53 protein-coding genes and 1 tRNA gene (1 of these 54 running past the window's edge) are annotated in these 57,671 nt (G+C 37.9%); 19 read left to right on the top strand and 35 right to left on the bottom strand.

What is annotated here, in order from left to right; genetic code table 11:
• The 8 genes from RZ78_RS00275 to yycF all read right to left on the bottom strand — a co-directional run.
• Positions 1 to 535: the 5' portion of a sulfite exporter TauE/SafE family protein gene (locus tag RZ78_RS00275; RefSeq protein ID WP_053791280.1), read on the bottom strand. 257 nt of this gene lie to the left of the window's left edge; 535 of the gene's 792 nt are visible here — the first part of the coding sequence; it begins with the start codon at positions 533 to 535; its stop codon lies off the left edge, out of view.
• A 160-nt stretch (positions 536 to 695) separates the two neighbouring features.
• On the bottom strand, positions 696 to 1,508 hold the full coding sequence (locus RZ78_RS00270; protein WP_053791279.1) for a sulfite exporter TauE/SafE family protein: 813 nt from the start codon (positions 1,506 to 1,508) through the stop codon (positions 696 to 698).
• A 186-nt stretch (positions 1,509 to 1,694) separates the two neighbouring features.
• The gene (locus RZ78_RS00265) at positions 1,695 to 2,909 is read right to left on the bottom strand and encodes a S1C family serine protease (RefSeq protein WP_054607721.1); all 1,215 of its coding nucleotides are present in this window, start codon (positions 2,907 to 2,909) and stop codon (positions 1,695 to 1,697) included.
• A gap of 58 nt (positions 2,910 to 2,967) precedes the next feature.
• Positions 2,968 to 3,780, bottom strand: coding sequence for an MBL fold metallo-hydrolase (locus RZ78_RS00260; RefSeq protein ID WP_041152640.1), 813 nt, complete (start codon positions 3,778 to 3,780; stop codon positions 2,968 to 2,970).
• 21 nt (positions 3,781 to 3,801) lie between these two features.
• Positions 3,802 to 4,629, bottom strand: a complete 828-nt coding sequence (locus RZ78_RS00255; protein WP_054607720.1) for a two-component system regulatory protein YycI — start codon at positions 4,627 to 4,629, stop codon at positions 3,802 to 3,804.
• Positions 4,630 to 4,646: 17 nt separating this feature from the next.
• On the bottom strand, positions 4,647 to 5,945 hold the full coding sequence (locus RZ78_RS00250) for a YycH family regulatory protein (protein ID WP_054607719.1): 1,299 nt from the start codon (positions 5,943 to 5,945) through the stop codon (positions 4,647 to 4,649).
• On the bottom strand, positions 5,935 to 7,791 hold the full coding sequence (walK, locus tag RZ78_RS00245; protein ID WP_054607718.1) for a cell wall metabolism sensor histidine kinase WalK: 1,857 nt from the start codon (positions 7,789 to 7,791) through the stop codon (positions 5,935 to 5,937). The genes RZ78_RS00250 and walK overlap by 11 nt, the downstream gene beginning before the upstream one ends.
• Positions 7,792 to 7,817: 26 nt before the next feature.
• A complete protein-coding gene (gene yycF / locus RZ78_RS00240) occupies positions 7,818 to 8,528 on the bottom strand; it encodes a response regulator YycF (RefSeq protein ID WP_162200339.1) in 711 nt (236 codons plus the stop codon).
• A 360-nt stretch (positions 8,529 to 8,888) separates the two neighbouring features.
• Here yycF and RZ78_RS00235 point away from each other — a divergent pair.
• Positions 8,889 to 8,961, top strand: a tRNA-Lys gene (locus RZ78_RS00235).
• A gap of 91 nt (positions 8,962 to 9,052) precedes the next feature.
• Here the strand turns inward: RZ78_RS00235 and RZ78_RS00230 are convergent.
• Positions 9,053 to 9,697, bottom strand: coding sequence for a CPBP family intramembrane glutamic endopeptidase (locus RZ78_RS00230; RefSeq protein ID WP_054607717.1), 645 nt, complete (start codon positions 9,695 to 9,697; stop codon positions 9,053 to 9,055).
• Between the two features lie 279 nt (positions 9,698 to 9,976).
• Between RZ78_RS00230 and RZ78_RS00225 the strand changes: the two genes are divergently transcribed.
• On the top strand, positions 9,977 to 11,116 hold the full coding sequence (locus tag RZ78_RS00225) for a cation:proton antiporter (protein WP_054607716.1): 1,140 nt from the start codon (positions 9,977 to 9,979) through the stop codon (positions 11,114 to 11,116).
• Positions 11,117 to 11,146: 30 nt separating this feature from the next.
• Here the strand turns inward: RZ78_RS00225 and thiW are convergent, their stop codons facing one another.
• The gene (gene thiW / locus RZ78_RS00220; protein WP_054607715.1) at positions 11,147 to 11,656 is read right to left on the bottom strand and encodes an energy coupling factor transporter S component ThiW; all 510 of its coding nucleotides are present in this window, start codon (positions 11,654 to 11,656) and stop codon (positions 11,147 to 11,149) included.
• Positions 11,657 to 12,154: 498 nt separating this feature from the next.
• Here thiW and RZ78_RS00215 point away from each other — a divergent pair, with 498 nt between their 5' ends.
• The 3 genes from RZ78_RS00215 (at position 12,155) to RZ78_RS00205 (ending at position 13,815) form a co-directional block, all read left to right on the top strand.
• Positions 12,155 to 12,433 (top strand): hypothetical protein, encoded by a 279-nt coding sequence (locus RZ78_RS00215; RefSeq protein ID WP_054607714.1) that lies wholly within the window; start codon positions 12,155 to 12,157, stop codon positions 12,431 to 12,433.
• Between the two features lie 22 nt (positions 12,434 to 12,455).
• Positions 12,456 to 12,881 carry a GNAT family N-acetyltransferase gene (locus RZ78_RS00210; protein WP_054607713.1) on the top strand — a complete coding sequence of 142 codons (426 nt, stop codon included), beginning with the start codon at positions 12,456 to 12,458 and terminating at the stop codon, positions 12,879 to 12,881.
• Positions 12,882 to 13,041: 160 nt separating this feature from the next.
• Positions 13,042 to 13,815: an acetoin reductase gene (locus tag RZ78_RS00205; RefSeq protein ID WP_054607712.1), complete on the top strand. Its 774-nt coding sequence runs from the start codon at positions 13,042 to 13,044 to the stop codon at positions 13,813 to 13,815.
• A gap of 47 nt (positions 13,816 to 13,862) precedes the next feature.
• Here RZ78_RS00205 and RZ78_RS07535 read toward each other — a convergent pair whose 3' ends face one another.
• Both RZ78_RS07535 and RZ78_RS00195 read right to left on the bottom strand, forming a co-directional pair.
• Positions 13,863 to 14,627, bottom strand: a complete 765-nt coding sequence (locus RZ78_RS07535; protein ID WP_054607711.1) for a hypothetical protein — start codon at positions 14,625 to 14,627, stop codon at positions 13,863 to 13,865.
• 743 nt (positions 14,628 to 15,370) lie between these two features.
• Positions 15,371 to 16,498, bottom strand: a complete 1,128-nt coding sequence (locus RZ78_RS00195; RefSeq protein ID WP_272946483.1) for a cation:proton antiporter — start codon at positions 16,496 to 16,498, stop codon at positions 15,371 to 15,373.
• A 137-nt stretch (positions 16,499 to 16,635) separates the two neighbouring features.
• On the opposite strand from RZ78_RS00195, the gene RZ78_RS00190 reads away from it, so the two are divergent.
• Both RZ78_RS00190 and RZ78_RS00185 read left to right on the top strand, forming a co-directional pair.
• Entirely contained in the window at positions 16,636 to 17,331 is a 696-nt protein-coding gene (locus RZ78_RS00190; RefSeq protein ID WP_081006849.1) for a DUF1275 family protein, read from the top strand.
• A 98-nt stretch (positions 17,332 to 17,429) separates the two neighbouring features.
• A complete protein-coding gene (locus RZ78_RS00185; RefSeq protein WP_054607708.1) occupies positions 17,430 to 18,575 on the top strand; it encodes a YdcF family protein in 1,146 nt (381 codons plus the stop codon).
• A 24-nt stretch (positions 18,576 to 18,599) separates the two neighbouring features.
• Here RZ78_RS00185 and RZ78_RS00180 read toward each other — a convergent pair whose 3' ends face one another.
• The gene (locus tag RZ78_RS00180; protein WP_054607707.1) at positions 18,600 to 19,172 is read right to left on the bottom strand and encodes a TetR/AcrR family transcriptional regulator; all 573 of its coding nucleotides are present in this window, start codon (positions 19,170 to 19,172) and stop codon (positions 18,600 to 18,602) included.
• A gap of 106 nt (positions 19,173 to 19,278) precedes the next feature.
• On the opposite strand from RZ78_RS00180, the gene budA reads away from it, so the two are divergent.
• The 10 genes from budA (at position 19,279) to RZ78_RS00130 (ending at position 29,889) form a co-directional block, all read left to right on the top strand.
• Positions 19,279 to 19,992: an acetolactate decarboxylase gene (gene budA / locus RZ78_RS00175; protein ID WP_054607706.1), complete on the top strand. Its 714-nt coding sequence runs from the start codon at positions 19,279 to 19,281 to the stop codon at positions 19,990 to 19,992.
• 319 nt (positions 19,993 to 20,311) lie between these two features.
• Positions 20,312 to 22,486 carry an anaerobic ribonucleoside-triphosphate reductase gene (gene nrdD, locus RZ78_RS00170; RefSeq protein ID WP_054607705.1) on the top strand — a complete coding sequence of 725 codons (2,175 nt, stop codon included), beginning with the start codon at positions 20,312 to 20,314 and terminating at the stop codon, positions 22,484 to 22,486.
• Positions 22,455 to 23,027: an anaerobic ribonucleoside-triphosphate reductase activating protein gene (gene nrdG, locus RZ78_RS00165; protein ID WP_041152657.1), complete on the top strand. Its 573-nt coding sequence runs from the start codon at positions 22,455 to 22,457 to the stop codon at positions 23,025 to 23,027. The genes nrdD and nrdG overlap by 32 nt, the downstream gene beginning before the upstream one ends.
• 4 nt (positions 23,028 to 23,031) lie before the next feature.
• Complete coding sequence (gene sufC, locus RZ78_RS00160) at positions 23,032 to 23,805, top strand: Fe-S cluster assembly ATPase SufC (protein WP_054607704.1); 774 nt, start codon at positions 23,032 to 23,034, stop codon at positions 23,803 to 23,805.
• Entirely contained in the window at positions 23,805 to 24,962 is a 1,158-nt protein-coding gene (locus RZ78_RS00155; RefSeq protein ID WP_054607703.1) for a SufD family Fe-S cluster assembly protein, read from the top strand. The genes sufC and RZ78_RS00155 overlap by 1 nt, the downstream gene beginning before the upstream one ends.
• Positions 24,955 to 26,169, top strand: a complete 1,215-nt coding sequence (locus RZ78_RS00150) for an aminotransferase class V-fold PLP-dependent enzyme (protein ID WP_054607702.1) — start codon at positions 24,955 to 24,957, stop codon at positions 26,167 to 26,169. Before RZ78_RS00155 ends, RZ78_RS00150 begins: the two co-directional genes overlap by 8 nt.
• Positions 26,156 to 26,578, top strand: coding sequence for a Fe-S cluster assembly sulfur transfer protein SufU (gene sufU / locus RZ78_RS00145; RefSeq protein WP_054607701.1), 423 nt, complete (start codon positions 26,156 to 26,158; stop codon positions 26,576 to 26,578). Before RZ78_RS00150 ends, sufU begins: the two co-directional genes overlap by 14 nt.
• Positions 26,562 to 27,971, top strand: a complete 1,410-nt coding sequence (gene sufB, locus RZ78_RS00140) for a Fe-S cluster assembly protein SufB (protein WP_054607700.1) — start codon at positions 26,562 to 26,564, stop codon at positions 27,969 to 27,971. The genes sufU and sufB overlap by 17 nt, the downstream gene beginning before the upstream one ends.
• 140 nt (positions 27,972 to 28,111) lie before the next feature.
• Entirely contained in the window at positions 28,112 to 29,479 is a 1,368-nt protein-coding gene (locus RZ78_RS00135) for an aspartate ammonia-lyase (protein ID WP_054607699.1), read from the top strand.
• A gap of 89 nt (positions 29,480 to 29,568) precedes the next feature.
• Positions 29,569 to 29,889 (top strand): hypothetical protein, encoded by a 321-nt coding sequence (locus RZ78_RS00130; protein WP_054607698.1) that lies wholly within the window; start codon positions 29,569 to 29,571, stop codon positions 29,887 to 29,889.
• 25 nt (positions 29,890 to 29,914) lie between these two features.
• Here the strand turns inward: RZ78_RS00130 and RZ78_RS00125 are convergent, their stop codons facing one another.
• The 6 genes from RZ78_RS00125 to RZ78_RS00100 form a co-directional block, all read right to left on the bottom strand.
• Positions 29,915 to 30,427 carry a GNAT family N-acetyltransferase gene (locus tag RZ78_RS00125; RefSeq protein WP_202812706.1) on the bottom strand — a complete coding sequence of 171 codons (513 nt, stop codon included), beginning with the start codon at positions 30,425 to 30,427 and terminating at the stop codon, positions 29,915 to 29,917.
• A gap of 11 nt (positions 30,428 to 30,438) precedes the next feature.
• Complete coding sequence (locus RZ78_RS00120; RefSeq protein ID WP_054607696.1) at positions 30,439 to 30,888, bottom strand: MarR family winged helix-turn-helix transcriptional regulator; 450 nt, start codon at positions 30,886 to 30,888, stop codon at positions 30,439 to 30,441.
• Positions 30,889 to 30,986: 98 nt separating this feature from the next.
• On the bottom strand, positions 30,987 to 31,976 hold the full coding sequence (locus RZ78_RS00115) for a D-2-hydroxyacid dehydrogenase (RefSeq protein ID WP_054607695.1): 990 nt from the start codon (positions 31,974 to 31,976) through the stop codon (positions 30,987 to 30,989).
• Positions 31,977 to 33,143, bottom strand: a complete 1,167-nt coding sequence (locus RZ78_RS00110; RefSeq protein ID WP_054607694.1) for an aminotransferase class I/II-fold pyridoxal phosphate-dependent enzyme — start codon at positions 33,141 to 33,143, stop codon at positions 31,977 to 31,979.
• A gap of 178 nt (positions 33,144 to 33,321) precedes the next feature.
• Complete coding sequence (locus RZ78_RS00105) at positions 33,322 to 34,965, bottom strand: peptide ABC transporter substrate-binding protein (RefSeq protein ID WP_054607693.1); 1,644 nt, start codon at positions 34,963 to 34,965, stop codon at positions 33,322 to 33,324.
• A gap of 17 nt (positions 34,966 to 34,982) precedes the next feature.
• Complete coding sequence (locus RZ78_RS00100; protein WP_054607692.1) at positions 34,983 to 36,173, bottom strand: metal-dependent hydrolase family protein; 1,191 nt, start codon at positions 36,171 to 36,173, stop codon at positions 34,983 to 34,985.
• A gap of 608 nt (positions 36,174 to 36,781) precedes the next feature.
• Here RZ78_RS00100 and RZ78_RS00095 point away from each other — a divergent pair.
• Positions 36,782 to 37,105 carry a PadR family transcriptional regulator gene (locus RZ78_RS00095; RefSeq protein ID WP_054607732.1) on the top strand — a complete coding sequence of 108 codons (324 nt, stop codon included), beginning with the start codon at positions 36,782 to 36,784 and terminating at the stop codon, positions 37,103 to 37,105.
• A complete protein-coding gene (locus tag RZ78_RS00090; RefSeq protein ID WP_155451826.1) occupies positions 37,092 to 37,916 on the top strand; it encodes a hypothetical protein in 825 nt (274 codons plus the stop codon). Before RZ78_RS00095 ends, RZ78_RS00090 begins: the two co-directional genes overlap by 14 nt.
• A 27-nt stretch (positions 37,917 to 37,943) precedes the next feature.
• Here RZ78_RS00090 and RZ78_RS00085 read toward each other — a convergent pair whose 3' ends face one another.
• From RZ78_RS00085 to dnaA, 16 genes are all read right to left on the bottom strand, one after another.
• A complete protein-coding gene (locus RZ78_RS00085; protein ID WP_054607690.1) occupies positions 37,944 to 39,125 on the bottom strand; it encodes an MDR family MFS transporter in 1,182 nt (393 codons plus the stop codon).
• A gap of 61 nt (positions 39,126 to 39,186) precedes the next feature.
• On the bottom strand, positions 39,187 to 40,575 hold the full coding sequence (gene dnaB / locus RZ78_RS00080; RefSeq protein ID WP_034530644.1) for a replicative DNA helicase: 1,389 nt from the start codon (positions 40,573 to 40,575) through the stop codon (positions 39,187 to 39,189).
• 25 nt (positions 40,576 to 40,600) lie between these two features.
• Positions 40,601 to 41,053, bottom strand: coding sequence for a 50S ribosomal protein L9 (gene rplI / locus RZ78_RS00075; protein WP_034530642.1), 453 nt, complete (start codon positions 41,051 to 41,053; stop codon positions 40,601 to 40,603).
• A gap of 67 nt (positions 41,054 to 41,120) precedes the next feature.
• Entirely contained in the window at positions 41,121 to 43,157 is a 2,037-nt protein-coding gene (locus tag RZ78_RS00070) for a DHH family phosphoesterase (protein ID WP_081006845.1), read from the bottom strand.
• A 164-nt stretch (positions 43,158 to 43,321) separates the two neighbouring features.
• Positions 43,322 to 43,558, bottom strand: coding sequence for a 30S ribosomal protein S18 (rpsR, locus tag RZ78_RS00065; protein WP_034530639.1), 237 nt, complete (start codon positions 43,556 to 43,558; stop codon positions 43,322 to 43,324).
• 28 nt (positions 43,559 to 43,586) lie between these two features.
• Positions 43,587 to 44,084 (bottom strand): single-stranded DNA-binding protein, encoded by a 498-nt coding sequence (gene ssb / locus RZ78_RS00060; protein WP_034533769.1) that lies wholly within the window; start codon positions 44,082 to 44,084, stop codon positions 43,587 to 43,589.
• Positions 44,085 to 44,128: 44 nt separating this feature from the next.
• Entirely contained in the window at positions 44,129 to 44,419 is a 291-nt protein-coding gene (gene rpsF, locus RZ78_RS00055) for a 30S ribosomal protein S6 (protein ID WP_053791249.1), read from the bottom strand.
• Between the two features lie 184 nt (positions 44,420 to 44,603).
• Positions 44,604 to 45,692 carry a hypothetical protein gene (locus tag RZ78_RS00050; RefSeq protein WP_054607689.1) on the bottom strand — a complete coding sequence of 363 codons (1,089 nt, stop codon included), beginning with the start codon at positions 45,690 to 45,692 and terminating at the stop codon, positions 44,604 to 44,606.
• A gap of 577 nt (positions 45,693 to 46,269) precedes the next feature.
• Positions 46,270 to 47,559: an MFS transporter gene (locus tag RZ78_RS00040; RefSeq protein WP_054607687.1), complete on the bottom strand. Its 1,290-nt coding sequence runs from the start codon at positions 47,557 to 47,559 to the stop codon at positions 46,270 to 46,272.
• Between the two features lie 127 nt (positions 47,560 to 47,686).
• Positions 47,687 to 50,164: a DNA gyrase subunit A gene (gene gyrA, locus RZ78_RS00035; protein ID WP_237756964.1), complete on the bottom strand. Its 2,478-nt coding sequence runs from the start codon at positions 50,162 to 50,164 to the stop codon at positions 47,687 to 47,689.
• Positions 50,165 to 50,282: 118 nt separating this feature from the next.
• Positions 50,283 to 52,229 (bottom strand): DNA topoisomerase (ATP-hydrolyzing) subunit B, encoded by a 1,947-nt coding sequence (gene gyrB / locus RZ78_RS00030; protein WP_034533762.1) that lies wholly within the window; start codon positions 52,227 to 52,229, stop codon positions 50,283 to 50,285.
• Between the two features lie 23 nt (positions 52,230 to 52,252).
• On the bottom strand, positions 52,253 to 53,368 hold the full coding sequence (recF, locus tag RZ78_RS00025) for a DNA replication/repair protein RecF (protein WP_034533759.1): 1,116 nt from the start codon (positions 53,366 to 53,368) through the stop codon (positions 52,253 to 52,255).
• A 9-nt stretch (positions 53,369 to 53,377) separates the two neighbouring features.
• The gene (gene yaaA / locus RZ78_RS00020) at positions 53,378 to 53,596 is read right to left on the bottom strand and encodes a S4 domain-containing protein YaaA (RefSeq protein WP_171819640.1); all 219 of its coding nucleotides are present in this window, start codon (positions 53,594 to 53,596) and stop codon (positions 53,378 to 53,380) included.
• A 202-nt stretch (positions 53,597 to 53,798) separates the two neighbouring features.
• Entirely contained in the window at positions 53,799 to 54,893 is a 1,095-nt protein-coding gene (locus tag RZ78_RS00015; RefSeq protein WP_053791242.1) for a M24 family metallopeptidase, read from the bottom strand.
• 131 nt (positions 54,894 to 55,024) lie between these two features.
• Positions 55,025 to 56,161, bottom strand: a complete 1,137-nt coding sequence (gene dnaN, locus RZ78_RS00010) for a DNA polymerase III subunit beta (RefSeq protein ID WP_034530629.1) — start codon at positions 56,159 to 56,161, stop codon at positions 55,025 to 55,027.
• Positions 56,162 to 56,327: 166 nt separating this feature from the next.
• Positions 56,328 to 57,671: a chromosomal replication initiator protein DnaA gene (dnaA, locus tag RZ78_RS00005; protein ID WP_054607685.1), complete on the bottom strand. Its 1,344-nt coding sequence runs from the start codon at positions 57,669 to 57,671 to the stop codon at positions 56,328 to 56,330.

Here is a 57,671-nt window from a genome sequence, read left to right as displayed (position 1 = left end):
ATTCATTATATGTAGTTCTAGTTAGTAGGACTAATAATAAAATTCCTGATGCTGCGCCAAAATATCCGCTGTATGCACCAATTAAATATGTAAGGACAATGATGGCGATATTCTTTAGCCAAGTCCATGGCGTATCTTTTTTAGCTGCAGGATTAAAGTTCAATGCACCCTCTGTATTTTCGTTAACTTCTTTCTTGTCTGGAAGCAAAATCATTAAACCACCAAAGGCAATAAAGAATGGCACGATATGGGTAAAACTAGATGATGGTAGTGCAGTTAGCAAGATGGCCCCTGTAATTCCACCAAAGAAGATGATAACCATAATCTTGAATAGTTCCTTCCAGTGACCTCTAAGTTCACGGGTGGAAGAAATACATGATCCAACGGCATTAAACATTAGTGACGCCTTGTTAACCACGTTTGCGGAAACAGCTGGTAGTCCAGCAAAGTATAGCAATGCGGGATATGATACTAGTGATGATAGACCAGTAACTGTTCCCAAGATTCCTGCCACAATCCCAACAGGAATAAACAATAAAATAATCCAAATACTTACACCTAAAATAGTAATGACTTCTCATCTCTTTTTCTACTAAAATAAAATCATAATTTCATATTAACATTTTTCGAATAAAAGAAAAGGATAAAAAAAGCACCTACCGTTATAAATAACAATAGGTGCCAAAATTTCATCTTTAGAAGAAGTAGAATAAGTGAATACCGTATGCTGACACGAATTGAGTGTAAGCTAGGTATAGCGCTAAAATACCAGTAACGATCTTGATTAACTTAACTGGTAATACACGAACCATCTTAGGTCCAACGTAACCACCAATTAGGAAACCAATACCTAGAGGAATAGCTAGTGCCCAGTAAATGTGGGTGCTACCGTGTTGACCATACTTGAATGAGTATAAGATAGTACCAATAACGTTAGCTGAACCCATGGCAACGTTTCTGATAGCGTTGTAAACAGGGAATGGATCTTTACTTGTTCTTGATAGAACAGCTAATAGGATAACACCAGCAGCAGCACCGAAGTAACTACCGTAGATACCAATAGCGAAGAATAAAACAATCATTCCGAAGTCAACAAGCATTTTCTTTGAGCCAACAGTGTCTTCTTCAACTACCTTAGCAGTAGGTGCCTTAGTAGTGTCCTTGCTTGGTAATAAGATACCAATACCAGCAGCTGCAATAAATACAGGTACTGCGTATTCAAAGTCCTTTGATGGTAAGAATGTTAGTAAAATAACACCAACGATACCACCGAAGAAGATGATAGTCATAACTTTGAATAGTTCCTTCCAGTGTCCATCTAATTCGCGCTTGGATGAAATACCAGAACTTACTACGTTAAATAGTAAAGCGGAAGTGTTAGTAATGTTTGCTGAAATTGGGTTTAAAGCACCCCAATATAATAGCGCTGGGTATGAGGCAAGTGAAGCTAGTCCAGTTACTGTACTTAAGATACCGGCAACGATACCAACTGGAATGAATAATAGCAATGTCCATACACTAAAACCAAAAATAGTGATAATGAAAAACTCCTTTTATTTATCAATTTAAAATCCAATATATAAATTTATACATCTTATTTAGATTAAATACAACCCCTTAAAAACGCCAAAACGCTGACAATGTCCAGCATGTCAGCGTTTTCATAACTTAAAATTTTTTCAAATTATTGCGTGTTATTGATTGATTTTCAATTGAGAAGTACTTTCCGTCAACTTAATGGTTCCAGTCTTTAGCTTTCCATCACGGTAATACTTGATACTTACTGTTGATCCAAGTTTTTGACTGTATAGAATGTTCTTAACTTCATCTTGGCTAGAAATCTTCTTACCAGCAAGTTCAACAATCACGTCGTATTTCTTCAATCCGGCGTTTTCAGCAGGACTATTCTTAGTAACTGTGTAAACCACTACCCCGTTTTCAACGGATGATGGTAGTTTTAGGATTGATTTTTGTTGGCTAACGGCAATGTTAGTTAAGTCAACATATTGAATTCCAAGGGCTGGACGTTCAATCTTTCCGTTCTTAACTAGTTGGTTGATAATCTTAACCACTTCATTACTTGGAATAGCGAAACCAATTCCTTCAACACTGGTACCTTCACTATCAGAAGCTAATTTCATTGAGTTAATTCCGATAACTTGACCAGCCAAGTTAATCAATGGACCACCTGAGTTACCGGGGTTGATTGCAGTATCAGTTTGGATAACTGTGGCGGTGTTACCTGTTGCTTGACCATTTGAACCAGTCAATGGCACTTCACGTTTCTTAGCAGAAATGATTCCTTGAGTTAGTGAAGAAGCGTAGGCAGAACCTAGTGGTGAACCAATTGCTAGAGAGGTTTCACCAACCTTAATGTTGTCAGAGTTACCAAATGAAGCGACTGATTTGATCATGCTTCCGTTAATCTTCAATACGGCTAAGTCGGTCACACTATCAGTACCAACAACCTTGGCTTCTAGTTGTTTACCATTGCTTAATAGCACTTGAATTGCTGAAGCTCCGGAAACAACGTGGTTGTTAGTTACGATGTATGCGGCGTTACCGCTCTTCTTGTAAATCACACCAGAACCTTCACTGTTAGCTTCTAGTTTGCTAGAACTCTTCCCTAGCATTGAATCAAATGAGCTTGAACTAGTTGATTTTAGGTTGATTACAGAAACAACTGAATTCTTAACAGCTTGGTATGCTTTTTCTGATTGTGATTGCACGTTAACTTTTAAATTTGATGTTGAGGCTGTGCCCCCGGCGTTAGAACCTGCAGGTACGGCAACGTCGACACCTGTGCTTTGCAACAAGCTCGCACCACCGTATGCGATTCCTCCACCCAATAGTCCAGCCACTAAGGCAATTAATCCTGTTTTTAAGACAAATCGGTCACTTTTTTTCATAAGGTTTTCCCCCTATCAATTTTATTAATCTTATTATATTAAATAATCTTAAATCAAACTAAAGTGTAAATAATTTAGATGCCTTTTCAACATCGGTATCCAATAAATCAAAATCGGTGCCTACACCAAAATCGTTTTCTTCTAACATGGATGCGACAGTTAGATGGGCTAATTCCTTCACGTTGTTGTGATGGCTTCTGTGCCCGATAAATATGCGTTTTGTGTCATATCCGATACATTCCATTAGTGAGTTAGCACCATCTTCGTTAGATAAATGGCCCTCATCACTCATGATACGTTGCTTCAATGACCATGGGTATTCCCCACTTCTAAGCATTTCAACGTCGTGGTTACATTCCAAAACATAGGCATTGGCGTTATTGATAACACCAAAGATGTGATCTGAAATGTATCCGGTATCGGTTAGGACAACGAAGCTCTTATTGTGATGATGAAAATCGTAGAATTGTGCTTGCGCAGCATCATGAGAAACGGCAAAACTTTCGATATCGATGTCACCAAAGTTCATTACCATGTTTGGTGGGAAGATATTCTTTTGTTCGTTTGGAATTTCTCCGATGGTTTCATGCATTGCATCCCATGTTGGTTGGTTTGCGTAGACGTTGATTTGTGGGTAACGTCTGGCCAATACACCGACCGCCTTACTATGGTCGGTATGTTCATGGGAAACCAACAACATGTCGACATCCTTCATTGAACGGTTAATTGACTTCATCAATCTTTCGATTCTGACACCGCTCAAACCAGCGTCTAGCAGTATTTTATGTTGATTAGTTTCAATGTAGGTTACATTGCCCCCACTTCCACTGGATAAAACACTAATTTTCATATCGTCTGCTTCGTTGTTCATTTTGATCCTCTTTCTAAAATTCTAATTCGATTGGGTAGCCGATTGAGTCGAGCTACTGCCGTCCAAGATGGCACCGTTAAAGGCATTGATTCTCTTAGCTACTACTGAAGAGGAATCTGAAGTGGTGTATCCAATTACCCAAGTTGGAATTAAAACAATATTGTTCTTAATTGATAGTAATTGGGTGTAGTACAAGCGAACCCATTTAATCTTTGAGTTATCAGGGATTTCGTTGTATTGGTATAACCATACTAAAGCCTTAGCTGGTGAAATGATGTCGGTTTTTTCACGCAAAATGCTGACATCATTCATGTAACTTTGCGTATATCCTTCTAGTAGATGGTCACTACTAATGTCGAAGGTAATCTGACCGTGTTTTGTACCATAAAGCAATCCGTCAGATGTCTTTTGTGAGTACACAATACTGTTCTTGGTAGATAAATCAGAATTGTATTCATATTCCGTCCCGTGTGAAACGAAGGTGGATTTCTTCATCAACTTGTCTAAGATATCACGGTAATCGCCGGAATATAGACCGATTGGTCGTTTGAAAGTACTTCTTAAGATGTGATTGGCGTAAGTCACCTTTTGGTTAGATAACTTATTGACGTCGTTGTTTAAAGTGTCATCGTTGACTGCGGATAAATAGTATCCGGTTTGACCACTTGTAGATAGTTTAGGTGCTACAGTGATTTGATCATTTTGCATTTGCTTAATGATTTCGGTATCACTACCTTGATTACTGTTTTCGGTTTGAAGATGTGAGTTTTCTCTGAATAAAGAGAATAAGAAGACATCAATCATCACGAAGATAATCAAGAAAATGATTTGTATCTTTTTAAAGTCCATGTAGCTTTCCTCCTATCTTATTGTGGTCCCCTTGATAACATTTGGGTGTAATTCATGTACTTACCGTTATATTTAACAAACCATGTTGGTTGTAGTGTAATCAAGATGTCAGAAGACTTGGTATTACTCCATTGGTAAGCCAACTCGATGTCTGTAATCTTGTCGGAATTGTATCCGTGATTACGTAGGCTGTTCAATAGTTCGTCGGTAGTAATTAGTTTAGTATCCTTACGTCCAGTTGGTACCGGGATTTGAAGGGTATTTAGTGAGAAGTTGTACTTCAAGGAAGTATTATCAACCAGTCTCATTTCGATTGCCCCGTAAGGAGTTTGATCGAAGATTGGGAAACCTTCAACGTAGTTTCTGTAGACAACACTTGAATTCTTAGCATCGTAATCGAAGAAACGAATGTTGGCTAAGGTATCGCTGACTAGTAGTTGGGAAATATTTTGATATGAATCCTTCAAGAATTGGGTCATATTGGTAGAAATATTACCAGGATGACTATCGTAGTAGTTAACCTCGCCATCGTTTGAAAACGACAACTGGCGGGAATTTTCGTCATTGTATACAGTTGAGCTACGGTGACGTTTGACACTGATATCTTGTGAGTCTGATAGCAGTCTTGTCACGTAGTAATTTTGTGAAGTTCGATTAATCAAGTATCCATATTGAGGCATGGTAAATGATTTATAGAAATCAATAAATGGAGTGTGGCTAATCATCTTCATCTTAACGGGAATTGCTCTGACGTTATCCTCGATAACCTTTTGAATTCCCTTCACGTTAGTATCTGAGACGTGAACCTTGTAGACCTTGTAGTTGTGGTCCGAAAATAGGTAAATATCATTACTGTCGTCAAACGGAATCACAATTCGATTGATTGAAACGTTAGGTAATGATTTAAAACTCTTACTAATGTATTGGCTAACAATCTTTAGGTTCAAAGCATCCGGATAGTTTAGCATGACAGAATCATCTTTATTTAGATACTTAAGGTAACTTTCTTCATTACTCTTTACCTCTGTAAACTTAGGATCCTTATAGTTGTTCATTTGTTGGCCAATTTCGGTGGTTAAGTTAACTGATTGGTTGGTTAGAACGTATTGCTTACCAGAGTCCTTGGTTCTAATCACCTGAGTTGGTGAGTAGATTGTCGACATTGGTTTAGCATCAATCTGACTACTTTGCGTAGAAACCTTTTGACTTGAACGGTCGTAGTGAGCCGGGTTAATCAAAATGGAGGCAGAAAGGGCAAAACTAACTACAACTGCAATCGTTAATAATGCTGGTAGTATAAAATATTTAATCTTCATCCCATAAGTCCTCCTCGATTGGTTCGTATGGTAGTGAGATGTAGAAAGTAGAACCTCTATTTTCGGTACTTTCTACCCAAATCTTACCGCCAAGTGCTTCGACCACTTCTTTGGAAATTGCTAATCCAAGACCAGTTCCACCTTGAGCTCTAGAACGCGCCTTATCAACACGGTAGAAACGATCAAAAATGTGTGGAATGGAACTTCTAGGAATTCCCAAACCTTGGTCTCTAACGCTTAAGATAACGCTGTGCTTGGTCTTGTATAGTGAACAAGTAATCACTCCCCCATCAGGAGAATACTTGATGGCGTTGTTCATTAGGTTATCGATTACTTGAGTAAATCTATCAGTATCGACTTCTACCCATAGGTCTTGTTTAGTGAAATGACGTTCAATGCGGTAGTGCTTATTAGGCTTTTCGCTATTGTTGTCATCTGACTTAATAATCATGTCGAATCGGTTCAAGATATAGTTGAATAATTCAGTGATATTAACTAGTTCCTTATCAATCTTTTGGGTTCCAGAATCCATTCTAGACAAGGTTAATAGGTCGTTAATCATTCGAATCATACGGTCGGTTTCTTCTTGGGTAACCTTCAAAAAGTTAGGTGCGATTTCTGGATCCTTCCAGGCACCATCTTGTAAGGCTTCAATGTATGAGTGAACACTAGTTAATGGTGTTCTTAATTCGTGAGAAACGTTTGAAACGAATTCCTTACGGTCATTATCAATCTTTTGTTGTTCGGTAACATCGTGTAGCACACAGACTAGCCCTGATACGAAACCAGAGTCTCTTTGAATTAGTGAGAAGTGAGCGTGCAAGATTAAGTCATGATCCTTATCTGAACGGTCGATGATGGTTTCATCGGGGTTTTCGATTAAGTCACGTAGACTGTATTCTTTTCTGATATCCAAAATGTCTAAAATGGAGTTCCCGAGTGCATCTTTTTCAGTGGTTTCTAGGAAACTAGCCGCTTCATCATTCATGATGATGACGTATCCACGACGGTCAGTCGCAATAACCCCATCGGTCATGTTGGTTAGGACGGAATCCAGTCTTTGACGTTCTGATTCAGTTGATTCTTGGGATTCTTCAACCTTAACAGAAAGGTTGTTAACCGCATTGGCAAGTTGACCCAATTCATCACGTCCGTACACGTGAACTTGACCGGAGTAGTCCCCACGGGCAATTTGTAATGTTTGTTTCTTCATTTCATCAATGGGTTTAGTAATCGCCTTTGAAATAACAATGGAAATTAACAAACCAGATAGGATGGCAACCATTGCAGCAACAACGTAAATAACCGTGATTTGGTTAATTTCGTTATAAACGGTATTTAAATTAGCGTGCACATAAACAACACCGACTAATTCGTTATTACTACTCTTGATTAGCGGTGTGATAATAGTATAATAACGCGAACTATCGCCCGGGTTACTAGTAATTGAACTAGATGAACGACGGTTAATAATCGCGTTTTTAATATCTGTTCTAAAGTTTTTTTGGCCGACTGAGCTTTGATCACCAACTTCATTAGTACCACGAATAGTGTTCTTAGCATCAACAACCTTAATTTCGGTGTAGTTGTTACTATCAATATTAGATAATAATGACTTAATTTTTACATTGGCATTGGCAATATTAGAGCTAGAAAGCTCATTCGTTAAGGTTGTGTTTACGTAAGTAGGAACCTGAACTTGTTTTTTAAATGAAGCCATATTCTTGTTTTCCAATTGGTTAACAAAAACGGCCCCAACAATTTCTAGGGTCACCAATAAGATTAGCGCAAGCACAAGCGCAATTTTAAAATGAATTGATTGAAAATACTTAATCTTACTATTCACCGCAAACTACTCCTTAGTTCTGTCGATTATTCTTGTTCTGAGTTGCGTAGGTAGTATCCTACCCCACGTCTTGTGATTAGCCAGATTGGGTGACTTGGGTTGTCTTCAACCTTTTCTCTTAGACGACGAACAGTAACATCAACTGTACGAACATCACCAAAGTAGTCGTAACCCCAAACCGTTTGTAGCAAATGTTCTCTAGTCATTACTTGACCAATATGTTGAGCTAAGTAATGTAGCAATTCGAATTCACGGTGAGTTAATTCGATATTTTCACCACGTTTTGTAACGGTGTAAGCTTCTGGATGAATTACTAAGTCACCAATCTTGATGTCCTTGTTTTCATTATCTGAAACTTGTCCATTGTCGTTGCTTGATTGACGACGCAAATTAGCCTTAACACGAGCAACTAATTCTCGGTTTGAGAATGGTTTAGTAACATAGTCATCAGCACCCAATTCAAGTCCTAGGACCTTATCCAGTTCAGAATCTTTAGCTGTTACCATGATAATTGGCATATCGCGAGTCTTTCTGACTTCTCTAGCCACTTCTAGTCCATCAACCTTAGGCAACATTAAATCTAGGATAATCAAATCAGGGGATTCTTCTTCAACTTTTTGAAGTGCTTCTTCCCCATCATATGCGACTACAACGTCGTATCCTTCTTTTTCTAAATTAAATTTTTCAATATCTGTGATCGGTTTTTCATCATCTACAACTAAAATTTTTGCCATAATATTCTATCTCCTTAACAGGAATTGATTTGTTTTTTGTTCATGTAAATGTTAACGAAATACTATCACTTCAAGGATAGTTATACTTTTATCTATTTTTAAACCGTTAACTTACTACATTATAACACGCTTGGACTTTTGTTTTCTAAACGTAATGTTCTTGCAATGAAGATTTAAAGTACGACACTTTTCAAAAATTAGGGGTTGTCAAAATAATAATTATCATGCTATTATAAATATCGTTGATTTGAGGCAAGGAATTGATAAACATCTTGTTAATTAATTTTAAAAAAGGTGTTGCAATCCTTACTCCAACATGGTATTATAGTTTTTGTTGGTTGATAGCCAACAGATAAATATTTTGGGCAGTTAGCTCAGCTGGCAGAGCAACGGACTCTTAATCCGTGGGTCCAGGGTTCGATCCCCTGACTGCCCATAACTGATAAAAAGACATCGCTTAGGCGATGTCTTTTTTTGTTGTTTCTTACAAATAAAAAAGCATCCCGATTTATTTCAGGATGCTTTTTCTATAGGATCATTAAGAATATTAATAAGTTCCAAATCATGTGCATGATAATTGGCGCGATGATTCCGTTTGATTTATTTCTGGCTAACCCGATGAAAATAGCTACAATCGCATGTGTAATGAAGATAAATGGATTGAATAGTGAATGAGCCAATCCAAAAAATAGCGATGAGATGATTAGTGCTGTGGTTAGGTTAGTTGTCTTCTTAACGTAGGTGAATATTAGGCCTCTAAAGTAGAATTCTTCGACAATTGGCGCCAAAATCACACTAATGATAATGAAGAAGTATTGGAGTCTAACGTCTGTAAAACTAGTCATGTGCACCAGTTTTTGATAAATCGTCCCGTTAGGCGTACCACTCATCAACATTAATAAAACAACGACCACAATCATTTCAATGGTATAAACTATCAGTTTCTTGGAAAAATGACTATCCTTAAACAATCTGATGAACTTTTCTTTGATCAACCATCTGTATAGAATGATTGTTACCCCAATGACAACTACAATGGCGAAAATAACTTGGAAGATTAACGCTAGAAAGTTGCCGCCGCGAAAAGAATTAAGCGGGTAAGAAATCAATCCCACAAATGGTGACAGAATCAATAATCCGAATAAAATTAATACTCGTTTTAAAATTGTCATAACCGTTTGTCCACGTAGCGTGGACTTCTCCCCCTCGTCTGTTTTTATCTTCATCATAGTTTATAGATAAAGCTTTTCAATATTTGTGGGGAATTATTTACCAAAATTTAAAAATATTTTCTAAATATTGCTCAACATACTGATAAATTAAGACAAATAGCCAATTTTTCAGTCTAAATAGTTCATCTTTCTTCATATTTATAGAACTAAATCAGCCGATATTTACAGGATTTCAATCTATGTTTATAATCTCCGTAAACAAAACGAAAGGAAGATTTAGTGGATTACATCTTATCAATCTCCATCATTCTATTAGCTGCTCTGATTATCGGAAAAATATTTTCTAAAACGAACCTGCCATCAGTAGTTGGCCAACTGGTGGCTGGTATCATAATCGGTCCAGCAATTTTAAACCTCGTGAAACCAACGAACTTAATCTCGTCATTGGCTGAATTAGGCGTTATCTTATTAATGTTTATCGCCGGTTTAGAAAGTGATTTAAAACTACTCAAAAAATATTTCAAGCCAAGCATTGTCGTGGCCATAATGGGGATTATTTTCCCGGTCGTCAGTATTTTTTACACAAGTAAGTTATTTGCTTTATCAAATATCGAAAGTCTATTCATTGGCGTTATTTTCGCTGCAACATCGGTATCAATCTCAGTCGCCGTACTGAAGTCCATGAATGCCCTAAATACAAAACCAGGCGTAACAATCTTAGGTGCCGCAGTGGCAGATGATATTCTTTCAATTTTACTGTTAAGCATTGTTATTACATTTACCAGCGGTAGCTCATCAAAGGGAAAGCCAAACATTATCCTTTTGATATTAATGCAAATTGGATTCTTTATTTTCGTTTGGATTTTATTCATCTTAGTCAAAAAATTCAAAATTAAACTTACTCCTACATTGGCACCAATAGTTGCTTTAATCGCTTGTTTATCATTATCCGCTTTGGCAGAACACGTTCAAATCAGCGCAATTACTGGAGCATTCTTCGCTGGAATATTAGTCGGACAGACTAATTATAAAAAATCAGTTAATCACCAAATGAATCAACTTGGTAATCTATTATTCATTCCAATTTTCTTCGTAAACGTTGGTCTTAACATGAATATAAGAGGAATCGTAGAAAACGCATCATTATTCCTGATCATATCAATTATTGCTATTATAACGAAGTTCTTAGGAGCATATTTAGGATCTCGTTTCTTTAAATTCACTCGATTATCCGCAACCGAAATTGGTGTTGGAATGATTAGTCGAGGCGAAGTTGGTTTAATTATTGCCGAAATCGGTTTGAAAAATAATCTAATCTCAGATAATTACTACTCAACAATCATCGCTTCAATCATATTAACCACAATTTTGGCACCATTATTACTAAAACCAATCGTGATGAAAATAAAACAAATATAAAAAGACACCCCGTGGGTGTCTTTTTTTAGTTTACTTAAAAAATAGCTTTTGAATATCTTTAAATTGACGAGTCTTTGAAAGTCTCAATAAGATAACGTATGCAATGATGGATCCTGAAATTGCACCACCAAAGAATTTTGGCGTGAACACGAACCAGAATAGTTGATTAGAACTTCCGGTGTACCAAACCATGACAGGATATGAAGCAAGTGAGCCCAATACCCCAGTTCCGATAATTTCACCGATGACAGCCATCCAGTTCTTACGGTAGATAAGATATAGTAATCCGGCCAAAAACGCCCCGAAGACTGCTCCAGTGAATGCTAGTGGTGGAATTCCTAGCAATAACATTCTAAGGCAAGCACAGACGATAGCCATGACTAGTGCATACCAAGGTCCCATCAATACCGCTGCTGTTACGTTTAGTACTGATGACATTGGTGCCATTCCTTCAATTCTAAAAATGGGTGATAAAACGAAATCTAGTGCAATCATAATTGCTAAAATTGTTACTTTCTTGATGCTAACTTTTGAATCCATTAATAAAGCTCCCCTCAAATATGTATACTTCATTAATGGGGTATTCCTGCACAGCATCTTAATTAAAAAAGTCCCTATCTATTTAGATAGGGACAGTCCAAGTGCGTTTATCTTCCCTAGCGCCAGCATTATCTGGATCAGGTTCTTGGGTATAATCTCAGCCGATTAAGGCACCCCATTAATGTTTGTATTCTCAAATCATATCGTAGTTGAATGAAATAGTCAAAAGAATATAATACTAGAAAAAAGGAGTGAAGTGTTATTAACCTTTTAAGGGAAATATTTATAAATATTCTTGTTCCGCTATCTTCAATAAGTGCCTTAATATTAACAATATTTTATAGACATTTAGACACAAAAATTATCGAAAAAAAACAAGCTAAACACATAAATATATGGCTTGAAAAGAGCGAAAAAAAGCCAGGTCAAGGTTTGTATACAATATATAACAGTAGCGAAGAATGCATTTACAATGTGTTTTTATTTGGAAGAAGTAATATGCAAAGTAGACATGGAATTAACAAAGAAGGAAAAAATCTTAAAGAAGTTATAATGGGAAACAATCATATTTTTGGATACTTTGAATTCTTTAAACCAAATTCTTATAAAATATTTAAACATCCTCTCGGGAGTGCCACCGGAAATGAACACATGGTTCCAGAAGTTTTCTTTACCGATTCTAATGGCATTTCATGGTACAGACACTCAAATGGAATATTAGAAAAATTTAATTATATTCCGTTTCTCGAAAGTGGGTATATTGGGAAACATGTTTAAATAAAAAAAGGTGGAATCAATCATGTGGAAGACTAAACAATTTTCAGAACTAACCCTAGAAGAACTTTTCGAAATTTACCGCGTCAGATCAGAAGTATTCGTTGAGGAACAACACATCGTCTACACTGATCCAGATGAAAATGACAAGCAATCACTGCACGTTTTTGAAACCAATGGAAAGGCCATCACCGCGTACGCCAGAATCTTCAAAGATGACGACCACGTTACATTTGGCCGTGTCTTAACCACCCAACAAGTCCGCGGAACCGGTAAGGGTAAGGAACTTTTGGAATATATTCTAAAGGTTATCAAGGAACACTTCCCTAACACCAGAGTCGAAATCGACGCTCAAGCACATGCAGTTGGCTATTATGAAAAAGGTGGCTTCAAAGTTACAAGTGAACCATTTATTGAAGCTGGAATTGATCATATTAAGATGGAATACTAATAAAAAGACCCTACTAAGGGTCTTTTTTTCTCTAGTATATACAAATTTATAAAAAAGTTTATTATTGTATAAGTTTAGTTAACAATTGTTGTTTTATCTATCATACTGGCTCTATAATAGCGGTGGAATGATTTTATTATCCGCTAGGAGGTTCTATATTATGGTTAAAAAAGTTGCTTTAATTACAGGTGCTGGTCAAGGTATTGGAAAAGGAATTGCTTTACAGTTAAGCAATGATGGATTTACCGTTGCACTCGCAGGTCGTCATCTAGATAAGGTTAATGATGTAGCGACCGAAATTAATAATACCGGTGGTCAAGCCATCGGAATTCAATGTGATGTCCATAAGAAAGAAGATGTACAAAAAGCCATTGAAGTGGCCGTTTCTGAATTCGGCCAGCTTGACGTTTATATTAACAACGCCGGAATTGCTATCGTTGATCCAGTGGAAGACATCTCAGAAAAGGATGCAAGCAATCTATTGGAAATCAATGTTTTAGGCTCTTTATACGGAATTCAAGCTGCTGCTAAACAATTTAAGAAGCAAGGAACACCTGGTAAAATCATTAACGCTTCCTCAATCGCAGGTTACGAAGGCTTCCCAATGCTAAGTGTTTACTCAGCAACTAAGTTTGCGATTAGAGGATTAACACAAGCTGCAGCCAAGGAATTGGCAAAGGATAAGATTACCGTAAACTCATACTGCCCTGGTATTGTTTTAACTCCAATGTGGGACGAAATCGATGATAAAATGACTAAACTAGACGGTCGTGAAAAGGGATCTGCTTTAAAGGATGCAATTAATAGCATTGCTTTAGGCCGTGGTGAACAACCAGAAGACGTCGCTAACCTTGTCTCATTCTTATCAAGTGATAAATCAAATTACATTACCGGCCAATCAATTATCGTTGATGGTGGAATTCAATTTTCATAAAAACCAAATAAAAAAAGCCTACCGAAAGCGGTGGGCTTTTTTAAATGTTAAAAGTTAAGGTTAACAGCAATAGTGTTATCAGGTGTGTAGTTAAATGTGAATGAACTAAAGTCAGCTGGAGTTGAATCATCAGTTCCAACGAAAGTTAGGTCAACCACTTGTTGACTGTTTGCTGGAACATCCATTGCGTATCCACTCCATGATGGGTAAAGTTTCTTATCAACATTGTTTGATGATATATAAGTACTGTCATTATCACTAATAAAGTATGAGTGGTCTGATGAACTATCTGGGTTTTGAACTAAGAAAGTAAATGTCATTGCAGTATGATATTGACTATTCGTTAAGTTATAGTAAGTAATACCCTTTAATGTTAGTTTATTTGGTGCATCACTATCATTGCTATCATCACTAATAAGTTGATCATTGTATGACTTGTATTGCTTATTAGTGTATTCAACCTTAAGAGAATTATCACCTGTTGGGTTGATAGTAATAGTTGGGTTCTTGTAAGTAATTGGAGTAGGTCCATCAGGCTTCTTTACAACATGCTTCTTAACTGCCTTCTTAGTTGGTTTCTTCTTGGTTACTTTTTTCTTTGAATGCTTTTTAGTAGCCTTCTTTTTACTCTTCTTTGTTGCCTTCTTGTGTTTCTTTGAAGACTTCTTTGCTTTCTTGTGCTTCTTAGTGTCTTTATGATGAGTAGCAGCGTTTGCTTCTACTGATGTAAAGGCGCTGACAGAAGTTGATGCACTAGCAGCAAAAAGTGTGAATACTGCCAAAATGGCAAGAAATGACTTTTTGATTTTCATATCAAAATCCCCCTAATTTATGTAACAAAATTAAAATATAATTGCAATAAAGTAATAATATTATAACGTTTGTTTAAAGTCTATCGATGAATGCGTATATATAAATAATTTCATGTTAATGAATAACTTAGGAAGTTAAATATTTATCGTATTTTCAAAGGGGTTTTGTGATTATCCATTTTGAACAAATTGCATCTATGTCATTTTTTAGATACAAATGTTCATGTTTATAAGAAACAAAAGAATTTAACACATTTTGACACATGCCATCCAAAAGCATTTGTGATTTTACTAACTTATCATCAATCTATAATTTTTTTATTTTTACTTTGTGTCCAATAATTCATCAATATCGATACTTAAATGAATATTTATGAACTCTGTGTTTATTTTTAAGTTTTTCACTAAATTTATTTCCGTTAGAACCCCTGATACAATAGTGAAAAATCAATAAGGAGGAGTTAATCATCATTCATTTAAAGTGTCCGATTTGCGGTAATTTATTCTTCAATCAAATCAAATGTAAGTACTGTCGTCTTATCACTGCTCAACTAAAAAGAGATCTAAAAAAATCATATAAACGATTTACAAATTCCTTTGATAGAAACGTCCGCCACATGAGTCGGTTTGGTGATGAAAGATTCCTACCACTACTAGCTTTTATTTGTGCGATTGTGACCGTTGTTATTATCGATTTAATCCTGGTATTAATATCTTATATTCCATAAAAAAAGAGGGTCAGCTTATACTGACTCTCTTTTGCGTTTCCATAATACGACTGGTTTTAAAATTAGTGGAGCTAAGATTGTTGTCACAACTATTACAGCAATCAATGTTGAATAATAGCTAGTTGAAATAAAATGACTGCCCAATCCAGCTTGTGCGATAACAATTCCGACTTCTCCTCGACTAATCATCCCTGCCCCGATTTCCACGGAGTTTGCTAAGTCGATTCGGCTAAGTTTGGCACCGATAAAGGCACCTAAGAACTTAGTAACCACCGCTAGCACAGTTAGGATTATAAACATCAATAAGTGCTTGTAGATTCCGTTAACTTGCATATCAACACCAATACTTACAAAGAAGATTGGAATTGGCAGCAATGTTCCTAGGCTCTTTAACCTAGACATTAGTACCTTTTTAAACTTAGTCTGACTGATGATTAGGCCAGCGAAGAAAGCACCTGTGACGGCACTTAATCTGACCATTTCGGCAGTTCCAGCTAAGAATAGGCACAATAGGAATGAATATACCCCTGCCTTAGCAGGATCAACATCCAAAATGTTGATTAATAAAGTTACAATCTTATAGCAAAGCCATAAGAATAAGAAAAATACAATTTGTAAAATAATTAGGAATAATGCATCTGAATCACCGTGGCCACGGCCCACTCCTAAAATAGGAATAGAGACACTTAGCAAGACGATTGAAATAATATCATCGGCTACGGCTGCGGCTAAAATCGTAATTCCAGCTGCGGATTTCAATTCATGCATTTCTTCTAAGACGGCAACTGAGATGGACACTGATGTTGCCGCGAACACGATTCCGATAAAGGCACTTTCAATAATCGAAAGTTGGAAGTATCTACAGATTAGATAAATTGATCCGACCGGAAACACTACCCCAAACAGTGCCACGATGACACCTGGACCAAAATACTTCTTCAATCTGTCGATATCACAAGTTAGACCGGCACCAAACATCAATAGTGCAGCCCCCAATGAAGCTAGTGCAATTACAATATCCTGTCGGTGAATCAATCCTAGTACGGATGGGCCAAGAATGACACCACCCATGATTTGTCCGACTACCTCTGGAATGTGAATTTTAGAAGCAATCATTCCAAAAAATTTCGCAAATGTAATCATTAAAAACAATGCGATTAAATAATCCAAATAAATCCTTCTCCCCGAATAAAACAATTCTGTTTATTTTAAAACAATATGGTAGTACTATTTATAAATAACTTATGTATAACTTATTACTTTAGAGAAAGGGAGTCAACATTATCGACGCACCTCACCCCGCCCGATTCGGTGAAAAAATATCAACGGCATTCTTCTTAACCTCCATCGGTGGTTGTCTTGATGCCTATACTTACATCGAACATGGTGGAATATTTGCAAGTACCCAAACAGGGAATTTAATTTTGTCCGCATTAGCGTTGACACAATTCGATTATGGTCACTTTTTAGAAAGAATTTTACCGGTGATTGCATTTTCAATCGGAATTCTATTAGCTAATTGGATTCACCATAATCTAGATAAACATAAACTAAACTACTGGAAGGTCTATATTTTGGCCATTGAAATTGCAGTCTGTACAATTGTGGGCTTTTTGAAATACAACGTCCCACAATTAATGATCACGACTTCAATGTCTTTAACCACGGCCCTTCAGCTTTCAACATTTAATACAATGTCTGGATTGGGATACTCCAATATGTTTAGTACTGGAAACCTTCAAAAAACAATGAATAACCTATTCTTGTATTTGGAAACTAAAAAACACGAATTCAAAACCAAGTTACTTTACTACGGTGGCCTGGTTTTAAGTTTTCTATGCGGAGCTTTTGAGGCCAGCATCCTATCACTTTTCTTCCATACTAAGACCATCTGGGTTGTCGGTTTGGAACTAATCATCATTTTAGTATTCCAAATTCGCTGCATCCTAATCTATCGACACGAAAACCAACTATAAAAGAGTAAATTTCAAATTTACTCTTTTTTTACGTTTAATTTACTTAAAAACAACATCGCACTGCTAATCTGTAGTTACTAAAGCAGAGGAGGGGTTGGATGTTAAAAAAACACAAATACCTTTTATTACTATCGACATTTCTATTCATGGGTCAATCGGCACTATCACCAAAGTTTACATCGCACGCTAGCAGTGAAACCAAGGCTAAGCAATACAATTACAATTTCTCTTACAAATCCGTTTTAGACCACCTAAAGAATGATAAGAGTATGCAATCCAAGCTTGATGCGATTAATCAAGCAATCTTGTATAACTACTGGCACAAACCTAATTTCGGCACAACACAAAAGGTTGGTGTGACCAGCTCCTCTAACAATGACGAACTAATCTCGTTGTTTGAAAAGGCCCTAAAAATCAGCCCCAATAACGTCCAATACCTACTGGGATTGGCTTCCATCTACCAGTTAAACGGAAATCCAAAGGAAGCTCAATTGGTATTAAACAGAATCAGAAATATCAATCCGAGTAACTATCAGGCATTACTCCAATTAGCGATGAATAATGAACTATTCAAACAACCAAAAAAATTCAATTCTTCACTTCAAAAACTAAATCGTTTGAACAGCACTAAAACCGATCAAATCAAAAAGGTCACTCAATTAATCACAAAATCATTGGATATGAAGTTAAACCAAACCGTTAAAAGCACTAATAAAGATGGTAAAAGTGACTACATTGTCATCTTAGGATTTGTCCTAGATAGCAATGGAAAACCACAAAAGACGCTGGTTCAACGACTAGAGAAAGGATTGGCGCTAGCTAAACAACAACCAAAGGCCAAAATAATCGTCTCCGGTGGTGAACTTCCAGCTGAACCAAAGGTTGAATCCAAGGTTATGAAGAACTGGTTGATTCAGCACGGCGTGGAAAGTGATCGTATCATCACCGAACAAGGTTCACTCGACACCGTCGGCAACGCTTTAAACGTAACTCAGATATTGAACAATCACCACGCCAAACACGCAACAATTGTCTCCAGCGCATCTCATATGCGTCGAGCATATACACTGTTTGAGACCGCCAAACTGGTTTCAAACGGGAAATACAGTCTTTCTCAACTAGTATCTGTCGATGATCCGAACGCCCTAAACGCATTAAAACAAACTGATCCAGCGGTAAATAAAATCCTCTTAGATTCATTAAGAACCAGTGGCTATTGGTTAATTCCAAACATCCAACGATAAAAAGAGACCAGTAATGGTCTCTTTTTATATAATTGTTAACACATTAACCCGAATTAATTCTCGACTTTCCTTTAAGATAAAGGCTTTATCGTATTTATCTGGATAAAAAATATATAGTTCGATGAACTTAATCAAAACCGTCGCAATCACGGCTGAAATGATTTCAATTCGTTTCGTGGTAACCAAAGGATTAATTTTGGTCAGTGTCTTTTGATTTATTCGTTCAAAGAAATCACTAGCCTGCACCCTAAATTCATCATCATGATTGAATAAAAAGGCCACAATATTTTGTTTATCCTTTACTATATCCAATATTTTCGATACAAACTTACCTTCCAACAAATCTGCTCGTAAGGCAGATTCTTTTTTTGCTAAAAATAAGTTTTGTTGGATGATGATTTCCTGAAAAATCATCTGTTTTTGATCATCGAAAATAGCATACTTGTCGTAATAATGTTGGTAAAAAGTCCCTCTGGAAATCCCGGCTAATTCAGCTATTTGTTTTACAGTTACTTCCTTGATTCCATATTTTGAGACCAACTCCATAAATGCATTAATTATCTGTTTTCTAGTTTTATCCCGCTTGTTTTGGTACATCCAATCACCCTTTTTGAAAATTGAACACATGTAATATTTTGTAAATTGAATTGGTTAAATTATACCCTAATATTAAATATATCAACAAAATATTGGAGGTATATTTATGCAAAACACAAACCAATTATTTCAAAATGGAACTGGTGCAATCGTAGTCCCCGGACTTTTCGACGGAACCCTATCAATCAAGGAACTCCTATCACACGGTGATACCGGAATCGGCAGCGGTGATGGTCTAGACGGTGAACTAATCATTATTGATGGCAACCCTTACAAGATAGACGGTGATGGTAATGTCTCCATCGTTTCAGATGATTTCACCATGCCTTTTGGTAATGCCCACTTCGCCGATTTCCAAGACTTTAAGGTCAAAGATAATCTATCAATCAATGAATTAAACGATGCGATTTTTAACAAGTCCAAACTACAAAATACTCAATTCGCAATTAAGTTCCACGGGACTTTTCAATCTGTTAAGCTGAGATCCGTATACAAACAAAGTAAGCCATATCCTAATCTAATTAAGACAGCTGAAAGTGAACATATCTTTAACGGCGAAAACGTCACTGGAACCATCATCGGATACTATAATCCATCTCCATTTAGTCAAATTGCTGTGTATGGTTTTCATATGCACTTCATCGCAGATGATTTATCAATTGGTGGACACTTAAGCGACTTTCGTAATTTTAACGGTGAATTCGGCATTCAAAAATTTAACCAATTCATCCTGCAACTACCTACCGATAACAAAGAATTCTTGGAACACGATTTTTCCAAGGATGATATCGAAGGTGCCATCAATCAAACTGAAAGATAATCCCAAAAAGAACTTTTTCAATAAAGTTCTTTTTTTGTGTTTTTCATTCGGATTTCACTTATTAAACGTTAGTATATCAATACTTTGGGCACGATACGTAAGCATTCAATTTGAACATTTTTAGACAAAATTCCAAAAATGTTCGACGAAAAAAGGCGAAATCGCTCATCACTACGTATTATGAGAAAATTAAATTATTATAATCATTCAGTACGCACTATTCAAATTGACATTCAAGAATGTTTTTACACTATATATGCGTGTTAACATTATTTCAGACACAAGTTATAGTGTATATTTTAAGGATAGGACTGATATAATGTTTGATAAAACTTTTGCTCATTTAAACGTTATAAAGAATTCTGGTGACAAGACCAAATTCTATAAATACAAAATTGATTTTGTACTAAATCAATTGGGTATTAGTAAAGAAGATAACAAACGTTTCTTTGAACGTTTGAACCTATTTACTAAGGATCAAGAAGAAATTACTTCAAGTCATATTCATGACTTCATCATTCAATTTCTTGAAGAAAATGATTTCTTAGATGCTAAAGAGCAATACTTAAAATATGAAAAAAAAGACATTGAAAAATTCAAAAGAGCAACCGATGTAAAGGCTCGTATCGACCAACTATTCAACCGTTATGACCGTGTTGTTCACGAAAATGCCAACAAAGATAGTAACGTCTTTAACACCCAACGAGACCTAGAAGCAGGAGCAGCTAGCAAAGCCATTGGACTTCAAATGCTACCTCCACTCGTTGCAAAAGCACACCTTAGAGGTGATATTCACTGGCATGATTTAGACTACTCACCAGCAACTCCTGAAACCAACTGTTGCTTAGTTGATTTTGCAGAAATGTTGAATAACGGTTTTAAAATTGGTAACGCAGAAGTTAAATCACCTCGTTCAATCCAAACTGCAACCGCTCAAGTTTCTCAAATCATCGCAAACGTTGCATCTCTACAATACGGTGGCCTATCATTCGACCGTGCCGATGAAGTATTGGCACCATTCGCCGAAATTAACTACGAAAAACACCTAAAGACCGCTTCTAAATGGGTAGAGGAAGACAAGCGCGAAGAATACGCAAAAGATCGTACCAAAAAAGATATCTTTGATGCGATGCAATCACTAGAATACGAAATTAATACCCTATACTCATCACAAGGTCAAACACCTTTCACCACTGTTAGTTTTGGTCTAGGAACCAATTGGATTGAAAAAGAAATTCAAAAAGATATTCTAAGAATCAGAATTAAAGGACTTGGTAAAGAACGTCGTACCGCAATTTTCCCTAAGCTAATCTATGTATTGAAAAAAGGATTAAATTTAAACCCTAACGACAAAAATTATGACGTCAAAGAATTAGCCATCGAATGTGCTACAAAACGTATGTACCCTGATATTTTGATGTACGACAAGCTTTGTGAAATTACTGGTGATTTTAAAGCACCAATGGGATGTCGATCATTTTTACCTAAGTGGACCGATGAAAACGGCAAAGCCGTCAACGCCGGTCGTATGAATCTAGGTGTTGTGACCGTTAATCTCCCACGTATTGCACTATTATCCAAAGGTAACATGGACTTGTTCTGGCACATTTTTGAAGAAAAACTAGGTATTGTCCACCAAGCAATGGCATACCGTATTGAAAGAACTAAGGAAGCAAAACCAGATAACGCTCCACTACTATACAAGTATGGTGCATTTGGGAAACGACTAAAATCAACTGATAGTGTTGATGAACTTTTCAGAAACGAACGTGCCACGGTATCGCTTGGTTATATCGGACTATACGAAGTAGGCACTGCATTCTTTGGTCCAGATTGGGAATCAAATCAAGAAGCTCATGACTTCACTGTCAGCATCGTCGCTGAATTAAACCGTCTATGCAAGGTTTGGAGTAAGGAAAGTGGATACCACTACAGTCTATACTCCACTCCAGCCGAATCATTAACCGATACATTTGCTCAAGATGATATCGAAAAATTTGGTAAAGTAAAAGACATTACCGACAAGGAATACTACACAAACAGTTTCCATTACGACGTTAGAAAACGTCCTAACCCATTTGAAAAACTAACATTTGAAGAGGCTTATCCCCACTATGCTTCAGCTGGATTCATTCACTACTGTGAATACCCTAACCTAAAGCAAAACCCTAAGGCACTAGAAGCCGTTTGGGACTGGGCATACGACCATGTTGGATACCTAGGTACCAACACTTCAATCGATAAATGCTTCAAGTGTGGTTTCAAGGGTGAATTTGAAGCTACCGCCCGTGGTTTCAAGTGTCCTCAATGTGGAAACCACGATCCTAAGTACTGTGACGTTGTTAAGAGAACTTGTGGTTACTTAGGTAACCCTCAAGCACGTCCAATGGTTCACGGTCGTCACGTTGAAATTTCATCACGTCAAAAGAATATGTCGAAAGGAATGGTAGAAAGTGTCGCACATGAAGAGACAGCCAAACAATCCAAAGCCTAAGGAATGGCTTGCAAAAGACTTAAGCCAACAATATATTGCTGACTATAAGCCATTTAACTTCGTTGATGGTGAGGGAATCCGTTGCAGTATCTATGTTTCTGGTTGCAAGTTCTTATGCCCCGGCTGTTACAATGTCGCCTCACAAAACTTCCATTACGGACAACCTTACTCACAAGATTTAGAAGACCAAATCATCGAAGATATGAAAAAAGATTACGTTCAAGGTCTTACCCTATTGGGTGGAGAACCTTTCTTGAATACGCAAGTTTGCCTTCGTTTATGCAAACGAGTTAGAGAAGAATTCGGCCACACCAAGGACATCTGGTCATGGTCAGGTTACACATTCGATGAATTACTAAAAGATTCATATGACAAATTAAAACTACTTTCAATGATCGACATCCTAGTTGATGGTCGTTTCATGGAAGACCAAAAAGATTTAACTCTTCAATTCCGCGGTAGTGCTAACCAAAGAATTATCAATGTGCCAAAGTCACTTGAAGAAAATAAGGTCGTACTTTGGGACAAGTTAGTTCACTAGGAGGATTATTGTGTTAAAAATTGAAAACCTACACGTTAAAATCAATGAAACCGATGAAGAAGTCATCAAGGGACTAAACTTAACCATCCCAGACGGTGAAGTCCATGTCATCATGGGACCCAACGGAACTGGTAAGTCGACTCTTTCTCAGACCATCATGGGTTCACCAAAGTATTCAATTACTGAAGGAACCATTTCATTCGATGGCAAGGAATTAAACGACATGGCAACCGATGAACGTGCCCGTTTGGGTCTCTTCATTGGTATGCAATACCCTACCGAAATCAGTGGGATAAAAAATGTCGACTTCATTCATGCCGCAATGAATGCGGTGGCTGACAAACCAGTATCAGTTTTAGACTTCATGAAACGTTTAGACTACGTCATGGACTTCTTAGATATCGACGAATCATACACCGACAGATACCTTAACGAAGGTTTCTCCGGTGGTGAAAAGAAACGAAACGAAATCCTTCAAATGATGATGATTCAACCCAATCTAGCCATCCTAGATGAAATCGATTCTGGGCTAGATATCGACGCCTTAAAAGTTGTTTCAAAGGGAATCAATCACATGCGAGACGATAACTTCTCTTCACTTATCATCACCCACTACAACCGCATCTTACGTTACGTTAAACCAGATGTCGTTCACGTTATGATGGGTGGTCGCGTCGTTACCAGCGGTGACTATCACCTAGCTGAACAACTAGAACAAAACGGTTACGCCCAATTGCGTGATCAATTAGGCATCGACGTAAAGCTGGTGGATGAATAATGAGTATGTCAGTTCAAGAATTTGCCCAATCACATAACGAACCACAATGGTTAACCGTTAAACGCATTGTCGCAAACGATATGAAAAAGACGATGAAGGTTCCCGCACCACTTCGCAAGTTTCACTTTGAATCTCCTGAACTTAACTCCCGTTCAATAGATACGCAAAACTTAGCACCTAAAAACTTACAGGATTTAGGCATTATCATGATGGACTTGTTCGCCGCTGCAAACGAGTTTCCGGAACTAATCCAAGAAAACTTGATGGAAAAAGCAATTTATTGGCGTGATAACGCATTAAATGCGAACCATCTTGCGTATCTACAAAGTGGTGGGTTTGTTTTCATCCCTAAAGATGTCTGCGTTGATGAATCAATCGACATCTCCGACTTAGTCGATCACAACATGCAGGAAAAACACCTCCTAATTATCGCTGCTTCAGGAAGTGAAGTTTCATTCACCTACAAGGATTCAAAACAACACCCTAAAAACGACCGCCTAATGATTGAAGTATTGCTAGGAGATCACGCCAACGTCTCCTTCTATGACGCTGCAATGACTAATAGCGAAAAATCTCACCGCGTTTTAAATGCTTATTTAGCGCAAAACGCCAACTTAAAGACTTATGTCGGACTATTTAATCATGGTGACAGTCGCTACTACAGCAACATTGACCTCGATGGTATGGGCAGTTCCGCTAGAATTAATCTAGTGAGTCTATCCGATCAAAACCAAAACCAAGTAGTTCAAACCAAAATTATCAATAAAAGTCCCAATACGAGTGGCTTGATATCACAACGTGGTATCGTCGCCGATAAATCCAAGACTGTCTACGATACTACTGGTCAAATTAAGCTGGAAGCTAGCGACTCTGATTCAGATCAAATCAGTCGACTATTGACTTTAAGTCACGAAAGTAAGGGGAAAATTGACCCAATTCTTTTAATCGACAATCACGATGTGGTTGCCGGTCACGCTGCGAGTGTTGGTAAAGTTAACCCCGAACAGCTATACTATTTAAAAACAAGAGGAATTGACACCAAGACCGCCCGTTTCCTATTAACCCGCGGATTCTTGACACCTTTAATTGAAAAATTCCCCGACAAATCAGTTCAAGAACACCTATTAAATAACTTAGAGGAGCGTATTCATGGATAGTCTAAACATTCGTCATCACTTTCCCATCTTCAAAGAGCATTCAGATATGATTTACTTTGACAACGCTGCAACGACTCAAAAGCCAAAGTACGTCATTGACGCAATCAGTAACTTTTACACTAACCACAATTTCAACGTGCACCGAAGCGTCTACACTGATGCCGGGGAAACGACAGAAATGTTTGAACAATCCAGACAAAACATTGCCTCATTCATTAATGCCAGTAGCGCAAAAGAAATCGTCTTTTCTGCTGGTACCACCGATAGCATTAACTTAATCGCTAACGGATATTATGCAAAGCACATAAAATATGGTGACGAGATTGTGGTTTCAATCGCAGAACACCACAGTAACCTCCTTCCATGGCAAAAGATTGCGAAAAATAACGGCGCAACTTTGAAATTCATTCCGCTAAATGAAGATGCCAACCTCGACTTAAATGCCGCTAAACAAATCATTTCCGACAAAACCAAATTAGTGGCAGTCACTGCCGTTTCCAATGTCTTAGGAAACATCAATCCCATTGATCAACTAACCACATTGGCTCATGAACACGGCGCTGACATCCTAGTCGACGGTGCGCAAGCTGCTCCCGAATTACCAATCGATGTGCAAGAAACACCAATTGACTGGTTAGCCTTTTCCGGACACAAGATGATGGCACCAACCGGAATCGGGGTTTTATACGGTAAACAAGATTTACTAGAAAACATGGATAGTCCCCGTGTCGGCGGCGAGATGATTGAATCAGTATCAACTACCGACTACAAGGTCAAAGACATTCCATACAGACTAGAAGCCGGCACCCCAAATATTGAGGGTGTCATCGGTTTAGACGCCGCAATTTCTTATCTAAAAGAACTTAAAATGACTAACGTGCAGGCACAATGTGAAAAACTAGGTCAATACCTATACGACCAACTTAATGCATTAGACAGTGTTTCAGTATACGGACCAACTAAACGTCAAACTGGAATCGTCTCTTTTAACGTCGACAATATTCACCCACACGACGCTGCAACCTTCCTTGACTCTAAGAATATCGACGTCAGAGCTGGTCAACACTGTGCCGAACCACTAACCCACAAACTGGGAGTCAACGCGACATTACGTGCTAGTCTCTACATTTACAACACGATTGAAGAATGCAACCGACTAGTCGACTGTATTAACGAAATGAAGGAATTTTTCAATGGATCTAAGTAACATTTATCAACGCATCATCATGCAAAAAGCCAGTGAATGCCCTAACAATAATCAGTTTGATTCAGACGTCCATCTAACTAATCCCACCTGTGGTGATGACATTATGATGGCTGCTGATGCAAAGCAACCCAACGTAGAAAACCTACAAGTGGCATGCGATGGCTGCATTATTTGTAAGGGTGCTACTCAGATGATGTTAGAAGCAATTCAAGATAAATCCGCTGATCAAATCAATGAACTCGTTTTAAATATGTCCAAAATGATGACACACGAAGATTTTAACGAAGAACTGTTAGGTGATTTAGTCGCCTTTCAATCTGTCGTGCACCTACCAATTCGCATTAAATGTGCCATGCTTCCCTTCAAAGCAATTTATCAATTAATTAACGGAGATGATATCAATCGATAAATCAATCCAACACTTAAATGATGATTATCAATACGGTTTTAAAGACAACGTTAAACCCGTCTTTTCAACCGGTGATGGCCTAACTGAAGATATCGTCCGCGAAATCTCAGCACAAAAACATGAACCCAAATGGATGTTAGATATTCGTTTGAATGCTTTTAAAATCTTCCAAAAACTACCCATGCCTGACTTTGGTCCCGACCTATCTGATCTCGACTTAAGCAAAATCAGATACTTCCAAAGAGCGACCGATTCAGTATCACGTAGTTGGGATGATGTTCCAGAAGATATTAAGAACACCTTTGAAAAAATCGGGGTGCCAGAAGCAGAACGTAAATACCTAGCTGGTGCCGAAGCTCAATACGAATCAGAAGCTGTTTACGCCAACATCAAAAAAGAATTCGCCGACATGGGAATCATCTTTTCCGATACCGATACAGCATTAAAAGAACACCCTGATTTAGTGAAGGAATACTTCGGTAAACTAGTAACACCTCAAATGAACAAATTCGCTGCGCTAAACACAGCGGTTTGGTCTGGTGGTGTCTTCTTGTACGTTCCAAAGGGTGTCCATGCCAAGATTCCAATTCAGGCATTCTTTAGAATCAATGCCGGTCGAACCGGTCAATTCGAAAGAACCCTCATCATAGTTGATGAAGATGCCAGTGTGAACTACGTTGAAGGTTGTACCGCCCCTAACTACTCAGAAGATAGTTTGCATGCAGCCGACGTCGAAGTCTTCGTGAAGAAGAACGCCTTTTGTCGTTACACCACCATTCAAAACTGGTCCGACAATGTTTACAGTTTGGAAACCAAACGTGCTTCCGCAGATGAAAATGCCACAATGGAATGGGTCGACGGAAACCTAGGATCCAAGGTCACCATGAAGTACCCAAGTATCGATTTGAATGGTCCCTACGCCAACGGAACAATGCTATCAATCGCATTTGCCAGCGGTGACATTTACCAAGATACCGGATGCATCATGAGGCACCATGCTCCTCACACTTCATCCAACGTGGTATCAAAATCAATCTGTAAAGATGGTGGGATTTGTAACTACCGTGGAACAATCCGTATGATTGAAGATGCTCACTACTCTAAGTCACACATTGAATGCGACACGATCATCATGGATGATGACTCAATGAGTGACACCATTCCGCACAATGACATTTACAACGGTGATTCAGAAATCGAACACGAAGCCAAGGTTTCAAAGATTTCAGAAACCGACCTATACTACTTAATGAGCCGTGGCTTATCCGAAGCTCAGGCTACTAAGATGATTATCATGGGATTCATTGAACCCTTCTCAAACCAACTTCCAATGGAATACGCGATGGAATTAAATAAATTAATTGATTACCAAATGGAAGATTCCGTTGGTTAAAACTAGCGCCCCTAGAGCTTTTCTAGGGGCGCTTTTGTTTCATGTGAAACAAATTTAGATATTTCATTTGACTAATTAAAGATTTAGTTTATACTTAATGTAATATTTTATAACATATAACTATTTTAGGAGATGTTTTTATGCGTATCGAAAAAGATTGTGTTGGTAAACTAGAAGTTCCTGATGATGCTTTGTATGGTATCCACTCCCTTAGAGCCGCAGGGAATTTCCCGATTACAGAAGAGAAAGTTGACCCGCTTTTGATCGAAAGTTACATTCAGATTAAAAAAGCCTCAATCACCGCAAATTACGGTGCAAAAGCGACTGATGTTATAAAATATAACACAGTCGTAGATGCTTGCGACTACTTACTTGAGCACCCCTCACCAGAGAGTTTTATCACTCCAGCAATCCAAGGTGGGGCCGGAACTTCCACAAATATGAACGTAAATGAAGTAATTGCCAATGTCGCAATGAAATTACACCCTGATGTCTTCATTCATCCAAACGATGATGTTAACCAGGCACAATCTACTAACGATACCTACCCAACAGCTGGTAAACTAGCAATGATTAAACGTTTACCAAAATTAACCAGCGAAATTAATCGATTAATCGAAATCCTAGATGAACTATCCAAGAAATTCCAGTTCACCATTAAACTAGGTCGAACCCAACTTCAGGATGCCGTTCCTACTACCTATGGAAAAACATTCCATGCTTACGCTTCATTATTCCGTCGTGATTTGAAACGAATCAACAGCGCTGAAAATGAACTAAAGGCCGTCAGCATGGGTGGAACTGCCATCGGTACTGGTACTAACACCACTAAGTACTACCGTGATCACATCGTGGACGAAATTAACAAGATTACCGGTTTCGATCTAAAACAGGATGAAGATTTAATCGACGCTGTTCAAAACACAGATCACTTCGTCGCATTCTCCTCTAGTTTAAAAACATTGGCCGTTGACTTATCCAAGTTCAGTAACGACTTACGTCTACTTGGTAGCGGTCCACAATCTGGTTTGAATGAATTAATCCTACCAAAACGCCAAGCCGGTTCATCAATCATGCCTAACAAGGTTAACCCTGTTATCCCAGAAGTTGTGAACCAGGTTGCCTTTGAAGTAATCGGTTTTGACGCCACCGTCACTGCCGCTTCAGAAGCCGGTCAATTGGAACTAAATGCCTTTGAACCAATCATGTTCAAGAGCATCCTAACCGCCGAAGTTCACTTGGCACGCGCAATCGAAACATTGGTTGACCACTGTCTAGACGGTATCGACGTCAATGTTAAACAGTGTCTAGATGACGTTCGTAAATCAGCCGTAACCGCCACAGTCCTATCTCCTATCTTGGGTTACAACAAGACCACCGAACTAATCAAGACAGCCACCAAGGAAAACAAGACTGTACCAAACCTACTAATTCAAAACCATATTTTATCTCCTGAAAAAGTTAAACAACTATTCTCCCCAGAATATCTAGTTAACGGTGAAAGCTAATAAAAAAAGAGCTCGAATAGAGCTCTTTTTTATTTTAGTTTTACAAGCAACCCTGAGACATTTAAAATAAAGTCAGGAGTTGAATACAAATGCAAAAAACTACTAAAGGCGTGTTAGCTGCCATCAGTCTTTTGATGACTGTCTACATGCTAATTATCACCATCAAAGATATTTCAGACTTATACGTAACTGATTTTTCACTAACACTATTATGGTTAATCACCATTTTGACATTTGTTGAAATCATTTTATTTTTCTGGAAAAACAATTGGATGATCCCCGCAGTAATCGGCATCATCGTATTTATCTTAGGAATCATTCTAGTCGCAAACGGGACACTTGGTTTTACCATCATTTTGATTAATTTAATCATTTCAGTCCTATTAAGCGTATATAGTTTATATAACTAAAAAAAGAGCTCATAATGAGCTCTTTTTATATTGCTTTTTTCATTAAAATATCTCTTTGTTTATCGGAACCAACAACAAAGATGTGTTCAGAGAAAGGCGTAAATCCTTTTACTTGATAGAAACCAATCGCGTTTGTATTGTTTTCCCAAACGCCAAGCCAAATAAAGCTCTTATCCGCTTCTTTAGCAGCATTAATCGCGTAGTTCATAAATTGAGATCCTAAGCCGCGACGTTTAAAATTCTTTCTGATGTAAATTCTTTCAACTTCTAAATAGTCACTGCCCATATCTTCAGATTGAGCTTCATCAATATTAATCTTTAGGTAACCAGCCAATTCATTATCAACGTAGATAAACTCGAAATCAGTTTTATCATCGCTAATTTCCTTCTTTAGCTGATCAATTCCATAATTGTTCTCAAACATTTCTTCTAAATCTTGCTGACTGTTATCATCACCAAAAGTATCTTTGAAAGTTTCAATACTAATTTGACGAAGTTCGTAAACATCAGATAATTTAACTTTCTTCATTTCAATCATAATAACGCCTCCTAGTAGTCTCTTTTCTCACCACGTTTGACTTTTTGCCAATCTTTTACGACATTGTCTTTGGCTTTATCTAATAATTGATTAAATAATTTTCTTTCGGATGCGCTAAAACCATTAAGAGCAACTTCATTAGAATACTTATTCTCCCTATCTACAATGTCATACATTTCTTTTCCTTTTTCAGTCAGGTATAAGAGCTGATTTTTTCTATTATTTACACTAATTTCTTTTCTTATTAACTGTGCTTTTACTAAATTGTTAACGGACCTGCTACCAGTTGTCTTATCAACACAAATCATTTCACATAGTTGTTGTAAAATAATCCCAGGATTTTCGCCTATACGGACTAAATATAGATATTGCCCCTTTGATAATTCATATTCCTTAAACTCTATATTACTAATTGAATCCAAAGACCTTGCTATCACACCTATTTTCCTTAATGAATCCATACAAGCACCTCCGTTTTTTGTTGCAAATGCAACTATATCACAATTACATATTATTTTCCAACAAAAAAAGAGCTCATAATGAGCTCTTTTTTGTTTCTTTAATTAACGGGGTACACAGCCTCTTCTCCGTTAACAATCTTGATAGCATCTCTCGTTGAGAATAACGCCATATTGTAGACCGCAATGTCGGTAAAGAAGGCAATATGTGGAGTAACAATTACGTTATCCATCGCAATTAAAGCTTTTAAGTTGTCATTGTCGTATCCCTTGTCACCAAGGTCGACACTGGTAATTCCAGCTTCACCATCAAACACATCAATTCCTGCTGCACCGATTTCACCGGCTTCTAGGGCAGCAACCAACGCGTCAGTATCAACAACTCCACCACGGGAGGCGTTGATGAAAATAGCATCGTTTTTCATCTTCTTGAATCGATCAAAATTCATAAAACGGTCCATTTCAGGCGTTAATGGTGTGTGTAGGGTTACGACATCAGATTCTGATAATAGGTAGTTTACATCTACGTATTCGACCGTATCAGCCAAATCAGTTCGTTGGACTGGATCGTATGCTAACACACGAGCGCCTAGCGCTCTAAAAATACGTGCGGATGCACTTCCGATGGTACCGGCTCCGATTACTCCAACGGTTAAGTTGTGAATTTCACGGGCTTGCGCACCAGTCCAACTAAAGTCGTTTCGTTCCTCACGCTTGCTGTAATCCTTTAAACGGCGTAATAATGCCATGGTATCAGCTAATACTAATTCACTGACTGAGCGAGGTGAGTACCCAGAAACATTGGTAACTTTTAGGTTGTATTTGTTGGCTAGATCTAAATCAATAATTTCGTATCCGGTACTACGTAACGAAATTTGTTTGATACCATTTTCGGCCAAACGTTTGTATAAATCTTCGCCTTCAAGGTTACCGTGTTGTTGGATAGTAATTGCATCGTAATCCTTGGTCTTATCGACATTATCAAGGGATAGTCCCTCTTCTGTCCAGTCGATTTGGACCTTCAAATCATCAGCAATTTTTGCAAAAGTTTCTACTTCATATGGTTGGGTGTTAAACATTAGTATTTTCATCTAGTTATCCTCCACAAACTTAGCAATGCGTTTCACTGCTTCATTCAAATTGTCTTCACTGGTTGCATAACTTAAACGGAAATACCCCTTTCCAGATTTACCAAACGCACTACCAGGCATTGTTCCAACCTTGGCTTCTCTGGCAACTCGACGACAGAATTCAAAGTCATCGTCGCCAAATTTTTCAGGAATCTTACCAAAGATGTAAAATGCACCAATTGGGTTAGGACTTTCAATTCCTGCATCAGCTAATCCCTGACGTAGTAAGTTACGGCGCTTTTCGTAAACTTTTCTCATTTCAATACCATCATCTTTACCGTTAGTTAAAGCTTCAACGGCGGCGTATTGAACGACACCAGGTAATGATGTGGCAGTGTATTCGTGAATTGAGCGCGCAGTATGGATGATTTCTTCTGGTCCATAAACCAGACCAACTCTCCATCCTGTCATCGCATGTGACTTAGATAGTCCATTGAATACAATTGTGCGTTCAGGAATGAATTTCGCAATTGATTCATGTTCTTGATCGTAAGTTAATTCACTGTAAATTTCGTCGCTAAAACAGACGAGGTCGTGTTTTTCAATCACATCAGCCAAGCCCTTTAATTGTTCTGAAGTGTATGACACTCCAGTTGGGTTGTTTGGTGTATTGATGATGACAATTTTAATTGTTGGGTGTTCCTTAATCGCTGCTTCTAATTTTTCGGGAGTTAGGACAAATCCATCGTCGGATGTATCAACTTCTACCGAATGAGCGCCAAAGAATTCAACATTGTTAAAATATGGAGAAAACGCGGGTGAAGGTACCACAACGCCATCCCCAGGGTTTAGCAATGCTCCAAACGTGATAAATAGCGCTTCGGTAACACCAACAGTGGCGATGAACTGAGTTTCAGAATCGTAATGTAAATCGTATTTATCTGCTAAAAATTTAACGGCAGCATCGCGCAATTCCTTAACGCCACGTGAATCAGTGTAATGACTGTGGTTGTTGTTGATTGCCGCAATTGCTGCCTCCTTAATGTGATCAGGTGTGTTGAAGTCAGGTTCTCCAATTGTTAATGGAATTAAACCTTCAACATCAGAAATTGAATCGCTGAAACCTAATAAGACATCAGGTTTAACGTTACTCATTCTGTCACTAATTTTGTTAATTAATTTAGACATATTAATCAACCTCCCTTTACAAATATTAGAAAATGATTAGAAACATTATCGATATATTATTACGATTATATAGCCAATGTCAAACTAATTATTAATTTTGTATTAGAAAAATGAATTAATTTCATCTAAGTAAATTGACAAAATAAAAAAGAACCCGGTAATCGGGTTCTTTTTAATGTTATTTTTCAACGTATGCTTTGCTGAAGTTCCATTCCAAACCAGTAGCTGAGTGAGTAACGTTTTTGATGTTAGTCTTAACAACTTGTGGTTCTGAGCTTTGGTAGAATGGTACGGCACCTTGATCGTTCATAAGAATCTTTTCGGCCTTAACCATGTCATCCCAACGTTTTGCTGAATTGTTGGCATCGGTAGTTGATGCAGCATTTACATACTTGTCGTATTCAGCATTCTTCCATCTTGCAAAGTTGTATGGGTAGGTACTTGTTAGCAATTGTAGGAATGAGATTGGGTCTGGGTAAGTGGTGCTCCATCCAGTAACTGTGGCGTCGTAATCGTAAGCAATTTGTCTACTCAAACGAGCCTTAGTTGGAATGTTAGTAGCAGTTACCTTCAAACCAGGTAGTTGACTAAATGCTGAACTTTGTAGGAATTCAGTGATTGATTTACCTTCAGAAGTATCATCGAACAAGATGTTGAATGTAAGTGTCTTCTTACCGATTTCTTTCATCCCTTTGTTCCAGTAGTATAGTGCCTTCTTCTTGTTGTAGGTAGCAGCATCCTTAACGTAAGCAGCATCTGCAAAGTCAACACCGTTTCTACTCATCATTCCAGTTGAAACTAATCCCTTAGCTGGGAATGAACCATCACCCATTACGTCGTTAACAAATTGATCTCTGTTAACTACCATTGATAGAGCTTTTCTGATGTTGACGTTCTTAAATGCAGGAATTCTATCTTCGTTAAATTCTAGGTAGTTGTTACGTGCACTGGCTAATTGATGGAATTCAGGAGTGCCCTTGTAATGTTTAACTTGTTCTTTATCAGCTAACATCATTTCATCCAATTGACCTGATTGGTATTCGTTGTAGGCAGTGTTAGCATCTTTTTGAACGCTAATCTTAATCTTTTCTAGTTTAGTACTCTTGGCATCCCAGTAGTTGTCGTTCTTTTCTAGCATCCAAGTATCATTGGTTCCGGTCCAGCCGGTAACCTTAAATGGTCCATCGTAAATTTGATTTTCTGAGTTAGTTCCATACTTGCTACCCTTTGATTCTACGAAAGCTTGGTTTTGAGGTAGGAAATCAGTACCAGCTACTAGGTACTTAAAGTATGGTTGTGGGTTAGATAGTTTATATACTACCGTCTTGTCATTAGGTGCATATACACCTAACTTCTTGTATGACATTTGACCCTTACTAATAGCTTCGTAATTTACGACATGATCGAAATCATATGTATTTTGTGCGGCAGTTTTTGGGTTAACTGTTCTTTGAGCTCCGTAAACAAAGTCCTTGGCAGTTACCTTAGTGCCATTGCTCCATTTAGCGTTATCTCTTAAATGGAATGTGTATGTCTTACCATCTTTTGAAACATCGTAACTCTTGGCAATTCCATAATCTAACTTTCCTTTTTCACCATATGTTAATAATCCTTGTTCTGCATTTAAAGCAGTATTAGCAGTTGATGTATCAACAATCTTTGATGGGTCTAAAGTTGTAATTTCTGCTGTAGACATCCAATTAATTGGCTTGGTAGTTCCGTTATTTGATGTTTCACTTGCTGAGTTAGATTTACCACAGGCAACTAAACCAATGGCCATCATAATCATGGTTGATCCGATAATCATTTTGTTTTTCTTCATAAAATTCATCCCCTAGTCTAAAATTCTTTTCTTCCGCTTACGTACACTTCTTTATCTGTTTGTTGGACTGCTTTGATGTCTTCCATTGGGTTGTCATCAATGATTATGAAATCCGCATATTTATCTTTCTCGATTGAGCCGTATTCATCATCAATTTTCATTAACTCGGCGGCTTTGTAAGAAGTTCTGTACGCTTCAAATTCACTCATTCCGATGCGTTCAACCATCATCTCTAATTCCTTAGGAGTGGTCATATCAAAGTAGTTATAAGGTGTTCCTGCATCAGTACCTAATGCAATGTTGACGCCGTTTTGATAAGCCTTTTTGACATTGGTATATGCATCATCCATTGCGTTAGCCATCTTTTGGTGTTCCCACTTAGGTAATGTTTCCTTACCCTTTTCGGTTACAGATGCTGCGGCGATAATGGTTGGAACAATATATGTGCCACGTTCTTTCATCATTGCGATTTCTTCATCGTCAACGTAAAAACCGTGTTCGATAGAATCTACACCAGCTTCAATGGCGTTTCTGATTCCTGGATTACCTTCAGCGTGAGCTGCGACAATCTTATGTTTGTTATGTGCTTCGTAAACGGCGACCTTCATTTCCTCAATCGTTAATTGAGCTTCGTCCATGAAGTCACCAGGTGACATGACACCTCCAGATGCCATGATCTTGATGCAATCAGCACCAGCTTTTAATCCTTCACGAATCTTCTTTCTCATTTCATCTGGAGAATCAACAACGTTTCCGCCGTTAGCATAATCACCATGTCCACCAGTCATTGTGTAGGCCTTTCCTGAGGCCATCACGTGTGGGACATTATCGATTTTGCCTTCGGTAATTAAACGCTTGATTGGAATATCGATTCCGTATCTAGCACCGCATTGTCTGACGTATGTACAGCCAGATTTTAAGAATGCTCGTAATGCCTTGATGGCATCGACTGTGGTTTCTACAACGTCCTTATCACCTCCAGTGCTAATGTTAGGATCACTGGTGATGTGAGTGTGGGCATTGATTAAACCCGGAGCGACAAACTTATGATTTACATCAATTACTTCATCGTCTGCTGCTGGCGAAATTTCTTGAGCAATTTCAGTAATCTTCCCTGTTTCTACATCGACTGCAAAACTAAAATCTTTAAAGACATCTTCGTGGACTCCATCAAAGATGTTGGCGTTTTTAAAAATTTTTCTATGCATATAAATCTCTCCCAACTTTTTAACAAATAACTAAAAAAACGCCCCTCAGCCAATCGGCCAAGGGACGTTTGTAACGCGGTACCACCCAGATTCAAAATATCTTCACAAATATTTTCTCGCTCGTACTACACAAATTAATGCTTCATACGCGGTACGATAATGGGTACAACCATTTCACCTGGAAAAGTGAACTTATACAATCAAGTCTTTCAATCAGTAGTCGCAATGTCCTTTCAGCAACGACACTCGCTTAGTACGGCTAAAGATCTAATTACCTTCATCAAAAATGTTTTATTAGTTATTTATTTTTTATTTATTGAACATTTCAAATACTAGACTTTGAGTTTAAAAAGGTCAATGATTTTCTAACCATTTTGCCATTTACGTTTTCGATACTAACATTAGATAAAATAATAATAGCTACACAGAAGCGTTTACCACTCTCATTTAATTCTAATAATATAGATCATATTTAAATCTTTTTTAGTAAATTAACTAGTTTGCTTTACAAACTAGTGGAAGTTATTTATACTCACTAGTATGTTATACAAACTAGCAAAGGAGAATGTGCGTTGGGTACAAAAAAATCTCAAGATATATCCAGTCAAATGCTAAAAGGAATCCTCCAAGGATGCCTTCTTATCTTAATTAACCAAAAGCCATATTATGGATATGAAATAAGTCAGGGCCTTTCACAATACGGTTTTGAAGACGTTCCGAAGGGAACAATCTACCCACTTCTTATTAGCATGGAAAAGAAAGAATTAATCTTTAGTAAAATGCAGCCGTCAAAAGAAGGACCTAAGAGAAAATACTACTATATCACCGACAATGGTAGGAAATCTCTAGAATCATTTATAAATCAATGGAACAACTTATCGCTAAACGTAAACAAATTAATCAACGAAAGAGGGCAAAATGATGAAAGCTGAACAACTAATCGAGCAAAATAATGAACTTAGGGAAAAATTAAATCCCAAAAACAAGAAATACTACGAAAACTTGTTACTTTATATCCGCGCCAAAGCAGTCTTTCAAAAAGACGAGGATGTCGAAACCACCTTATTAGAAATCCTAAATGATTTAATCGACGCTCAAAACAATGGCCAAGACGCCGAAGATTATTTTGGTAAAGATCCTGAACAACTAGCATCTGAAATTATTGATAACCTACCAAAATCATTTTTTGATACCTTTAAATTAGCTTGTTATATCTTCTTTGGTTACATTGCTTTCTTCAGTATTCCACAAATGATTGATCCTAATTCAAAGATGGACTTGGGAAGAATAGTCTTAATGGGTATCACCGTCTTCCTTTTTGCTCTTATAATTTTATGGTTAATCGGAAATCAAGCATATCAAAAGAATAAATTAGTTACTGCAATTAATTACTCAATATTATTTATTTTATTTTTGGCTTTTGTTATTGGTGGATTCTTAATAGAAACTCCTCTAACAATTCATCTACCAGGTCTATCCGGCATACTAACAATCATTGGTATATTCATCATATCAACCGTTATTTATATAATTGAACGAAAAAACCTACCTTTCTTATCTGCCGTGTATCTATACGAAATCGGTTTTTCCATTATTGGAATCATTATCAGAATTCCTCTTTTTGAAAAATATCTTTATCATGATCATTCACAAAATCTAGCAAGAATTGTTCTAATCTTTTTGGTTTTCATATTAATCATTAACGTAAGGACAATTTGGAAAATCCTAAAAAGAAACAAATAAAAAAGAACCCTGTCGAAGGGTTCTTTTTTATTCTGAATATTTAGTTACTTTTTTACGTGAATATCTAGCGATTAATTCTGATCCTAAAATAATTACCACACACGTGATTGTACAAATGATGAACAATAATCCATACGAAGTGGCATCAATGATGATTCCACCAACCAATGGTCCAATTGCCTTACCAATTGCGGCCCAGGCGTTGGTTAATCCTTGGTACTTACCTTTTACTTCAACCGGCGTTAGCTCGTTGACCAACGCTGGAATTGAAGGAATTACGGATGCTTCTCCCAATGTTAGAACAATCATTGAGATAACGAATCCGGTGTAGGTATGGGTAAAGATTAGTGTAAAGAATGACAAACCAATAAATAGGATTCCAAAGTAAATTTGGAAGTATAGGCTGTCGTGTTTTTGTGCAATCCAATTAATCAATAGTTGGAATACTACCAATAAGAATGCGTTTAACGTCCACAATAGACTGTACATTGATAGTGGAATTCCTGATCCGGTAATGTATACAGACATGTTGGATACCCATTGTTCATAGACAATCCAAATGATAGCTAGCGTCACAAAGAATGTGGTGACAATAATCCAGTTTGGACGTGGTAACTTCACCTTTGTCTTCTTCATTGCATCACGTTTGATTGGGTAAATTGACCCCTCTTTGTGATAGGTCAAGATAGCGCTAATTCCGTAAATAATCAATATGGCGGTGGTCAACATAAAGACGTAGCCAATTCCGATTGGATAGATAAATCCAACCGCAATCGTGCCAAATACCACACCGACGTTTTGCGCTAAGTACAACATATTAAAAATAAAACGCCCTGATTTTAGTTTAACGGTGGTTCCTAAGGAATTAATCATCGTTAGGTTCCAACCGGTCGTAAAGCCAAATAATACCAATCCAATTGGATAGTATGGCCAGCCATTGAAGAAAATTAATCCAAATGATATCAACACGGAAGTAATAATCCCCATTATCGTCAAAATATAGCGATTATGGCGGTCAAATAGTTTCCCCGATATATAATTACCCAAAACGTTAGAACTTGAGTATAGGAACAAAATTATGCCGACTTCAGTCAATGACTTGCCCAATGCATCATGCATGTAGACGGTCGTAAGCGGCCAGACCGTACTTACCGCAATGTTATTAATTAATGATCCTAGAAATAACCAATGCAGTTTAATTTCATTCATTCTCTCACCCCCCGAATTTTGACAAAAAAATCCTTAGCAAACGCTAAGGATTTAGTTTTAATTAACCCTCATCATCTGGATTGTATGCGATAGATGAGAATTTATTATGTGATTTGATAAATAGTAACTTAACAGTTCCACGAGGACCTGAACGGTTCTTTTCGATAATTACTTCAACTTCACCTACGTCGTTGTTTTCTTCTACTTCTGATTCTTCTTCATCATCGTCGCCGTCTTCTCTTTCGTAATAATCATCACGGTATAGGAAGGCAACGATATCGGCATCTTGTTCGATTGATCCAGATTCACGAATATCAGATAGAACCGGACGCTTGTCTTGTCGTTGTTCAACTCCACGAGACAATTGGGATAGCGCAATAACTGGAACACCCAGTTCCTTGGCAATCTTCTTCAATTGACGTGAAATGTATGAAACTTCTTGTTGACGGTTTTCTTGGCTACCACCATCAACCAGTTGCAAGTAATCGACCACGATTAGACCAAGGTTGTTAGTATCCTTGGCCAAACGTCTTGATTTAGCACGAATTTCGGAAATCTTAGTTCCGGCAGTGTCATCGATGTAGATGCTGGCATTGGATAGACTACCCATTGCCATGTAAACACTTTGCCATTCTTCACCAGTCAATTGACCAGTTCTCAAATGGTTGGCATCAATACTTCCTTCGGCACAAATCATACGACTAACTAGTGATTCGGCACTCATTTCCAAACTGAAAATAGCAACTGCTTTTCCAGACTTGGTACCCACGTTTTGCGCCAAGTTTAGGGCAAACGCAGTCTTACCAACGGCTGGACGAGCGGCTAGAATTACTAATTCATCATCATGCAAACCGGTTGTCATTTTATCTAGGGCTGGAAAGCCAGTCGACAAACCAGTAACAGTTGATTTTTGTTGTGCTAATTCTTGAATACTGTCTAGGGATTGTCCTAAAACATCCCCAATGAACTTGAAACCATTGCTGTTTCTATCTTCTGAAACGTTTAAGATTGAGCGTTCAGCGTTATCCAATAGTTCATCAATGTTTCCATTATTGTTGTAACTTTCGGTCACAATGTCAGTTGCGGTCTTGATCAGACGTCTAGCAACTGCCTTTTGGTGAACGTTTTTGGCATAGTAAACGGCATTGGCAGCGGTTGGTGTTGTGGTTGCTAATTCAGCTAAGTAAGCCACACCACCGGCATCTTCTAGATTATGGCCACCTTCAAGTTCAGTTCTTAAAGTCGACGCATCAATTGGTTCGTCCTTGTCACCCAATGTCTCCATAGCGGCGAAAATCAACTGATGAGCATGTCGATAAAAATCATCAGAGGTAATAAATTCTTGGGTTTCTGCTAATTTTTCATTGTCTAATAGGACAGCACCCAAGACGGCTTTTTCACCATCTAAATCTTGTGGTGGTGTTTGACCATTCATATACTCGTTACTCATACTACCCCTCGATTTCCTTTAAGATTTATTTTTCACTTACATGAACTCTGATTGTAGCAGTAACTTGTTTGTGTAGTTTAACTGGAACGTTAGTGTAACCTAAGGTTCTAATTGGTTCACCCAATTCAATCTTACGCTTATCAATCTTTAAGCCATGTTGTTTTTGCATTTCTGCAACGATTTGTTTTGAGGATACTGATCCGAATAAACGGCCGTCAGCACCAACTTTAGCAGATAATTCAACGACTGTCTTATCATCTTCTAGTTTTGCCTTTAAGTCTTTGGCTTCTTGTAATTCAGCTGCAGCTTCTTTTGCTTCGGCGTGTTTTTCACCTTGAAGTTGGCTTAATGCTGAGTTGGTTGCTTCTTTAGCTTTACCTTGTTTAATTAAGAAGTTTTGTGCATATCCGTCGGAAACGTTCTTGATTTCTCCACGTTTACCTTTACCGCGAACATCTTCTAAAAATATAACTTTCATTCAAATCACTCCTCTTAATGTCTTTATATTATTATAAACTCTCTGGGTGTTTTTTTAAATGAATGAATTAATTGTCTTCTGATTCTTCAGGAGCTTCTTCGCTCTTTACTTCATTGATAGAATCCAAAAGCATTTGTTCCACTTCTTCAATTGTCTTATCGGCAATTTGGGTAGCACCACTTGATAAGTGACCACCACCACCTAGTTCTTCCATTACTCTTTGCACGTTAACTTCACCGTTACTTCTTGCAGAAATACCAATTAAATCATCTGGACGATGAGAGATAACGTAAGAAGCTTCAACACCAGACATGTTTAACATTGAATCAGCAGCTTGAGCGGCAGTAACAGGATCGTAGACCTTGTCTTCTTCACCGGCTACGTACATCATGTTTTCGTGTCCTTCAACGACCTTGGCCATTGAAATTAGATGCATTCTTGCCATGTAGGCATCAGGATTTTCACGCATGAATTGTTGCATTTCTTCTGAATCAGCACCCGCTGAACGTAGGTATGATGCAGCATCAAACGTTCTAGTTCCTGTACGTAAAGTGAATTGCTTAGTATCAACAAAGATACCGGTCAACATTGCTGTTGCTTCTAGTTTGCTTACTGGTTCAGCATCTTGTGATTGATATTCAAACATTTCGGTAATCAATTCACAGGTTGATGAAGCGTATGGTTCGATGTAGACCAAGACTGGGTTTTCAGGGAATTCTTCACCACGTCTATGGTGGTCAATAATCATAACCTTGCTTTCCAATCTGTTGTATAGGTCTTCAGACACACTCATTGATGGTTTAGAGTGGTCCACCATGATTAAAAGACTGTTGTCAGTAGCTAGTTGTAGGGCTTCATCTGGTGTGATGATGTCCGAAGCTAGAGTTTCGTCTTCCTTAGTCTTGTCGATTAAACGTTGTACGTCAGAGTGGAAAGTTCCATCTGGGATAACAACGTAACAGTGCTTGTTGTTCATCTTAGCTAAACGATGAATACCTAAGCCAGCACCAATTGAGTCCATATCTGGTTGGCTGTGACCTTGCACGAAGATAGTATCTGCTTCTTTGAATAGTTCTTGTAGGGCTTGAGAAATCATACGAGCACGAACTCTGGTACGTTTTTCCATTGGGTTGGTCTTACCACCATAGAAACGAGCTTCGTGGTCCTTAGCCTTCACAACAACTTGGTCTCCCCCACGACCTAAGGCTAAGTCCAAATCACTTTGGGCTTGTTCGGATAGGTCGTTTAGGTTGTCTTCACCATAAGCAATCCCGATACTCAAGGTAACTGGGTAGTTTTGCTTAGATGTAGATTCACGGATTTCATCTAGGATGCTGAACTTGTCATCTTCGATATCCTTTAGAACCTTTGAGTAGGCCATCATGATGTAGTGATCTTCATCAACTTGTTTGATGAATAAACCAAATTTTTGCGCCCAAATAGTCAATTCGTTGGTAACGTAGTTATTTAGGTTTGAGATTTCTTGGTCGGTCATTGATTGAGTAATTTCATCATAGTTATCCAAGAAAACTTGACCAACGGCGATTTTTTCGTCGTTGTAGTCTTTTTCGATTTGGTAGTACTTAGTGATATCCATCATGTATATGGTGCGATATTCCTTTTGAATCAACATTGTAAAGTAATGGTCTTCCCACTTTACGGTTGCGTAGTCAGGATTATCCCAATTGTTTTCTAGGATATCGGACAATTCTTCATTTACCTCTTCGACGGTCTTACCAAGTAAATCTTGATCACCAAAATAAGGGGTCAAATATGGGTTTACCCATTCAATTGCTCCTGTTTCACTGATCATTAATACACCAACTGGCATTTCCAAGAGTGTTTCTTGTTCACCACGGTGCATACGGTATGAAAGGTCTGAGATGTAATTATCGGTGCTGACACTTAGATCGTTCATTTTCTTAAAGATGTAAGATAACAATGAACATACGAATACTAAGAAAAGGACACCGGATTTCCAATCGTATAGGAAAGATACAACCAAACCAAAGATTGATAATACGGTTAAAGCTAACGCAATCCATCTAAGAACTTGGTTCTTCAAAAATGGAGGTAGGTTAGTTAGCGAGAACAATTTTTTCATTGTAACTCCTCTTTTTTTATTTTTTTATATCTTTATTTTATCACATTAGGTGATTATTCAAAAAAAGGAGCTACAAACATTATTTGTATCCCCTTTATATCGGTATTTTTGAGCATAAAAAAACTGAGACCGATAAAAAATCAATCCCAGTTAAAAAGTTATTTTTAGTCTTCTGAAACGAATGGCATTAAGCCCATGATACGTGCACGCTTGATAGCAAGAGTTAACTTACGTTGGTTCTTTGCGCTAGTACCAGTAACACGACGTGGTAAAATCTTACCTCTTTCAGATACGAAACGACTTAATAGGTTAGTATCTTTGTAATCGATGTATTCGATGTGGTTTGCGGCGATGAAGTCAACCTTACGGCGACGACGGCCACCTCTTCTTTGTTGAGCCATTAAATTTCCCTCCTCTTTTATTTACACATTAAAATGGTAAATCATCATCGGAAATATCAATTTGATCACCAGAGTTAGCGAACGGATCCGCTGAGTTGTTGCCACCATTATTTGATGGGGCGTTGTTTGATGAATCAAATGGATTGTTATTTCCTGCATTTGCTTGAGGAGCATTGTTGCCGGCGTTGTTGTTACCTTGGTTACTTGAACGAGGTTCTAGTAATGCAAAGTTTTCTACAACTACTTCAGTAACATATACTCTTTGGCCTTGTTGATTTTCGTAATTTCTTGTTTGAATACGTCCATCAATACCAACCAAAGCACCCTTATGGGTGAAGTTAGCAAAGTTTTCAGCGGATTTACGCCAGATAACACAGTTGATAAAATCTGCTTCTCTTTCACCTTGTTGGTTGGTAAAACTACGATCAACAGCTAAAGTGAAGTTACCTACGGCTGAACCGCTTGGAGTGTATCGCAAATCAACATCCCGTGTTAATCTACCAGTTAAAGTTGTACGATTAATCATGCTGAAAATTACTCCTCTCTTTTTTAAAACGTTTAAATTCTAAATTATCTTCTTACAGTCATTTGACGTAGAATGTCATCACTGAATTTTGATTGACGGTCGAATTCGTCTAGAGCAGTCTTGTCTGCAGTAGTTAGGTTAACGATGTGGTATACACCTTCGTTGTAACCGGCGATTTCGTAAGCGAAACGACGCTTTGACCAGTCTTTTGAATCAATAATCTTAGCACCATTGTCAGTTAGAACCTTGTCGAACTTAGCAACTAAGTCGTTCTTAGCTCCTTCTTCCATATCTGGACGAATGATGTAAGTAATTTCATATTTGTGTTCTTCCATGAATTACACCTCCTTGTGGACTTTAGACCCAACCTCTTGGGTTGAGTAAGGAGTACGAGTTATTTATAACCAATACTCACGTTCAATAAGTTTAACATTAAAAAATAAAATATTCAATACAAAAAACGGGATTGTTTTTCTGCGATACATTTATATATACGCAAAGAAACATTCCCGTTATTTTTTAAAAGTTATTAATAGTAAATAGTTGTGATCCACGAATTGTTAGGATGTATCCTAAACCAGCTTGGTTAAAGGCAATTCCTTCGAATTCTAGGTTAGTCTTAAATTTAGTTGTTCTAACATCACTTGGACGTAATTTGTTTAACTTGTTTACTGGAATTGATGAAATAACACCGTCAGAAACTAGGTATAAACGATTATTTGCTGGGTTGTAACCCATTCCTTGAGTTTGGAAACCTTGACCGTTTGCTAAACCTTGCTTGATAGCTTGGAAAGTAACACGGTTGTTCTTAACTTGTCCCTTGAAGATAACGATTCTACCAGCGGATTTACCTTGCATACGGTATTTAACGTATGTATAGAAGTTTCCGTTGTTATCAATCGCTAATTCATTATTAATTGAGTATGAAGGACTGAAGTTAAACTTAATTTGCTTAATTGGTTTTAATGTAGTTGGACTAACTTCAACTAATGTTGGTGAAGTTGTCACAACGCCCATTTTTACATACCATAGCGTATTAGTCTTTGGGTTCAATGCTAGTGATTGACCATGACCGGCGTCAAATTTAGGACCAAACTTGATGGCTGACATAATTTGTGGGTCACGATCTCTAACACCCATTCTTAATTGAGCCATGTTGGTAGTATCAATACCTAAACTTTGTAGCTTCCAAAGGTCGTATCTAATAATGGTGTTTTCAGTATCTGGGTACATTACGTAAGCGTATTGACCAGATCTTGAAATAGCGACACTTTGTGGATTTCCAAGATCACCACTTGATTTGTATGAAACTGGTAGGTAAAAACTAGTTTTGGCATTACGACGGAAATTTCCACCTTTTGCAAACATAGTGTATGAACTTGATTGGTAAGTAGAGCTTTCGTAGTATCCATCGCTAGAACCGTAACTGTACTTTGGAATGTATGCATAGTTTCCGTTGTTTACGAAGTGTGTTGCATAACCACCCTTCAAAGCATATCCCCTTTGATGGTATGTCTTAACGCTAGCATTAGCGTTAACTCCCATAGCAATCAATAGGAACAATGAAAAGACAAACAACAAAGTCTTCAAATCTCTCTTAAAAGTCATAAGAATATCCCCTCAATTCTTGATATGTTTTAATTCTATCACCAATTTAATAAAATTTTAATTAAGAATTTATTAATTTATTATACTTTACGTTCAATCATCTTTACGCATGATGATTTTATAAACCACAAAAAGTATATATATAAAGACCATTTGAAGGGAAATTGATGGAAAAGTATATCTCAAAAAATTAACGATAAAATGAATAACCGGTTCAAAATAAATTGATGAGATCATTTGATCTATCTTGCCGACTAAATAAATAAAAAGCCAGCTCCATAGAATTGAGGAGATTGTATAGACTACGAAACTAATTGAAATAACAATTTTACTCATACTTAAGAAGTCATCCTTATCAAAGGCAACGGCCGAAAATACAACCATACTACTGGTAGCTGATATAAATAAGACATTTGCCAAATCCATCCTGCCAGAATTTCGAATGAAGTCGTAGACATCATAGCAAAGTGACAACAAGATAATGTTAACCACGGATATTTTCGTGTATTTAAAAAAATCATGAATTTGTTTAATCGTTTCTGGTGAATGATGTTTCTTTGAACGCATATTATTCTCCTTAATTAATCTGATCCGCATGCTCTTCTACATACAAATCATCTTTTTTAATGTTTCTAATGAATTGAGAAATACTAAACACGGTATAGACTATTAAAATCACACCGCTAATAATCATAATCAAACTACCATTTGGGAACATGTCATATAACCAAGTATATACCAAGGTTCCAAATGGCATAATGGCGTATCCAACCGTGTAAAGCGTGGAACTAACCCTGCCCAAAATGTTATGTTCAACGGTACTTTGAAGACGAATTTCAATCGCCAAATCAAAGATGGCAAAGGATAATTCCATCAATAATGACAATAGCATCCCAATTACCGAAACAATCATTTGATTCTTGGTAACGGTGAATAGGAATCCTAAGACAACTAGACTGATTCCAACCAAAATCATGGTCGACATAATCTTAATTCCAAAGTGATTTTGTTGCCTTAATCGACTGGTAATCAAACTACCAGTTAGATAACCAATTGAGTATCCGGTTTCCGTCCAAATTACTACCGAATTGGGCAACCCTAATTGGTTAACGATGATGAATGGACTCCCGGTAACAACAGCCGTGTAGAAGAAGTTAACCACGATTTCCGCCACAATACTGTCTCGAATAAATGGCCGTCTTTTAACGTATTGAAGAGTTTGTTTAAACTGTTGTCTTTGCGATACGCGTTCTTGTTTTTCCGCTTTAACCTCGTAGAAATGAAGCGACATCATAATTAACATAGCTACTACCGTCGCTGCGATTTCTAAAGCGATTAATCCCTCGACACTAATCAAGGCATACAGCGTAATCCCTAAGACGGGCGATAATATTCTAGAAGCTGATGCAACTGCGGTGGTGAGCGAAGTCAGTTTTGCGACATCCGACATTCTCACTAATTGACGAATTGATGCTGAGTACGCTGTGTTTCTCAGGTTCACCAAGATAGAATCAATCGCAATAAAAATCGCGACAGGAATCAATAATGATCCACCGTGGAAAAATGGTAGTGCTAATGCTAATGCAAGAAAACCAATCATTCTTAAGACATAACCCCAAAAGATAATGCGCTTATGATTATGGGTATCAACGAAGTTTCCAATCGGAATAAACGTCAATAAACTAATCAAGGGACCGACGGCAATGTTCATCCCAAAGCTCAATGGAGAATGGGTGGCATGCAATAGCATGAAACTAATTCCGTACTGGAATATTCCATAACTAAAGGCCCCCAGCCCATTACTCGTCAGTGACTTAATAATTTGTTGGTTGGATTGGCTCTGCGTTAGTTGATTTTGTTTTTCCATTCGCTCACCCCCCGTTTTATAAAGTGTATTAAGGCCTAATTATAGATTTATTGGTGAACAACCACAATAAAAAAGCTTTCATCATAGGACTTTGATATCCTACATGAAAGCTTTTTTTGTTTGACGATTATTCTTCGTCGTTGTTATTTGCTTCGTCAGTTGATTCTGCATTGTCAGAACTTACTTCAGCGGTTTTTTCTTCAGCATCATCTTCTGTTTCGTCTTCTTTTTGAACACGGGCAACAGTTGATACTCTAGAATCTTCATCAATCTTGATTAAATGAACCCCTAGAGTAGCACGACCGGTTTGTGAAACGTCAGAAATACTAAATCTAATCATAACACCCTTGTCAGTAACAAGCATGATATCTTCATCACCGGCAACAGTAGTCAATCCAGCTAATGGACCGTTCTTTTCAGTCACGTTAACTGTCTTGATACCCTTACCACCACGGCCTTTGATTTGGTATTCGGAAGCAGGAGTTTGCTTACCGTAACCATTTTCAGAGATAACGAAGACATTGTCGTTTGGATCTAATACATCCCCACCAACTACGTAATCATTTTCTCTTAGACGGATACCACGAACCCCGGTAGCAGAACGTCCCATTGAACGAACGTCTGAAACCTTGAAGCTGACACAGTAACCTAAGTGAGTACCAATAATAATGTTTTGGTCTTCAGATACTGTTGATACACGCATCAATTCGTCTTCATCCTTCAAGTGAATAGCCTTTAGACCATTACTTCTGATGTTTTGGAATTCATCGATTGGTGTACGTTTTACAGTTCCCTTTAGGGTTGTGAAGAATAAGAACTTGCCGTCGTTACTTTCGTTATCGTCAACTGGAATAACAGCTTGAATCTTTTCATCTGTATCAATTCCTAATAGGTTGATGATTGGAATTCCCTTAGCGGAACGACCGTATTCAGGGATTTCGTAACCCTTCATTCTGTAAACCTTACCTAGGTTGGTAAAGAATAGTAATGAATGGTGAGTAGTAGTTGCTAGTAAGTGTTCGATGAAGTCATCATCGTGGACACCCATTCCTTGCACACCACGACCACCACGGTTTTGGCTCTTGAATTCGGAAGTAGCAGTACGTTTGATGTAACCGTTGTGAGTCAATGTAATCATGATATCTTCTTCAGCGATTAAATCTTCGTCTTCGATACTTAGAACTTCACCAACACGTAGTTCAGTCTTTCTTTCGTCACCGTATTTTTCTTGGATTTCTAGTAATTCTTGATAGATTAATTCATTAATCTTTTCACGACTACCTAGAATTTCCTTGTAACGTTCGATGTCTTTTAATAGTTCGGCATGTTCGCTAACAATCTTGTCGCGTTCCAAACCAGTCAAACGAACAAGACGCATGTCCAAGATAGCTTGGGCTTGCTTATCGGTTAGTGAGAATTCACTCATTAATTGATCCTTAGCGATTGCTGAGGTTTGTGATTCACGGATGATTGTAATAACACGGTCAATGTTATCCAAAGCAACGATTAAACCGGCTAAGATGTGCGCACGGTTTTCAGCTTTGGCTAATTCGTATTCAGTACGACGTTTGATAACGTTAACTTGGTGTTCCAAGTATTCATTTAAGATTTCTTTCAAACTTAAAATCTTTGGAGTACCTTCAACGATAGCTAGCATGTTAAAACTAAAGCTAGTTTGCATTAATGTTAGCTTATATAGGTTGTTTAGAACGACTTGAGCAGATGCATCACGTCTAACATCAATCACGATTCTCATACCATCACGGTCAGATTCATCATTGATATCTGTAATCCCATCTAGTCGTTTGTCACGAACAAGGTTAGCGATGTGTTCGATTAACTTCGCCTTGTTAACCATGTATGGAATTTCAGTAGCGATAATGCGTTGCTTACCACTCTTTTGTTCTTCAATTTCAGTCTTAGCACGTAGCACGATGCTACCCTTACCAGATTCGTAAGCTCTTCTAATTCCAGACTTACCTAAAACGACCCCACCGGTTGGGAAATCAGGTCCAGGTAATGCTTCCATCAAGTCAGCAGTAGTAGCTTCTGGATTGTTCATTAAGATATGAATTGCTGAGATTACTTCGCTTAAATTGTGAGGAGGAATGTTTGTAGCCATCCCAACGGCAATTCCGGAAGCACCATTAACAAGTAGGTTAGGGAAACGAGAAGGTAACACTTCTGGTTCTCTTTCACTACCATCGAAGTTATCTTGGAAATCGACAGTATCCTTATTGATGTCTCTTAGCATTTCCATCCCAATTTTACTTAGTTTTGCTTCGGTATAACGCATGGCAGCGGCACCATCACCATCGACAGAACCGAAGTTACCATGTCCATTAACCAATGGATATCTGTAACTAAATGTTTGGGCCATTCTAACCATTGATCCATAAACTGCAGCATCACCATGGGGGTGATACTTACCAAGAGTATCCCCTACGATTCTGGCAGACTTACGGAATGGTTTGTCAGGAGTTAAACCAAGTTCACGCATATCGTATAGGATTCTTCTGTGAACTGGTTTCATTCCGTCTCGAACATCAGGAAGGGCACGCGCAACGATAACACTCATTGCGTAGTCCAAGAATGATGTTTTCATTTTTTCAGATAAGTCAACGTTTTCAATACGATGGCTTGATAAATCTTCATTATTGGCCAATGTTTTTACCTCCAATTCATGGTCGTTACATTAAAATGTTTCACATGAAACATCCATGTTAAATGTCTAAGTTTTCAACGAATGTGGCGTTTTCTTCAATGAATTTACGACGTGGTTCTACCTTGTTACCCATCAACATGTCAAAGATTTCAGCAGCTTGTGCAGCATCCTTTGCTTCAACTCTTTGTAGACGACGGTTGTCTGGGTTCATAGTAGTATCCCAAAGTTGTTCGGCATCCATTTCACCAAGACCCTTGTAACGAGAGATGCTAGGTTTTGGAGATGCAGGCAATTGAGCCTTCCATTGTTCCAATTCATCATCATTTGCAATGTATCTAATCATCTTACCTTGTTGTAAACGATACAAAGGTGGTTGAGCGATGTAGACATATCCAGCGTCGATTAATGGACGCATGTAGTTATAAATCAATGTCAATAGAAGTGTTTGAATGTGGGCACCATCGACATCGGCATCGGTCATGATAATTAGTTTGTGGTAATGAACCTTTTCAATATCAAAGTCATTACCGAAACCAGTACCCATTGCTGTAAACATTGATCTGATTTCTTCATTGGCTAAAATCTTGTCCATTGTTGCCTTTTGAACGTTCAAAATCTTACCTCTAATTGGCAAGATGGCTTGGGTCAAACGGGAACGACCTTGCTTAGCAGATCCACCCGCGGAGTCCCCTTCGACAATGAATAATTCAGAGATTTCAGGGTCACGACTAGTATTGTTGGCTAACTTACCAGGTAAGTTAGAAATTTCTAGTCCTGATTTCTTTCTGGTAACTTCACGCGCACGCTTAGCAGCGGCACGAACACGAGAGGCTAATGCACCCTTTTCAACAATTTGCTTACCCAATGTTGGGTTTTCAAATAAGAACTTAGCAAAGTGTTCTGAGAAGATGTGATCAGTAGCGGTTCTTGCGTCTGAGTTACCTAACTTAGTCTTAGTTTGTCCTTCGAATTGTGGGTCCGGATGTTTAACAGAAATAACGGCTGTTAAACCTTCACGAACGTCAGGACCAGTTAAGTTATCGTCTTTTTCTTTTAATAGGTTGTTCTTACGAGCGTAATCGTTGATAACACGAGTTAATGCACGTTTGAAACCTTCTTCGTGAGTACCACCTTCGATGGTGTGAATGTTGTTGGTAAATGTTCTCATTTCACTGTGGTAATCATCAGTGTATTGAAGTGCAACTTCAACTGAAATGTCATTTTCCATTCCTTCAACATAGATTGGTTCTTCGAATAATGGTGTCTTTTCACTATCGATGTATTCAACGTAGTGCTTAATACCACCTTCGTAGTGGAATTCTTCGTATGTTGGTTCTTCTGGACGGTTGTCACGAAGTGAAATCTTTAGTCCCTTGTTTAAGAAAGCAAGTTCTCTAATTCTTTCAGTTAAAGTTTTGATGTTGTAAGTGGTTGTTTCAGTAAAGATATCTGGATCTGGAAGGAAGTGAACCTTAGTACCGTGGTTATCTGGATCATCATCACCAACGAATTTCATCTTGGTGTTAACGTGACCACGCTTGAAGTCCATGTAGTACTTCTTACCATCACGAGTTACGGTTACGTCTAATTCAGTTGATAACGCGTTAACAACTGATGCCCCAACCCCGTGAAGACCACCAGAAACCTTGTATCCGCCACCACCGAACTTACCTCCGGCATGCAAGATAGTAAATACTGTTTCTAGGGCTGGCTTTCCAGTTTTTTCTTGGATATCAGTAGGAATCCCACGTCCATTATCGACGATTGTAATACTGTTATCTTTTTCAACAGTTACGTGAATGGTGTCGGCGAAACCAGCTAGGGCTTCATCAATCCCATTATCAATAATTTCCCATACCAAATGGTGGAGACCTTGAACACTGGTTGATCCAATGTACATACCTGGACGTTTACGTACCGCTTCTAGACCTTCTAGAACTTGAATTTGGCTGGCATTATATTCGTCAGCTTTTCTTCTTTGTTCTTCTTTTTCATTTTCAGTCAACTTTATTCCTCCCCTAATTCAGACTATTCTTCTACGACTTGCCCACTTGAAATATTGAACACCTTCGGATCAGATATTAAGTCGCGAGCAATTCCGCTTAGACTCGTAGTCGTCAAAAACGTTTGCACTTTATCTTGAATTGACTTTAGTAAATGAGTCTGACGATTATCGTCTAACTCGGATAAAACATCATCCAACAATAGGATTGGATATTCGTTCGTTTCTTCCTTCATCAAATCAATTTCGGCTAACTTAACCGAAAGTGCGGATGTTCTTTGTTGGCCCTGTGAGCCGAACGTTGAAACATCTTTTCCGTTGATAATAAACTGTAAATCATCACGATGCGGACCATATAACGTATTACCCTGTCTAATTTCTTTGTCCTTGTTTTCGTCAAACAATTCCTTTAGACCGGTGTAAATGTCATTTTCATTGGTCTGCTGTTTTTTCTTTAATGCGCAAACATATTTAAACTTCAATTCTTCTTTGCCTTGAGAAATTTCGGCATGGATATTTGCTGCCCATCCCTGCAACTTCTTCAATAATTCCAAACGTTGAAAAATTAACTTGGCACCATAAGCAGCTAATTGATCTGATAAGACATCTAGATAAAGCTTATCCGAAGCCTCTTTTAGCTGAAGCTGCTTTAGGTAATTATTTCGTTGTTTTAGAATCTTTCTGTATTGAGAATTATTGTATAAATACTGACTGCTCATTTGACCAAATTCCATGTCCATGAAGCGACGGCGAACCGTTGGAGCTCCCTTAACGATGGATAAGTCCTCCGGAGCAAACAAAATCACGTTTAGTTCACCCACATAGGAGGATAGTTTAGCCTGTTCGAGTTGATTTACTTTTGCACGTTTGCCTTTCTTTCCCAAATCGATTTCCAATTTGGTGGTGCCTAGTTCTTTTTCAACCTCGCCATAGACCTGCGCATTTTCATTTTCCCAATTAATCAAGTCGCGATTGTTATTAGTACGATGACTACGCGTTAATGCCAAAACATAGATTGCTTCTAGCATGTTGGTCTTTCCTTGGGCATTGTTACCCAACAAGACGTTAATTGAAGGTGAGAACTGCACCTCTACATCGCTATAATTACGAAAATTACGTAATTTGAGTTCTCTTAATTTCATAAATAAAGCCTACTTTTTGCGAATAAAAAACAAACCAACATCAATAACTTCAACGTTATCCCCGTCGTATAATTTCTTACCACGACGATCTTCAGGTTCGTCGTTTAGTTTCACTGCATGGTCCTTCAAATACCACTTAGCTTGACCACCGGAAGATACGATATCTTCTTCCTTCAACAACTGACCTAATGTTATATATTCGGTATCGATGAAAACATTCTTTTTCAAAACTTCACCCACCTTTTCCTATGTACTATTATACCCTTTTGGACGTCAAAAGTATAGTTTATAAGCTGATTTTAGCCTTTCTAAGCAATTATATAAAAGTGCTTACTAGTTTGTTAAATCCATGCCAAAATCGCTCATATCCTTAAAAAATCACTTTAAACGCAAAAAGAACCCCTTAGATAACTTTCTAAGGGGTCTTATTTTATAAATATTTAATTTCTTTAGGTGTATGGGTAAATGGTTCGCATCCATCTTCGGTTACGTAAACGCAATCTTCGATACGGACACCAGCGAATCCTGGGACATAAATTCCAGGTTCGATTGAGAAACACATTCCTGGTTTCAATACCATCTTGTTTCCTTCCATGATTGATGGGAATTCGTGTTCAGACATCCCCATTCCATGGCCTAGACGGTGAATGAAGTATTTACCATATCCCGCCTTTTCGATAATGTCTCTTGCGACCTTATCGACTTCTTCAGCTGTTACACCTGGTTTAACGAAATCCATCGCAGCTAATTGAGCTTCTAGACAGACATCGTAAATTTCTTTTTGTTTGTCGCTAATTTCACCAACGGCAACAGTTCTGGTGGCATCTGAGATGTATCCATCATGCACTGTTCCTAGATCAAATAGCACCATTTCATTTTCTTTTACTAAATTATCGGAGGTTGCACCGTGTGGTTCAGCAGCATGCGCCCCTGCTTGAACTAAGGTATCAAAACTCATTTCCATGACACCCTTTTGTTTTAGTGCGTATTCCAATTCAGCAACGACTGATTTTTCTGACTTCCCTGCTTTTAATGCTGCGAAACCTTTTTCGAAAGCAAAGTCGGCTTCTTTACCCGCTTCCTTCAACTTTTCGATTTCGTCTGGAGTCTTAATCAAACGCATTGTGTTCAAGTAATCAGTGACGTCAGTTTCAAAAGTTACATCTTGCAACTCTCTGTGTAAATTTTCTAGACGTGCAACTGTTAAGCTTTCTTTTTCAATTCCTGCTGATTTTGGCGTTGCCACTCTTTGTTGGACATGAGCAGCAATCTTTTGCCATGGATTTTCATGATCTAAGTATCCATAAACATCATATGGAAAACCAGTATCTTTAATTGCTTCTACTTCCAATGCGGGTGCAAACATAAACGGATCCTTTTCAGGAAATACGATTAATGCTAATACCCTCTCTACCGGATCACTGTAAAACCCAGTTAAGTATTGAATTGTTTTCGGATCACTTAGGTATGTGAAATCTAATCCATTGTTGTAGGTCCAGTCCTGGATTGACTTTATCTTAGACATGCAAACCCCTCCTTTTAATATATCTTAGACTAAAATTACAAAATTTCAAACAATTATTAATTCGTAAATTAAAAAAACGCGACCCTTTATTAGACGGGGCTCGCGTTTTATTAGATGAATTATTAAAATCCCTAGAAAGTACGTACTGGGGTGATTAATTCGATGAAGTTTTCAGCATCTTCAGAAGGAACAAGGGTGAATGGACGTAGTGATGATGTGAATGACACATTGATCATTGAGTGTCCAAATGCACGTAGGGCGTCCTTCATGTAATCAGGGTTAAAGGAAATTTCTAAGTCATTTCCGGCAACTTCCTTGCTTTCAACTTCTTCTTCAACGTTACCAACGTCTGGAGAGTTACCAGAGATGGTTACTTGTTTAACATTTGCCTTGATAGTTAGCTTAACAACGTTGTTTCTTGATTCGTGAGATAGAAGAGAAGCTCTTTCAATCGCACCAAGTAGTTCGTAGGCATCGAATTGAACGTTAGTTTCTGAATCTTTTGGAATCAATCTAGAAGTATCAGGGTATGTTCCTTCAAGAAGTCTTGAGTAGAAGTAAGTGTTACCAATAGTGAATAGAACTTGGTTTTCGGTGATCTTCATCTTAACGTTTTCAGTATCGTCTGAAATCATCTTTGATAGTTCTGAAAGACTGCTACCAGGAATGATAACGTCGTATTCGCCTTGGTTATCTGGTAGGGCAACTTTACGTTGACTTAGACGGTGTGAATCAGTTGCGACAGCAAATAGAGTACCGTCTTTTAGCACAAAGTGAACACCAGTTAGGATAGGGCGACTTTCTTGGTTTGATACGGCGATAACAGTTTGGTTAATGATTTCCTTAAACACGTCACCTGATAATGAAATTTCGTTATCGTTTTCGATTTCAGGTAAGTGAGGGTAATCAGCAGCATCTAAACCATTGATAGTGAATGATGAAGTTCCTGAAGTGATTTCAGTTTGGAAACCATTTGCAACGGAAAGTGTCATTTTATCGCTAGGTAATTTCTTAACGATTCCACTGAAGAATCTAGCAGGTAAAACGATTGAACCTTCTTCTTCGATGATTAGTTCGTTATCTGCATCGTTTCTGTCAATAACAGTTTCGATAGAAACATCAGCATTGCTACCAGTTAAGATCAAACCTTCGTTTGATGCACTTAACTTTAGACCAGTCAAAATAGGAATAGTGGTTTTTGATGAAATTGCTCTTGAAACCATGTTTATTCCTTGAATGAATGCTGATCGTTTGATTGAAAATTTCATTTTGAAAGTCTCCTCGCATGTAGTATTTAATATTAATTAATATATATAGTTAAAACAGTAGTAGTAGGGCTTGTGTATACTGTGGAAAACTCGATTTACTCTTACGGACACAAAGTTTTGCACATGTGGATAACCTGTGGATAACTTACCACGTTTTTCCACACCCTTATCTCTCTAATGTTTCCTTTAGTTCTTGGATTTGTTCTTTGATTGTTGAATCAGATTGAACTGCATCGGCTATTTTATCGTAAGCATGGATAACAGTTGTATGATCCTTACCGCCAAAGGCGTTACCAATCTTTGGAAGAGAACTATTAGTTAAGGTACGGCTTAAATACATCGCTATCTGACGAGGGATGACGATTGTTTTAACGCGTTTTTTCCCTTTTAAATCGTCTATAGAAACGTTGTAGTAATTTGAAACTGATTTAATGATGTTTTCAACCGTAATTTCAGGTTTGGAATCACCATTGTTAAGGCCACGTAGGGCTTCTGAAACTAAGTCAGTTGTAATTGGAACCTTTTTGAAGTTAGCAAATGCATGTACACGAGATAGTGCACCTTCTAGTTCACGAACGTTTGAATCAAATTGACCAGCTATGTAATTAAGCGTATCTGGGGGAACTTGAATCCCGTCTGCTTCTGCTTTCGCACGCAAGATAGCAATTCTTGTTTCTAGGTCTGGAGGGGTAATATCTACCGGAAGTCCCCAGGCGAATCGAGAAACCAAACGATCTTGCAACTTGGCAATTTCCTTTGGTAAACGATCAGAAGTTAAAACAATTTGTTTTTTATTTTCATACAAATCATTGAAAGTATGGAAGAATTCTTCTTGAGTTCCGTCCTTATCAGCGAAGAACTGAACATCATCAACTAGCAGTGCATCAACGTTTCTGTATTCTTGTCTGAATGCTTCGGTTTCATTATTTTGAATCGCATTAATGAAATCGTTGGTGAATGACTCACTAGTTACATACATAATGTTTGCAGTTGGATTGTCTTCTAAGATTTTGTTACCAATTGCATGCATCAAGTGGGTTTTTCCTAAACCGACACCTCCGTACAAAAGAAGTGGGTTATACATTTTTCCTGGATCTTCGGAAACAACTAGCGCCGCTGCATGCGCCATTTGGTTACCTTTACCGATAACGAAGGATTCAAATGTATAGTTAGGATTTAGATGGCTGTTTTGTAAGAATTCATTTTTGTTTACGCTGCCTGAATTCTCTTTAACGGCATCATCTTTCCTATTAGAACTCCTAAGATCTCCTTCTAAAACAAATTTTGGAACGATATCTCTTTTAGTTATTTGATATGAATACTCTACTAAAGAGTCCTCTAACTTATCTTCCCAATAATCACGATGGAGAGGAGATGGAAGTTCTAGCGTTAGCTCATTTCCGACTAAGCTAATGGGTTTAACTGTAGCAATCCATGTTGAATAGGTTGTAGTGGAGTAATTTTTTTCAAAAGCTTCACTGATTGCTTCCCATAAAGAGTCTTTATCCAT

The sequence above is a fragment of the Apilactobacillus kunkeei genome (assembly GCF_001308195.1).
GTDB lineage: Bacteria > Bacillota > Bacilli > Lactobacillales > Lactobacillaceae > Apilactobacillus > Apilactobacillus kunkeei_C.
Note: the sequence above shows the minus strand (reverse complement) of the source record. Positions and strands in the feature narration are given on the sequence as shown.

Bases quoted from the DNA above. Each gene is read 5' to 3' on its own strand.
- RZ78_RS00265 (WP_054607721.1), bottom strand. From the start codon at position 2,909: ATGAAAAAAAGTGACCGATTTGTCTTAAAAACAGGATTAATTGCCTTA.
- RZ78_RS00260 (WP_041152640.1), bottom strand. From the start codon at position 3,780: ATGAACAACGAAGCAGACGATATGAAAATTAGTGTTTTATCCAGTGGA.
- RZ78_RS00255 (WP_054607720.1), bottom strand. From the start codon at position 4,629: ATGGACTTTAAAAAGATACAAATCATTTTCTTGATTATCTTCGTGATG.
- RZ78_RS00250 (WP_054607719.1), bottom strand. From the start codon at position 5,945: ATGAAGATTAAATATTTTATACTACCAGCATTATTAACGATTGCAGTT.
- RZ78_RS00230 (WP_054607717.1), bottom strand. From the start codon at position 9,697: ATGACAATTTTAAAACGAGTATTAATTTTATTCGGATTATTGATTCTG.
- thiW (WP_054607715.1), bottom strand. From the start codon at position 11,656: ATGGATTCAAAAGTTAGCATCAAGAAAGTAACAATTTTAGCAATTATG.
- RZ78_RS00215 (WP_054607714.1), top strand. From the start codon at position 12,155: ATGCAAAGTAGACATGGAATTAACAAAGAAGGAAAAAATCTTAAAGAA.
- RZ78_RS00210 (WP_054607713.1), top strand. From the start codon at position 12,456: ATGTGGAAGACTAAACAATTTTCAGAACTAACCCTAGAAGAACTTTTC.
- RZ78_RS00205 (WP_054607712.1), top strand. From the start codon at position 13,042: ATGGTTAAAAAAGTTGCTTTAATTACAGGTGCTGGTCAAGGTATTGGA.
- RZ78_RS07535 (WP_054607711.1), bottom strand. From the start codon at position 14,627: ATGAAAATCAAAAAGTCATTTCTTGCCATTTTGGCAGTATTCACACTT.
- RZ78_RS00195 (WP_272946483.1), bottom strand. From the start codon at position 16,498: ATGATTACATTTGCGAAATTTTTTGGAATGATTGCTTCTAAAATTCAC.
- RZ78_RS00185 (WP_054607708.1), top strand. From the start codon at position 17,430: ATGTTAAAAAAACACAAATACCTTTTATTACTATCGACATTTCTATTC.
- RZ78_RS00180 (WP_054607707.1), bottom strand. From the start codon at position 19,172: ATGTACCAAAACAAGCGGGATAAAACTAGAAAACAGATAATTAATGCA.
- budA (WP_054607706.1), top strand. From the start codon at position 19,279: ATGCAAAACACAAACCAATTATTTCAAAATGGAACTGGTGCAATCGTA.
- nrdD (WP_054607705.1), top strand. From the start codon at position 20,312: ATGTTTGATAAAACTTTTGCTCATTTAAACGTTATAAAGAATTCTGGT.
- nrdG (WP_041152657.1), top strand. From the start codon at position 22,455: ATGAAGAGACAGCCAAACAATCCAAAGCCTAAGGAATGGCTTGCAAAA.
- RZ78_RS00155 (WP_054607703.1), top strand. From the start codon at position 23,805: ATGAGTATGTCAGTTCAAGAATTTGCCCAATCACATAACGAACCACAA.
- RZ78_RS00150 (WP_054607702.1), top strand. From the start codon at position 24,955: ATGGATAGTCTAAACATTCGTCATCACTTTCCCATCTTCAAAGAGCAT.
- sufU (WP_054607701.1), top strand. From the start codon at position 26,156: ATGGATCTAAGTAACATTTATCAACGCATCATCATGCAAAAAGCCAGT.
- sufB (WP_054607700.1), top strand. From the start codon at position 26,562: ATGATATCAATCGATAAATCAATCCAACACTTAAATGATGATTATCAA.
- RZ78_RS00135 (WP_054607699.1), top strand. From the start codon at position 28,112: ATGCGTATCGAAAAAGATTGTGTTGGTAAACTAGAAGTTCCTGATGAT.
- RZ78_RS00130 (WP_054607698.1), top strand. From the start codon at position 29,569: ATGCAAAAAACTACTAAAGGCGTGTTAGCTGCCATCAGTCTTTTGATG.
- RZ78_RS00125 (WP_202812706.1), bottom strand. From the start codon at position 30,427: ATGATTGAAATGAAGAAAGTTAAATTATCTGATGTTTACGAACTTCGT.
- RZ78_RS00120 (WP_054607696.1), bottom strand. From the start codon at position 30,888: ATGGATTCATTAAGGAAAATAGGTGTGATAGCAAGGTCTTTGGATTCA.
- RZ78_RS00115 (WP_054607695.1), bottom strand. From the start codon at position 31,976: ATGAAAATACTAATGTTTAACACCCAACCATATGAAGTAGAAACTTTT.
- RZ78_RS00110 (WP_054607694.1), bottom strand. From the start codon at position 33,143: ATGTCTAAATTAATTAACAAAATTAGTGACAGAATGAGTAACGTTAAA.
- RZ78_RS00105 (WP_054607693.1), bottom strand. From the start codon at position 34,965: ATGAAGAAAAACAAAATGATTATCGGATCAACCATGATTATGATGGCC.
- RZ78_RS00100 (WP_054607692.1), bottom strand. From the start codon at position 36,173: ATGCATAGAAAAATTTTTAAAAACGCCAACATCTTTGATGGAGTCCAC.
- RZ78_RS00095 (WP_054607732.1), top strand. From the start codon at position 36,782: ATGCTAAAAGGAATCCTCCAAGGATGCCTTCTTATCTTAATTAACCAA.
- RZ78_RS00090 (WP_155451826.1), top strand. From the start codon at position 37,092: ATGATGAAAGCTGAACAACTAATCGAGCAAAATAATGAACTTAGGGAA.
- RZ78_RS00085 (WP_054607690.1), bottom strand. From the start codon at position 39,125: ATGAATGAAATTAAACTGCATTGGTTATTTCTAGGATCATTAATTAAT.
- dnaB (WP_034530644.1), bottom strand. From the start codon at position 40,575: ATGAGTAACGAGTATATGAATGGTCAAACACCACCACAAGATTTAGAT.
- rplI (WP_034530642.1), bottom strand. From the start codon at position 41,053: ATGAAAGTTATATTTTTAGAAGATGTTCGCGGTAAAGGTAAACGTGGA.
- RZ78_RS00070 (WP_081006845.1), bottom strand. From the start codon at position 43,157: ATGAAAAAATTGTTCTCGCTAACTAACCTACCTCCATTTTTGAAGAAC.
- rpsR (WP_034530639.1), bottom strand. From the start codon at position 43,558: ATGGCTCAACAAAGAAGAGGTGGCCGTCGTCGCCGTAAGGTTGACTTC.
- ssb (WP_034533769.1), bottom strand. From the start codon at position 44,084: ATGATTAATCGTACAACTTTAACTGGTAGATTAACACGGGATGTTGAT.
- rpsF (WP_053791249.1), bottom strand. From the start codon at position 44,419: ATGGAAGAACACAAATATGAAATTACTTACATCATTCGTCCAGATATG.
- RZ78_RS00050 (WP_054607689.1), bottom strand. From the start codon at position 45,692: ATGACTTTTAAGAGAGATTTGAAGACTTTGTTGTTTGTCTTTTCATTG.
- RZ78_RS00040 (WP_054607687.1), bottom strand. From the start codon at position 47,559: ATGGAAAAACAAAATCAACTAACGCAGAGCCAATCCAACCAACAAATT.
- gyrA (WP_237756964.1), bottom strand. From the start codon at position 50,164: ATGAAAACATCATTCTTGGACTACGCAATGAGTGTTATCGTTGCGCGT.
- recF (WP_034533759.1), bottom strand. From the start codon at position 53,368: ATGAAATTAAGAGAACTCAAATTACGTAATTTTCGTAATTATAGCGAT.
- RZ78_RS00015 (WP_053791242.1), bottom strand. From the start codon at position 54,893: ATGTCTAAGATAAAGTCAATCCAGGACTGGACCTACAACAATGGATTA.
- dnaN (WP_034530629.1), bottom strand. From the start codon at position 56,161: ATGAAATTTTCAATCAAACGATCAGCATTCATTCAAGGAATAAACATG.
- dnaA (WP_054607685.1), bottom strand. From the start codon at position 57,671: ATGGATAAAGACTCTTTATGGGAAGCAATCAGTGAAGCTTTTGAAAAA.